The following is a 57,671-nucleotide window of genomic DNA, read 5'->3' as shown; positions in this document are numbered from 1 at the left end:
TAGGTCTTTTCGAACTGGCGGTGCACCCAATCCGGATCGAACCGGTCTTCCTGGCTGCGTTTCAGGGCATTTTCCGCAAGGGCGCGGCGGCGGTCCTCGTCTGACAGGACATCCGCCACGGCTGCGCAGATCGCGTCGATATCGCCGATGGGGACAACCGCACCGACACTGTCGTCGATCAGTTCGACCACGCCCGAGCAGGCGGTGGCCACGGCGGGGGTTCCGGCCTGAAACGCCTCGGCGATGGTAAAGGGCAGCGCCTCCCACCGCGAGGTCAGCAGGAACAGGTCAGCCGCGCGCAGGTGCCGGATCGGTTTGTCCGTGCGGCCAATGAAACGCAGGTGCTTGCCGAGGCCCTTTTCCTGCGCCAGCGCATGCAGCTGCGCCTCGTCCGGCCCGTCGCCTGCGACGATGAAACGGTAACCGGGATGGGTCTCTTTCATCCGCGCGACGCAGTCGATCAGAATGTCGATCCCTTTTTGCGGCAACAGGCGGGCCAGCGTGACGATCACCCTGTCGCCATCTCCAAGCAGGTCGGCGCGCAGCTTTGCGATCTCTTCCGCGCTGTCTTCGGGCGGAGGTGTGACGCCCAGCCCTATGACCTTCAGCTTGTCCTGCGGCACATTGCCGATGGTGGCCAGATCCTCGGCCGAGCGGTGGCTGGGCGTGATCACCAGATCGCATTTTGCGGCAATCCGGCCGAATGCGGCGATCCGCTCGGGCTCGGACCCGTGATAGGTGACAGCCACCGGAATACGCCGCCCGGTGCGGGCCAGATTGGCGACCAGTGCAGGCGCGGATTCATGGCAATGGATCAGGTCGACCGGGTTCTCCGCCAGCCAGCGCCGCAGCCGCCAGGCCGCAACCGCCGTATGGCGCAGCCGGTTGGCGATGCTGCCCCCGTCGCCCGCGACATAGCGGGTCGGCAGGTCCAGAAACCCCGATTGCCGGTCAGGCCCCGCCCAGATATCGGCCGTTCCCGCCAGCGTGACACGATGGTTTCGCGCCTGCAGCCAGTCGCTCAGACCAAGGATATGGCGGGTGATGCCACCCATGCCGAACTGGGTGCCCATTTCGACGACATGAAGGGGTTCTCGGGGGGGATCGGTCTGCATCTGAAGCGGTTTCGGGCCAAATTTCTGAACTATTTCCCGATCATAGCATGTGCGCCGCATTTGCACATGCTGTGGTCACGGCCTGTGCCAGCCCGCATGTATTTGCAGCATGTCCGCAACACCGGGTGCGATCCGGGCAATCGCACGGCTTGTGCCTTTCGATTGTTGCCCGGATCGTGTTTCATACCGGAAAGTCATTGGTAATCTGGTATATTTCGCATGCAGTCGTTGCGCATTTTGATGTTCACCACATTTTACCCGCCCTATTCCTTCGGAGGTGACGCCGTGGGGATTCAGCGCATGGCCCGGGCGCTGGTGGCGCGGGGACACGACGTGACGGTGGTGCATGACGAGGACAGCTATCTGATCCTTGGCGGCAAACCCCAGCCCGAGGGCGACCCCGACGGGGTGCGGCGGATCGGGCTGCGCAGCCGCAATGGCATGATGTCGAACCTGTTGACCCAGCAGCTTGGCCGCCCGGTCGTTCATGCCGGCCGCATCCGCGAGATACTGGCCGAGCGGCAGCCGGATATCATCTGGCACAACAACACATCCCTGATTGGCGGACCGGGCCTGTTGCCGATGGGCGAGGGGCTGAAGGTTTATGAGGCGCATGAGCACTGGCTGGTCTGCCCCACCCATGTTCTGTGGCGACACGGACGCGAGCTGTGCGACGAGCGCCAATGCCTGCGCTGTGTGCTGAACTACAGGCGCCCGCCGCAGCTGTGGCGTTATACCGGCGCGCTGGACCGGGCGCTGGATCATATGGATCTTATTATCGCCAAAAGCGAATTCAGCCGCGCCAAACACCGTGAATTCGGCCTGCGTCAGGACATGCAGGTGCTGCCGTATTTCCTGCCCGATATCGACCAGGACGCATTGCCGGACCCGGCAGCGCATGAGCGCCCCTATTTCCTGTTTGTCGGGCGTTTGGAAAAGATCAAAGGGCTGCAGGACGTGTTCCCGGCCTTTGACCGCTATCCCGATGCCGATCTGCTTATACTTGGTGATGGCGACTATGCGGATGAGCTGAAAAAACAGGCTGCGGGCAATGACCGGATCAAATTTCTGGGTCGCAAGACGCTTGAGGAACTCAACGCCTATTACCGGGGCGCCATCGGGCTGATCGTGCCGTCGGTCTGTTATGAAACCTTCGGCATCATCCTGATCGAAAGCTTCCGTCTGGGAACGCCGGTGATTGCCCGTCGGTTGGGTCCATTCCCCGAGATTGTCGAGCGGGCAGGGGGCGGATCGCTTTTTGAAACCGAAGAGGATCTGATTGCGGCGATGCGCGATCTGCAGCACCAGCCGGATCGCCGCGCAGGGCAGGGAGCTGCCGCGCGCAAGGCATTCATCGATATCTGGCATGAAGCTTCGGTGCTTCAATCTTATGGCGCCGCGCTGGCCCGAGCAGCGCATGCAAAAGGAGACCGGTCACTGGCCCGGTCGCTGGAGGCAGGGGCGTTCGAGTTTGGGTTTAGGTAGAAAATAAGGTATAGTGCCATGGAAACCTGGGGGGGCTTCCTATGGTGTCTCACAGCGCTTCGGGCGGCGAAGCGATCAGGCACTCGTTGTTTTGGCGCATTGCACGTCGGGCGTTGCGGTTGCTCTGGATAGTGTTTCTGGGCCTTTCGATTATCGCAATATTGGTACTTGGCGCGATCGCAACGACGCTGATTGCCAATGCGGCTCTGCGTGATCTCGATGCCGTCATGAGAGCGACCGAAAAGCATGAAACCCTGCCCGAGCCGGATCTTTCACGTATCAAGCGCGTGGCGCTTTTTGTAACGGCTCAGTTTCTGCCCTTGCGCCAGCCCGGTGATGAACTGGTTGTAGCGGGCCGTGTTTTTCAGGATTGCGCAGACTGCCCTGAAATGGTCGAGGTTCCTCATGGCTATTTTCTGCTCGGTACGCCGGTTTTCGAAGAAGGGCGCTATATGCACCTGTTTGAGTTTCCGCCGCTTCGGCAGAACCTCAAATTTGCCAATCAGGAAGGTCCGCGGCGGTTGGTCCGCATACCCCAGGCATTAGCGTTTTCCCGGTACGAGATCACTTATGGGCAATGGCGGCAGGCTCAGGCAGATCCAGAATGGCTGGCGATAACCGGACGGGATCCGTACTTTCCCGATCTGGAGGCGGATTATCGTGATGACCAGCCCATGACGATTGTCGAATGGCGTGATGCAAAGGCCTATGTCGACTATCTCAGCGCGAAGACGGGGCACACCTATCGTTTGCCGGCAGACGCTGAATGGGAATATGCCGCCCGGGCCAGGACGGTAACGCGCTTTCCTTGGGGAAATGACGTGGGAAACAACAATGCCGTTTGCGTCAACTGCTCGTCCATATGGACCGAACGCCGCCCGGCGCCGGTTGGAATGCACCCGCCCAATGGTTTCGGCCTGTATGACATGCACGGAAACGGCTTCGAGTGGGTCGAGGACTGTTACGAGGCGTACCATACTTCCGCAAAGCGCGACGGCTCTCCTAATTCCCGGGAGGTGTGCGAATTCCGAACCCTTCGTGGTGGTGAAGCGGCTTCATCTGCCTGGCAAAGCCGATCAGGATATCGTGTTGATCCGCATTACAACAACCGCGACTACGGACATGCGATCCGGATCGTCCGCGAACTGGACTGACGGCAGGCTTCGGTGTCAGGGGGCCAGCGTTCCGATGCGATGGGCGTTGGCCATGACCGAGAATGTGATGGTCGTTGCCGGAATACTGGGCAGGCTTGAGGCGTCGACAAGATGCACCCGCGACAAACCCTTGGGGCGCCCCAGAATATCGGCCTGTCCCGAACCGGGTTTTCTGGCCATCGGAACCGACCCACCCACGTGAAAGCTGGACCCCGCATCACCCGGACGGCGGGCGAAGCTGAGTGGCGAAAGCCCCGCCAGTTTCAAAACCTGTGAAAGCCGGGATGTGGCCAGTCCGATAACCTTTTCGGTTTCGTCATTGTCTATCACCGTTGGGGCGAGTCGCCCATCAGTGGACAGTGTCAGGTCGATCCGGGCCGAGTGTGCCGAATGCAGAAAGGCCTGCGCCACGATCAGCCGCCGGGCCAGCATCCTCCACAAGGGGGCAGAACCCGGTAATCTGGCACCATAACTGCTGATCAGATCATGGGCGTAGAATTCGTTCCATGTATAGATTTGGGCATGCACGAGGTTTGGTGAAATGTCCGGATCATCCAGTTCGATGAAAATCTGCGGCAAGGTGTGATAGGGCCTCTGGTCGACGTGGCGTGGTGCGCGCCAACGGTGCAGGCTGGGCAGAAAGAAATGCTGACTGTCCTGCAGCCGCAAACTTGCCGTGGGGTCCGGAGATGACGTCAGAAGCAGACGCGCCGTTTCCAGAACACCGGCGGCAATGAAGATACGATCAGCCCGCAAGGTTTCACCGCTGTCCAGCAGCACTGTCACGTGGTCACCGTGTTCCTCGAACCTGCAGGCAAGACCGGCGCGATGGCGGAAGGCAGCGTGATGCCGCAGATCGCCGAGGGTTTGTCTGGCTGAATATATATGGCCCCACGGGCAGCCGTGCAGGCATTGGCCACAATACCGGCAGCCGGGATCGACGGCCAATCGCGCCGCGCCTGCGCGGGTGTGCAGATCTGCAAGCCCGGTTTTATGGCGGCTCAGCAGATCCAGCATTCGCTCGGCCTGTGGCGAGGGGGCCAGTGGCACTCTTTCCTGCATCGAAAAGGCGGGGAACAGGGTCTGTAGTTCGTCCACCTGGCCACTCACGGGCAGAAATTTCGCGACCGCCCGGTAATGTGGTGCCAGATCCTCGATACCAAATGGCCAGTCGGTGATATCGGCGGCACGGTTCGGCAATACGGCCGAGCCCCAGAGGTTGGACAGCCCGCCTTCGGCATGTGAGGCGCGCAAGCCGATCCCTTGGGTCGAAACCAGCGTCTTTTCACCCGGCACCATGGCAAAATCCGAACCGAACCTGCGTACCTGTCCGGGCGGTGTATCGAACTGTGGCGCCTGCCAGCTTTGCTGATCGGCGGCGGACCAGTCGTCCGGGTCCAAGGCTGCCAGATGATCGCGGCGCTTCTGCGCTGCGGTTTCAAGCTTGCGGCCGCCGTCCAGCATCAGAACCTGACGGCCACGGTCCAGAAGGGCAGTGGCCACCGAGACCCCGGACGGGCCGGACCCGATCACCAGATCGGTCACGGCGCGCTACCTGTCTGGATCGGCGTCTGTCCGTTCATGCGGAGACCGGACGTTTCATTTCGACGACAATGTCATCAATGATCTGCTGCAGCGAACGCATCGGGCGGAACCCGGTGACACGCTCCAGTTTCGAGACATCCGGCAGGCGGCGCTGCATATCCTCGAACCCTTCGGGATAAACCGTGTCATAGGGAACGCATTGGATTTCCGAGGCAGAGCCGGTCGTCCGGATGACCTGTTCCGCCAGGGCGCGGATCGTGACCTCCTGATCCGTTCCGACATTGAAGACGTCGCCGCGCGCGTCCGGCAGGATCATCAGCCGGCACATGGCTTCGACCACATCGGCCACATGGCCGAAACAGCGCGACTGTTCTCCGGTGCCATGAACCATCAGTGGGGCGCCCTCCAGCGCGGCCTTCACAAAGTTTGGCAGCACCATGCCATAGCGCCCCGTCTGTCGGGGGCCTGTGGTGTTGAAGAACCGCAGAACCGTGACCGGCAGGCCGGATTCCCGCGCATGCGCCAGCGCCAGAAACTCGTCCAGTGTCTTGGCGCAGGCATAGGACCAGCGCAGGTTGCGCGTGGCGCCAATGGTCAGGTCGCCTTCTTCCTGAAACGGGAAATTCGTGCTCTTGCCATAGACCTCAGAGCTTGAGGCGATGAAGGTGTGCGTGTTGTTCACCAGCGCAGCATCCAGCACGTTCTCGGTTCCTGCCACATTGGTCAGGATTGATCGGCTGGGTTCGTCCATGATCAGCTTGACGCCAACGGCTGCGGCCAGATGAAAGACGACATCGGCGGGGCGCACCAACTCGGCGACCAGTTGCCGGTCAAGAATGCTGCCTTTGACAAAGGTGAACTCCGGATGATCCGCCACAGTGGCAAGATTGGACATGAGCCCGGTCGAAAGATCATCGAGGATCGTGACCCGATGACCTTCGCTGATCAGCCGTTCCGTCAGATGAGAGCCGATGAACCCGGCGCCGCCGGTAACCAGAATATGCATGTGTTTGTACCAGTCACTTTTTGAGAACCAATTTGCCGGATTTTACGCGTCTGCCCATGTGTCCGGCCATAGCTACGGGCAGAAAAGAACTTGCTCACCATGATTTTCCCCGCACCATTGCACGGACGTTCCGCATTATTTTGCGGGCCGTAAGATATGGGCCGCCCCGCCCGGCAAGATGAGCCCGCCAGCGGGCGATGTCGGTGAAATAGAACATCTCAAGCCGGGGCAGATCGTGGATGTCATCCCCCGGTCCGGCCACACCCAGCCTTGTGCCGACTGAGGTGTCGTAATGCTGCGCGATCTGCCTGAGCACGCTGTTGTTCGAGGCACCGTATGGGGGCGCGAAATGTCGGATCGGTTGGCCAAGCCGCGCGGCAATGTCCTGCCCCGATCCGGTCACTTCCTCCTCCAGCGTTTCCGGATCCAGCGTGGAAAGATCGGAATGGCTGATACTGTGCGCGCCAAAACAGACCCCTTCACCGGCCAGTGCTGCGACTTTGTCCCAATCCATCAGGGGGCGGGGCGGGGTGTTGCCCCCGGCCCAGCTGTCCGCACCACCCATCAGGCCCGAGGGCAGATAGACGATCGGGCAGAACCCGTGATCACGCAGGATGGGCCAGGCGGTATCGGCAAAATCAGCAAACCCGTCATCGAAACTGATGATGACCACGCGGCGGTCGGGCGGATTGGCCAGAGCGTCCGGCGTCACCACCGGCAGGCCGGAGGCGGCCAGTGCCTGCATCTGTGCGGCAAAGATGTCGGGCGCGATCGAGGTCGGCCCCGGCGCATCCGAGATCGAGTGATACATCAGGATATCGGCCTGCCAGTCGGGCATGGGTCAGTCTTCCACCACGTGGGTGGCGAAGACCTCGCGATAATTGTTCCATTTTGCGCGGTCGACCCGGCCCTTGCCATCAATGCAATCTGCCGCCCCATAGGCCATGGCAAAGGCGTGATGGGTATTGTCATGGGCGAACAGGCCCTGTCGTCCAAATACGAGCAATCCGTCCAGATCTGAGAGCCACTGATCCACCGTATCGAACCGCGCCTCGTAACCCACATCGTAAACCGGATAGGCGTGGCTCAGCCGCCGGGTTTCGCAGCGGCGCACCGGCACAGTAACCGGCAGACCCAGCTGGCCCAGCCATTTGGTGAACTCCTGCCCCAGTTCCTCGTCGGACATGGACCACCACTTTTCATCCGGATCGCAGGGCAATTCGGCGCACAGCACGGTGACACCCTTTGGCTCGCCACTGGCATTATAGTTCTTGGGTTCCGACATGCGGCTGATCGGGATCGACAGCTCCGGGAAATAATGCGCGTCGAACTCGGTGAACTGGTCGGTCTCAAGAACCAGATACAGCAGGATCATGCCCCGGAAGCGAATGGCGCGGGCGGCCTCGACCACCTCGGGCGGGGGCGCGTCGATCAGGCGTGTCAGCCCGGTCAGTGGAATGGTCGACAGGATCAGGTCGCCGGTCAGTTGCCGTTCGTCTTCGCCTTCGCGGATCGTCAGGCCGGTGATGCGGTCGCCGTCCCGGTCGATCCCGGTGATCTCGGTGTTGAACAGGAATTCAACACCGGATGCGCGTGCACTCTCCTGCATCGCGTCCGAGATTTGCCCGAACCCTTTGCGCGGATAGAAAAACCGCCCGGCGGTTTCACTACGCAACCCCGGCAACAGACGCATCATCTTCATCAGGATCTTGCCGACCGACCCGCTGCCGACCCGGCGTTCTGCCAGCTTGACCGCCAGCTTGTCCGGGTCCAGCCCCCAAAGCTTGCGCACGTAGGGGAAATAGAAATTGTCCGAAATCGTCGGTCCCAGCCCGTCATAAAGCACGGTCGAGAATGTCTCTGCCCCCTGATTTTTCTTGCGGAAAGGTTTCAGCACCATGTCCCCGATCAGCGACGCGGCAAAGGGTTTGGGCAGGCGCATCAGCGCATCGGTCAGTTTCAGCGGGAAGTGAATCCACTTGCCACCCAGCCGGATGCGCCCATGGCGCGGACGCAGCAGCAGATCGTCACCCAGCAGGGCTTTCACATCGGCCAGAACCTCGGGTTCTGCTGCCGGATGAAACCGGTGCGAACCATAGTCGCAGATCACGCCTTCAACCGGGAATGAGGCCGAATTGCCGCCCGCAACGGGGGCGCGTTCGATCACGGTCACCTTGGCCTGACCGGCAAGGGCATGGGCGGCGGCCAGTCCGGCGGGACCGGCGCCCAAAATGATAATGTCAGGCTTGCCGCCGCTGCCATCGGATTGGGAAACGTCCGTCACGTGCGCAGTTCCTTTGCTGGCTCGGAATGTATGTGTCATGTCCGGTCAGGGTCTGAGATGCAGACGCGAGATCATGTCGGCGATCAGTCCCAGCGACCAGATCATGATCGCCGCAAGGAACGAGAACACAGCGGTTTCACTGAGGTTCCACTGAGTCAGGTCATAAACTGTCTTGAAAAAGCCCAGAGCGAAAAACGCCAGCCCCAGCGGGATAAAGACCCGGAGCGGATTGAACAAAGTACTGATGCGCAGGATCAGGATGATAAAGTTCAGAAAGTCGATCGGCCGGATTTTCGATTTTCCCACCCGCTTGCCGTATTCGATCGGCGTATAGATCATCCGCTTGCCGTTCGAGGTCATGCACAGCGTGATCGTGGTGGTGAAGGAAAAGTTCTGCGGCAGCAGCGGCAGGAACGGGATCAGTTCGGATTTGCGAAAGACGCGCAGGCCGGAATTGAGGTCGTTGATCTTGCGCTCGGCCAGGAATGAAGCAAAGGCGAACAGGAATTTCTTGGCCGGCTTCCGCAGCAGCGGCACGTTCTTCATCGCGGCGCCCCGGTCGCCCACCACCATATCCTGATCGCGGCACATGGCCAGCATGCCCGGCAGGTACCGCGCGGGATAGGTGCTGTCGGCATCAAGGATCGCCACATATTCATACTGCGCCATCCGCACGCCGCGCTTGAGGCTGGCACCATATCCGGAATTGACATCGTTGAAGGTGACGGTGGCGCCGCTGGCTTCGGCCTCGGCGCGGGTGTTGTCCTGACTGGCATCGTCCACCACGATGATCTCGTATGGAATACCCAGCGGCTCGAGATGGCTGCGCACATCTTCGACAGTATGGCGGACGGCGTTTTCCTCGTTATAGGCGGGGATGACCACGCTCAGGCTCATGCCTGTTGTATTCGCCATAGTTGGCTCATCGGTCGCGGCACTGCCCGCGTCGATCCGCTCTGCGACTTTGTTCATGAAAATAGAAACCCTTTATTCACTCAATATATCCTGTCCCGTGCCCACCCGCATGACATGTGTGGCATAAGGACCGCTACGGGGGTAATTCCCTGTACTTGTATAGTATTCGAACACGCACAGACTGAACATAGTCAATAAATTTGACCAAATTCGACCGTTTCGACGTCAAGTTTTGTACTTGTTCACACTGCATACAGCAGGTGCGAACGTATTGAGACCGTTATCACCCGGCAAACAGCCGGATGCGGATGGAAAAGGTTATAGGAAGAGGGCCGATGTCAGGGCGGCAGAATTTCACCAGCGGGGTTGCCTGGATGTCTGCCGGGATCTGGGTCGAGCAGGCGTTCAATTTCATCATTTTCGCCATTCTCGCCCGGCTTCTGGGGGTCGAAGCTTTTGGCCTGCTGGCGATGGCGGCCGCCTTTGTTTTGTTTTCCGAATTTCTGGTGCGTGAATCCATCTCCGAGATATTGCTGACTCATGAGGAGTTGTCGTCCGAGCGGCTGAATTCGGTGTTCTGGCTGCTGGCGCTGTTGGGGGCCGTTCTGACCGTACTGCTGTATCTGGGTGCAGGGCCGGTTTCGGTGTTCTACGAAGAAGAACTTGCGGGTCAGCTGCTGATCGGTTTGTCGCCGACAGTGCTGATGATTTCGCTGACGGCCGTGCCGGTGGCGATCCTGCGGCGTGAGATGCGGTTTCGTGTTCTGGCGCTGCGCGCAGCACTGGGGGCGGCCATTGGCGGGGTCGTCGGAATTGGCATGGCGCTGGCGGGTTACGGTGTCTGGAGCCTGGTCGGTCAGCGGCTGGCGATGACTGCCACGAATATCATAATGGCCTGGGGCGCAGTGTCCTGGCGGCCAGCCCTTCGTGTGTCGCGGGAGCATATGCGCGACATTTTGCATTTCAGTCACCGGATCATCGGATTGCGGGCCGCTGAACTGGCTGCGGTACAATCGCCCGCAGTGGTTATCGGCGCGATGCTGGGGCCGGTGCAGGCCGGGTACTATTCGATCGCATGGCGAGTAGTCGAGATTGCTTCGTTCCTCATGATCACACCTTTGCGTACCGTTGCACAGCCCGCCTTTGGGGCAGTGGCACGGGGTGGGGGTCAGGCAGTGGAGCTGCTTTTTGATGTCATGCGCCTGACCGGGTTCGTGGCTTTCCCGGCCTTTGCCGGGCTTGCGGTTCTATCGGAACCGGCGCTGGTGCTGCTTTTCGGTCAGAAATGGGCTCCGGCGGCCCCAGTCCTGAGTCTGATGTCGGTCTTTGGTATGTATCTGTGCGTCGAGAAGGTGCAGCAGACCTTTTGCCTAGCCGCAGGACAGGCCGGGCGGCTGGCATTGCTTTCCTGGATCGAGGTGGCGCTGGCTGCTGCGGCGATCACCCTTGCCGCGCCGTATGGGCTGACGGTTGTGACAGCCGGTTTTGTGGCGGCGTTTCTCATCGTATGGCCGTTCAAATTCGCCAATCTGGCTGCCATCTCGGGACAACCGGTTCTGAGCCTCGTCTCGCTTCACGCCTTACCGCTGGCAACGGCAGGGATCATGGTGGTGGGTGTTCTGGGATGTGTGCGGGTCCTGAACGGTTGGCCGCAAATCACGTTGCTGATTGCCGGGACGTTGGCCGGGGTGGCAATCTACACCGCGCTTGCGTTTTTGCTCATGCGAAGCAGGTTTACCCTGCTCAAAGTGCTGGCCGGGCAGACATGAACGGATCGGATTACCGGGCTGGTGCATCAGATTCCGGTCAGGTGGAAATTGTGCTCTTCGTGTTGCCGGGATTCACTAGGTGGCCTGTATGTCCTGGCTGAAGGCATCAGGCGGCCCGGGTTCCACATTTGCATAAGATGCGGGGCTGAAGCGCATATAGGCAACGATCAGGATGCCCAGCAACAACACCAGATATGCCCATCGAAGCAGCCCCATCCCACGCCAGATGCGCCTGACCGGGCCAAAATTTGTGGCGTTCGGGGTCAGCTTGGCGGCAAATATCAGTGCACCGCTGCAGGCGACGCCAAAGGCCGTGAGACCCAGAAGAAACCAAATCACTTTTGAAAATGTCCCACCCCAGGTGCCGAAATGCAGCACTTCCATCAAGTGCAGCCAGCGCGCCATTCCACCAGAGTCATTCGGCGTGAAGGCCCCAAGAATTTCGAGGGTTGCAGGATCAATGGATACTGTGCTCGCGCCGCTGAATTCCGAAAACCCCGCCTGATGGCCGACAAAATTGAGACTGCCGTATTTATGGCCGGGAATGATCAGGACCGCCGGCTTGAAATCCGGAAGTGCGGCACGGGCCTTTTCTTCGGCGGCATCAATGATCGCTGAATTGAAGTCTCCCGGCAGAGCGGTTTCGCGGTCTGCGGGGGGGAGGGGTTTTGGTGTCGTGCCATCAAACCCCAGGTCAAACAGCAGGAAATAGAAACTGGTTATCGCAGTTATGACCAGCAGTGGTACTGCCCAGACCGCCAAAAGCCGGTGAGTGCCACCGGCCCAGGGCCTGAGACCACCTGAGCGGTTTGGCCAGCGAAAGAGTCCTTTCCAGAAGCGCCGGTAAGTGATGAGGCCGCTTACGGCCTGAAACAGAAGCAGGACGGATGAGGCGCAAATCAGGAGATAGACGGGTCGTTTCGTTGTCAGAAACGTATCGTGGAGATCGCGCAGAATGTTGCGGAAATTTGTATCGGCGGTCTCTTGAACAACATCCCCGGTTTTGGGGTCCGTCCAATAGCTTACATTTTTTCCCCGCTCCGTGCGGCTGTAGGTCCGATCCACGAACCAGGGGGCAGGGCGCTTTTCAATGGCAAGGATTGTGCTGTCGGGATGCGCCTTTTTGATACTGTCATAGATCATGCCAAAGCTGGCGGTACGTTCCTTTTGAGAGATGGTGGTCCAAACCGCCGGTCGGGCAATCGATTCCAGCTCATTGCCAAAAACGAGCAATGTGCCTGTCAGAAACATGAAGGCAAAAAAGATTGACAGGTGCAGGCCAAGCCATGTGTGAAATGTGAATAGCCGGTTGCGGATTTTTCGGTTCATATGAATGACTGGTAGCTAATGAGCTTCCTGAACACTAAATGAGATTGACGCCTGATAGGCAATGCGACTGAAATGCTTTTTTGCACGGTTGAGATTACAATATGCTCTTTTGCACCCCTATCATGATGGCGGATTTATTGATCGCAGGCATTGAGGCGAAAGCCGGATTCGCTGGAGCCACTGAAACAGAAGAGCAGGCATGACCGCCGATACACGTCAAAACGCGCTTTATTGCGGTGATCCGCAGATGCAGTTCTCCAATCTGTTCCGCCGGGATGCTGCCGGTGGGTATACCGCGCTGTTCAGAGGGCGATCCGTCTCCTGGAGCTATAATACCCGTGTGGCGATCCGGGCAGCATGCGATTTGCTGGAACTGCAATCCGGAGACGAGGTCCTTGCTCCGGCCTATAACTGCGGATCGGAGCTTGATCCGTTGATCGATGCGGGTGTTTCGGTCCGGCTTTATCCGGTTGCTGAAGACCTGATTGCCAATCCTGACCGGATCGCGCCGCTAATAACAGAGCGGACACGGGCGATTTATGTGACGCATTATTTTGGTGTGATCCAGCCTTTGCTGGCAGAGTTGCGTACGCTGTGCGACCGGTACGGGTTACGGCTGATCGAGGACTGCGCTCTCAGCCTTCTGAGTGGCGCCACCCCGGCCGAAGGTCATACGGGTGATGTCGCGGTGTTCTGTTTCTACAAATTCGTGCCTGTGTTGGGGGGCGGAGCACTGGTGATCAATGCGCCGGATTTAAACACCACCCATCCGTTTTCGCAGCCCGCCCCGCGCAAGACGGTTGCCAAAGCGCTGGCGCGCGCCGGGTTGGCGAATGTGCTGGGGCCAAAACGTGCAAGGGGGGTACTGCAGGCGCTGCGCGGCAGAGATCAGGTGGCGGTTGAACCGCCTTCCTCAGATGGTCCGCTGGAGGATATCCCGGGGCATTACTATTTTGACCCGGCCCTGCGCGATGCCGGGATGAGCGCGTTCGCGGCCCGTCCGTTGCGGGCATTTTCCGTTTCCAAAACCATTGCATCAAGGCAGGCAAACTGGCGGCGCTATCGGGATATTCTTGATGGTGTGGCCGGTGCGCGCATGCTTGTACCGGAGCTTGCGCCCACGACCTGCCCGTTGAACGTGCCGGTTCTGGTGGCCGGGCGCGACCGGGTTGTGCAAGGGCTGCAAAAGAAGGGGATCGATGCAACACCCTGGTGGGCAGGATTCAATCGCAATCTCGACTGGACAGGTCAGGACGAGGCAATGGCGCTCAAGAACGATGTCCTGTCTCTGCCGCTGCACCAACATCTGTCCGATGCGCATATCGACTATATCGTATCCGAACTGAACCAAGAGCTTTCGGCCTGAGATCAGAGCGCTTTCGCAACTTTGGATCTGATTTTGGATGCAAGCTCCAGTGCCAGGCTCTCAAAGCCTTTCGGCTTCCCGGAAAGGCGCCAGAGCAGAAGGTGCGTTCCGACATAGGCGCAAACGCCGACCAGCACCTTGACCGAGAATCTGATACGCAACAGGGGCAGATCATCCACCGTTTCATAAGCCCAGCCCACGGCGTCGACACTGCCGTAGGCGCTGCTGACAAACAGGACTGCGGCCAGCATGACAAAGGTGGACACAAAGGTGCGCCAGGCCACCAGGATAGGCGTCAGAAATCCTCCGGTTCCAAAATCTCTGGCCATGACAAGCGCCAGCCCAATCCCAAACAGGCTGCCGGCGCCAGAGCCGAGGATCGCGCCCAGGAAGCCATGGTTCGACCCCAGAAGCATGAACAGGATCGTGACAACCAGAAGGATGCTGTTGCGCAGGAACAGGCGTTTTGTATCGCCCTGCACATAGCTTGCGGAACGGACATTGGCCTGCAGCGTTTCCATGGCTTTCAGTGGGGCCAATACCCAGATGACTTGCGATGCTGCCAGCCATTCGAAACCGGCAACGACAACGATCAGGTGGTTTGCAACCAGAGCCATGCCGACACTGGCCGGGACGATGATGCCCAGCAGAATGGCATTGGCCTGTTCAAAAGCCTGCCGGTCGGTGCCCATGGTCCTGGCGGCGCTGGCAAGGCCGGGATAGATCACCCGTTCCAATGGCCCGATGATCTGGCTGGTGAACAGGGTTACGATGCGATAGCCAATTCTGAAAATACCCGCATCCGCAAGACCCAGCGTACCCCCGATGATGATCTGGGGCATGTTGTTGATCAGGAATTGCGTGATCTGAACGCCCAGTGACCATGACGATACATTGATGCAGTCATGCCAGCATTTCAGTGTCAGCCTGGGCCGCATGGGGGCAACGGAAAAGCTCCAGATCACCCGGATCACCTGGGTGATGATGCTGGCCACGACGATGGCCCAGAAATCGCGCCAGAGCCAGGCAAGGCCAACCGCCAGAAGTGTATATGCCATCCTGCTGATCGTTTCTTCGCCCGCCACGAAACCAAAGCGCAGATTCCGTTCCAGCAGGGGGAAACGTGTGCTTTTGACGGAGCTCACAATGGCAATGACGCACAGCGCCGGAATGAGCGAGGTCAGCTCTGCCAGGCCGAAGAACTCCATCAACGGGCCGCTGGCCCAGATCAGAACCGCTGCGGAAACTCCAAGCAGCAGTTGCATGGTGAACACCGTGTTCAGATGGTCGTCGGTTATGTTGGGCTGGCGGATCAGGATCATCGATACAGCCCGCTGGATAATTTCCAGAAACGCGGCAACGATTATGAAATAGGCGATGACGCCAAAATCCGTCGGCGTCAGCAGCCGCGCGGTCACGGCAAGTGTCACAAGACCCAGAATCTGACTGAAGACACCTGAGGCGAACAGGGTCGCGGCCCCCTTGGTGAGGGCGGTGCCGCGGTCGGGTGTGCCGGAATGAGTGTCCGGCCCAGATTCAACAGAGCGTTTCAAATTTTCAAACTTTCCACATTCGCAACAAACTACAAATTAGCGCTCTAGTGTTTCCTGATTACTCCTGAAAAAAAGTTTCCCGCACTTAAAGATTTGCCATTGTGGCAATAAAGGTAAGTCGCTGGTAGTCAGTCCAAAGAGCAACATTCATTTTGTGACAAGATTGCATGTTTTTCACTCAGTGTCAGAAGGCAGCGCGACATTTCAAGAAAGATGTCCAATCCAGGACAGAATTGACCTCTAAACGCGTAAGGATATCAAGTATGTGCTGTCCTGTATTCAATTCGGAAACAATCGGGCTGTGGTAGCCAGTATTTAAGACGGTGTGAGAGTATGAAAATCGCGATTTTCGGATTGGGGTATGTGGGGTTCACGGCGGCTTGTTGTCTGACCCGTGAAGGACATGAGGTAATCGGCATCGATGTGAATGCCGACAAGGTCGCCGAGATCAATTCCGGCCATCCGCCGATCAAGGAACCAAAGGTGGACGAACTGCTGACGGCGGCGCTTGCCAAAGGTCTGATCCGGGCTGTGGTCGAAATCCCTGACCTTTCGGATGTTGACCTGGCCATTGTCTGTGTGGGCACGCCCAGTTCCACTGACGGGTCGCATAACATGAGTTTCGTAGCCGAGGTGACCCGCCAAATTGCCGAAACCGTGTCGCCCGGCCGGGCGCGGCCGCTGACGGTGGCATACCGATCGACCTTCCGGCCCGGCACCGTCCGTCAATTGGTCGAACCGATTTTCAACAGTTATCTGGGGGACAGGGCCACACACGCGGTGGAGATCGTGTATAACCCGGAATTCCTGCGCGAAGTGTCGGCAGTTGATGATTTCTTCAACCCGCCCAAGATCGTGGTGGGGACCAGGGACGGCAACCGGTCCGACGTGATGGATGCCCTGCACGAAGGTCTGGATGCTCCGGTCTTTTATACGGCCTACGAAGAGGCCGAGATTACTAAGTTCGTGGATAATACCTGGCACGCGGTAAAGGTGGCCTTTGCCAATGAGATCGGCCGTATCTGTCACCAGATGGGGGTGTCGGCCAAAACCATGCACGAGATTTTTGTTTCCGATACCAAGCTCAACATCTCGCCCTATTACACGCGCCCCGGGGGGGCTTTTGGGGGATCGTGCCTGCCCAAGGATGTGCGCGCGCTGCAGCATATCGCGGGCGAGGTTGGGGCACATACGCATCTGATCGACAGCCTGTTGCACACCAATCAGGCGCACAAGACCTATCAGGCGCAGGACATCATGGCCCGGCTGCCCGAAGGAGGCAGGGTGCTGATGGCGGGGCTGGCCTTCAAGGCCGGAACCGATGATCTGCGCGAAAGCCCGAATGTTGATATCGCCCGGCGGTTGTTGGAAGGCGGGTATGCGTTGTCGGTCTATGATCCGGCAGTCCGGCCAGCCGACCTGCGGGGGCAGAATCTGGGCTATGCCTTTACCCATTTGCCGACGATGGGCAGCCTGCTGGTGGATCGTGCCACGGCCGAGGCCGGACCCTGGGATTTGGTGATCGGATCAAACCGTATCGTGAACGAGTTGAACCTCGGTAATACAGAGGTGGTGCGAACCTATGAATATGACTAGCCCACCGCCCGCCGTTCAGCCGATCACGTTTGATGAGTTGCGCCAGAGCCAGCCCCTGAAAGGGCTGAAGGTTCTGATCGTGGTCGAAAACCTGCCCGTACCCTTCGACCGCCGTGTCTGGATGGAGGCGCGGACGCTGGCCGCCGCCGGCGCGCTGGTCTCGGTCATCTGCCCAACCGGCAAGGGCCATGAGGAACGCGTGTGGGAGGATGAAGGCATCAAGGTCTATCGCCATCCTCTGCCGCTGGATGCCAGTGGCGCGCTGGGATATCTGTTGGAATATGGCGCGGCGCTGTTCTGGGAAAGCTGGCTGGCGTTGCGGATCAAGATGACGCGCGGTTTTCACGTCATCCATGGCTGCAACCCGCCCGATCTGATCTTTCTGGTGGCGCTGCCCTTCAAGTTGTTCGGCGTGCGCTACCTGTTTGACCACCACGACATCAACCCCGAGCTTTATGAGGCCAAATTCGACAAGCGCGGCTTCTTCTGGAAGCTGATGAAGACGTTCGAGCGGTTGACCTTCGCCTCGGCCCGGGTGTCGATTGCCACCAATGAAAGCTATCGCAAGATCGCCATCGAACGCGGCGGCATGGCGCCCGAGGATGTCTTTGTCGTCCGCTCGGGTCCGGACCTCAGCCGCCTGCAGCATTTGCCCCCGAACCCCGATTGGCGCAACGGTCGCAAGTATATGGTGGGCTATGTCGGCGTGATGGGCGATCAGGAAGGCATCGACCTGCTGCTGGAATCCGTGGCGCATCTGGTGCAGGCCCAGGGACGCGAGGATATCCAGTTCTGCCTTGTGGGCGGCGGCCCCAGTCTGGACAAGCTGCAACAGCAATCCGAAGAAATGGGGCTTTCGGATTTCGTCACCTTCACCGGTCGCGCGCCGGATCATGATCTGTTCGAGATCCTGTCGACCGCAGATGTCTGCGTGAACCCGGACCGGGTGAACGAGATGAACGACAAGTCCACCATGAACAAGATTCTCGAATACATGGCGTTCGAAAAGCCCATCGTGCAGTTCGACGTGACAGAGGGCCGGTTCTCGGCGCAGGAAGCCTCGCTTTATGCAAAGGCCAACGATCCGGTGGATATGGCCGACAAGATCGCCAAACTTTTGGCGGATGAGGGGCAACGTGCCGAAATGGGCCGCTATGGCCGCGCCCGTGTCGAGTCCGAGATGGCCTGGCCCCACCAGGTGCCTGCCCTGATTGCGGCATATAAGCGGATCTGGAAGGGGTAAAACCCTGACCCGCTACTCGGCGGCTTGTTTGGTTTCAATATGCCCCGGTGCTTTCTTCCGGCGCCGGAGCTTCATGGCCGGGGCCTCGATGAAATGCCAGGAAAGCACTGCACAGAGCAGGGTAAAGGGCAGTGAAATCGCCATATTTATGACAGGCGTCGTCACGCCTGATTGTGCCACCAGCTGCTGGATCGGGAAGGCGTAGATATAGACCCCGTAAGAATAGTCGCCCAGCTTGTTGTAATTCAAAAGCAGCGGAACTCTGGCATAGCCGAAAAAGAACACTGCATAAGACAGGCTGACGGCAAAAACCGGCAGGAACAACGGTGTGAACCAAGCCGCGAAAGCCAGTGCGCTCAGCCCGGTCAACAATGCCCAGGACAAGGGAATATGGTGACGCCAGATATAAAGCACCATTCCTGAAAGAAAGGGCAGTCCAAGCCGTGTGAGTACCTCAATCCGTGGGTTCACGTCGATAAAAGCGACGACCAGTGTATAGAAACACAGAAACAGCACTACCAATACGGCAAAGATCTTCTTGTGTCCGAGAAACCCCAGAAGGCCGCATATCAAAACGCCGACATAACAGGTGACTTCGTATGAGAGTGACCAGAGCGAGCCGTTGATCGCGGCCCCGTAGGGGTTGGCTTCGAATACGCCGGGCAAGGTATATTGCAGCTTGAACAACAGCATGTTGCGGATGAAATAGTCGCCCGCCTCGGCCCAGAAAACGGAAGGGGGTGCCTGCGTCAGCAGAAATCCGGCGATCAGAATGGTGATCATGGTCACCATGGCGAGCGCGGGAAATAACCGCAGGGCCCGGGCAGTCAGAAATGCCGTTGCGGACGGTTTCCGATCAAAACTGCGCGTAATGAAAAACCCCGAGATCGCAAAGAAAGCCCACACACAGATTATGCCGAGCGAAAGCCCGTGCAGTACGGATTCAAAAGGCTGCCCGAATTCAGCGCCCCAGCTTAGCGGATAGGCATGCGACACGAGAACGAGAATAGCCGCCCAAATACGGATCAGATTGAAGTTGTTGTCCCGCCCCTCTGACCGATCCGCGATGCGAGGCGCCGTTTTTTCGGGACACACACTCGCAACCTGTTCTTTCATTTCCGTTTTCCCGGGCTGACTGCAGTATTCGTGTAACATGCGCTTATTGGCAGGCAGATTATTGATACAATATCCATGAAATCATTACTCCAAATATCTTGAAACTTTGCCGGAGGTTGCGGAAACAACCTTGTGATTGAATTGGGAAACGTCTCCAAATTTCCCTTCGTTAAATCATTGTCGCCGACATCAGAACGGTACGAAACGCGGCAGGCGGTTGAGGCTTGGTTCCATGAACCGCTGCAGCCGTGCGTCCGCATCCGCCTCGGTCTCACCGGCCAGGATCGGAGTGACAAAACGCACCAGCGCCCCATCGGTACGGCCCATGGTAAAGCCGTCTTGAATAACGCTCATCTTGGCGCGGAAGTCGTTGACCATGCGTTTGCCGCGCTGTTCGAACCAGTAATAGACCAACTGCTTTGACAGTTCTTTCTGGATCACCGCGCGATTGACGGTGAAGCTGCCATAAGGGGTGTTGCCCGGATTGACCTCGTAGGGCTCAAGACTGAAGATTTCCCAGCCACCAACTGGCAGGCAAACCTCGGGCGAATGAATACCCTCCCCATCGGTCTGTTTGTCGTAGAAGGCCACGAACATATTCACGAAATCGCCGGAACCGGTGTCGATATAGCTGGCATTAAGGTAATCGCTGGCACCAAGGGTCTGTGCAACCTCGGGATCCAGGCTGGCGGTCGATCCGGACCAGTCACCAAGCTGGCGTGGGTAAAGAACGAAGGGATCGCGTTCGATGGGCTGCACTTCAGAGGCAGGCCGCAGCATCCAGGTGGCAGAGACAGCGAGGGTCAAAAGCGCCGCAGCCGCCAGAGCCACCGAGGCACGGATTCTCAGGACGCGCAGAGCGATGGCGCCAAGCCCTTCGACATCCAGATCGATCGCTTCAGTAAAGGGCTGCGGATTGGGGGCAAGTCGCTGCAATCCGATCGCCATCAGGAACAGAACGAACACGCAAAGCAGGAAGATGATCCAGCCCTCGAAGAAATGCAGGAATCCTTCGGCCTGCTCTATGCCGTTATAGTTAACCAGAACACCGATAACGCCGATGCGGATGGAGTTCATCAGAATGGTTAGCGGAGCAGCCGAGACCAGAAGAACCACCTTGTGCCAGACAGGGCCGCGGTAAAGCAGAGCAAAAAGATATGAGAAACTCAGGATCGGGAACAGGTAGCGCAACCCGGAGCAGGCCTCGGCCACCTGCAATTTGTAGACCCCCAGATCGATGATGTTGCCTTCGATGAAAACCGAGACGCCAGCCATCTGCACGAACCAGACCCCAAGCTCCGACGAAACCCACTGAAGGAAAATCGTGAGCTTCCAATAGACGAATTGTGGCAGGGGCAGCATGAAGATCAGATGGAGAACCGGCAACTGATGGTATTTGCCGCGTTCCCAGCCGAATACGGTCAGCACCAGGCCACCTGTCCAGATAATCATCGCGTAAGTGACGATATCCGGAATACGCGCCAGATTGCCCAGAACGGCGACGACCAGTGCCAGTGCGATCACCATCACACCTGGCCAGCGATCATCGATAGTGGGGTTGGGTGGGGGGTAATTACGCAGCTCGCGCAGAAAAAGATAAAGCGAGATGACCGGGATCAGCGGTCCGTGGCTGTATTCGGGCGTACTCCAGGCTGCGCCCAGAGAGACAAGCCCGAGCCAGAAAATCGGCATTGACCCGGCCATGAGCAGGACAAACCAAAACAACCCGGCCGCATTTATGGCCGACTGGGTAATCCGGGCAGTATCAAGCGCCTTGCCGCTGGCCTGCATGGTCCGTTCCTTCGAATCGAGGCCAAAATTCGGTGTTCATCATGCACGAAATGATCGGGTTCTTAAGCTTCCGGCCAGTTACCTCGGGATTTTTGACTTCGAACCGGAAAGGTGCTGCAGTACAGATAACTTTGTCTACAAACGGGAAACAATCATTGGGTGCGTCAGGGTTTGAGGAATAGCCGTCGCCCCAGCGTGAAATAGATGGAACTCCCGGTTGCCTGCGCTGACTGACGCTGCTCATCGATCAGGTATTGATACCCGAGGGTCATCGCCCAGTCCTTGGTGATCGCGCGGGTATAAGCGGCGGTGATGTTTGTGCGTGAAAGCGGATCGGTCGGGCCGGGGCCTTCTTCTTCCTGATCCACGTAATCTATGCTCAACGAGAGGGCGGAATCCTGATTGATGAAATAGTCATAAGCGAAATAGGCCAGTGTCTGGCGGGTTTCCCGGCTTTGCGTGCTGGTGTCTACCCGGCGCTGTGCTGTCGCGGTGATCTGTGATCTGTTGACCGTATACACATAGTTGAGATCGCCGATAACGGTCGTTTCCCCGAATGGGCCATGCGTCAGACCGATGTTGAAATCGAACGATCCGTTGGGCCGTTGAAAATCACGGCCAACCGTTGCATTCGTTCTGGCTCCGTTGACGCCAAAAGTATGATCAAGCAGGGCATTCACAGAACCATCCGGAAGCTCTCTGAACCAGGAAAAGCGCGCGACATAGTCTTCGTCCACAGTATTGGTATTGAACGTCCGCAGCGTTTCATCGACCTGGGTTACACCAATATCTGCATTGATCGTGGTAACCGCGGAAACATCATACGAAATGCCCGTAGACAGAGTCGTCGTCTTTCTGTCAGTCCGTTCCTGATCTTCGGCCGTATAGCCGATATAGCCCAGGCTCACATTCCCCTGCAAAACCGGAGAGAAGCGCAGCAGAACAGTTGCAGCAAAATCGTCGTATTCGTTGTCGAACAGGTCCGGATCGGTCGTGTTTGTGTAGGTGCGCTCGTAACGGTTGTATGTAAGCTGAAAGCCGAGCGGATCGTTGAGGCCGGTTTGCCAATCCAAGTTTATCCGGCCATCGGCGCGATCACCGCTGGAAATGACAACATCGCCGGCATCGATAATGCCATCCTGATTGATGTCTGTCAGTGAGCGGTTGAAGTTCAGATCGGTTGAGCGGTATTCAAGCAATCCGCTGAAGCGGCTGTTGGCCCGGTCGCGCAGATAGGTCAACCGTGTGAGCGGGTCGTTGAATTCCGTGTCCGATCCAAGCACCGGTTCGTCATAAATCCGAATGAGCCCCGAGAGGTCAAATGTCAGGGTCGAATCCGGCGTTTGATTCACGACCCCGATACCGAGGAGGTTCTCCCACCGAGATGTTGAACCGAGTGATGGATTGGTCAGTCGGAGATTGTCATCATATCTGAACGTCGACAGGTAATCGAGCGTGACGCTCAGCCCCTCGCCGGTCCCAAGTTGCTGTCCGGCAGGCAGGGCCAGCCTTCGCGCCGGGTTTTGCAATGCCCTTTGCCTGATCAGCTGCTGGCTGGGTGTTTGCTGATTGGATGTCAGTTGGTTGGGCGTTTGTTGACCGGTAGTCTGCTGGCCAGTAGTCTGTTGATTGGACGTTTGCTGTCCGGCTGCCGGCGCAAATGACATGATGCAGGCTGCCCCGCTTGCCAGAGCAAAGGACAGCCTTTTCCCAATTTTCCCCACCTGTTAGCCCCTATTCGAACAAGCGGCGTGCTGGCACTACAATAACGTCTCCGGTCTTGAGTACTGTGCCACCACTAATACTGTTGCCCGTGCCATCATAGTTATAGATAAACTTGGTCATCACGCCTGTTTTTTTGTCTGCCCGCCGCAGTTCGATACGTTTGCGGGCCGCGAATCTTGTTAGTCCCCCGGCCTCGGCCAGAGCCTGAAGAATGGTTGTTCCCTTGCTGGAAAGGAGTTTGCCTGGCAAACCGACTTCGCCGGTCACGAAGATGTCGATCGTTGGGCCCGTTGGAACAGTCCCCTGATTCAGTGGCGGCGGCGCCAGCGATGCAATCGAGACAAATACGGTCGGCGGTGTATTGAAATTGCTCGACAGCGCGGACGTCAGAGAGTTCTTCAGCCCGTTCACCGACTGGCCTGCGGCACGCACCGCGCCGACAAGCGGAAAGCTGATTGATCCGTCCGGCAGAACCAGAACGGTCCGGTTCAGAGTCGGATCTTCAAGGACCTCAATCTGAAGCGCATCACCTGGCTGTATCTGATATGAGGAGCTTTGCGCAGAAACACCCGTTGAAATCATCATAGAGATGATGAGAGCGATAAATGATCCGATAACTGTCCGCATGTTCAAATCTTTCACTTTTTCCCCCTTATGCCTTTTTCAAATTCACGAAACAATCCACAGGAGTCTCGTCGGTTGCAGGCTGCGGCAGAAATGCAGCGGATTCACCGGCACGCTTATTGGCCGGTGTCACTTGTTGTGCGCAGCCGTTCAATTTCATCCTCAAGCGCAGATGTGACATCCGGAGAATGCCCAAGGGCCTGAGCCGCCTGATATGTGCGCAGGGCATCTTCGTTTCGGTCAAGGGCGGCATAGGCCTTGCCCAGATGGTACAGAACCAGCGGCTGATCGGGGAAAGCGCGCGCTGCGGGCTCGAGATAGATGAGCGCCTCGTCGTAGTTGCCGACCCGATAGGCGATCCAGCCATATGTATCCTGAAACGCGGGAATACGTGTACCGCGCAAGCGCCGCGCCAGGATTTGCGCGCGCTGCAGACTTTCATCGTCACTGCGGTGGGTTGTCAGAAGGCTTGCCAGATTGTTGGCCACGACCAACGAGTGGTTGCTGAGCGGGTAGAGCTTCTCATAAACGGCGATTGCCTGATCCAGATCCCCGTCGCGTTCATGAGTTGCCGCAAGAAGCATCAGCACTTCCGGACTCTGAGGTAGTTCATTCAATGCCTCAGACAGCACGGCCCTGGCATCTTCCGGCTTGCCGTGGCGGGTTTCCAGCGTATGAAGCGCAACCCAGACCTGTGCCGTGTCCGGATAATCCGCAAGGATTTTGCGATAAAGCCCCCTAGCTTCATCAAGCTTGTTTTCACTGGTCAGCGCACGCGCTTTCACGAATTGCAGTGGCAGTGAACCGGGGTTTTCCGCAAGCTTCTGGTCGAGACGCCCGAAGGCGCCTTGTGCATCGCCCTGCGCCAGCATCGAACGGATGAGCGCGATATCGGCTGGAAGGCCAAATTCGGGATCGTCCGCCAATTCGTTCAGGAAGTCCGTCAGGTCATCCGACCGGTTCTGAGCTGCCAGCATTTGAGCCCTGAGTTCCTTGGAAACACGCTGCGCCTCCGCTTCGTCCAGATCGCTGAGCGAGTTCAGCACGGCCTCAAGGCGCCCCCAATCCTGCATTCTCAGATAGATTTGCCCCAGCAGCGGCAGAAGTTCCCGGTTGTCCGAGTTTCGACGGAGGGCATTGATCAGAACGCTTTCGGCGATTTTGAGATCGCCCTCCGCAATCAGATATTGGGCATAACTCAGCGACTCTACTGTCGCGCCCTGAGATGTTTCCGCCGCAAGCGCCAGCATTTCACCCATGAGCTCCCGGTCGCCATTGCGCTCGTGCGCGCCGGCCATCAGGGTCATCAGTTGCGGGTCCCGCGGAGCCTCGCCAAGTGCTTCACGTAACAGGGCGATGGCGTCACCGGTATTATCTTCTTCGATCAGCCAGGCAGCCTTGAACTTGAGTGCATCCACCTGCGTGGCGTCCTCCGAAAGGATCTTTTCGATCAGGGCGCGGCCCTCTTCGGACTTGCCGGCCTGGAACAGCATCCGGGCGAACTCCACCTCGTTTTCACGGGTCTGAGTGGTGCGTTCGGAATTTTCCACCAACTCTTTCATCTCGGCAAGCGCGGTTTGCTCATCGCCCGAATGGAATTTCAGTGTCGCCCTTATGGTCTTGAGTTTTGGGGTGTTCGGTCCGCCCTGCGCGATAATCGCGTCCATTTCGGAAATCGCTGCCTGCGGGCTGCGATATTCATTCAAGAACGCAACCAGTCGCTGCGCCGGGTGATAGTCTTCGGCCTGAGGAGCCACTTCCTCCCGCAGCACCGCCTCGGCGGCATCCAGATTGTCCCGATCGATATAGTGCTGAACCAGCATCTGCTCTACGCCCCGGTCGTCGGGGTAGATCAGCATCATACTTCTGAGTTGTTTTTCGATTTCTGCAGGCTTGTTCAGTTCCTGCAGCGCCCGAATCCGGATCGCATAAAGATTGTCCTGTTTCGGGGCAACGACCAAAGCTGCATCGACCTCGTCCAGCACATCGTACCAATCCTGTTTGCGAACCAGAGAGTCGATCACGATATTGCGCGCGGTCATCAGATCCGGGCGTTCCTTGATCAGTTCGCGCGCGGTATGCACGGCAAAGTCCGTACCCGCAGCGCTGCCATCCCGAACCGCATCGGTGTAAGCCAAAGTGTTGTTGATGGCCTGGACTTCGATATTTTCGGGCTCCAGCTCGGCAGCGGCGGTACCATGGCGCCTCACGTCCTCCCAATTGCCCACTTCCAGCGCCATTTCGGCCAGGGCGAACTGACTTTCGAAATTATCCGGGAATTGTTCGACCAGCCGCAGGTACTGACCATAGGCAATCGGGATATTGCCGCGCTCACGCTCCAGCCGGGCAAAGGTCAGGCGGGCCTCTTTGTGCCGACCATTCAGCTTGAAGACATTCCTGAACTCGACCAGCGCGCGCTCGACATCCCCCTGCTCCAGATGGGCCATCCCCGCCTGGAAATGCGCCTCTGCCCGTTCCTCGGCCGAGTCGCAGGCGCTCAGAAACAGGGTCGCAGCGAAAAGGGCAGCTGTCAGACGCTTACCGATGGAAATCCCGGTTCTGCTCATTGCTGCACTCCCGCAAAAATCAGTCACGAAAGGTTCGCGGCTGGCCGGATACGCCCGGAGCGAACCTCGGCCTCAACAGCCGGTGCCGCGCAAAACGACAAAGATGGTCCGGGTCAGAATGGAAAGATCGGTGCCAAACGACATGTTCTTCCAATACTCGATATCGTGGTGCGCACGTTCGGCAAATGAAGAGTTGTTGCGTCTGGAAACCTGCCACAACCCCGAGATGCCCGGGCGCATGGCATAGTAAAGCTTGCTGGGATACAGCTTCTGCTGGTTCACCATCATCGGGCGGGGACCAATCATGGACATCTCACCGACAAGAACGTTCCAGAATTGCGGCAGTTCATCCATCGAAGACTTGCGCAGAAACGAACCCAGTTTGATGACGCGCGGATCATTGCGAAGCTTCTGGTTGCGGTTCCACTCTTCTCGGGCCTCGGGATTGTCCGCCAGATGCTTTTCAAGAACCGCCTCGGCGTCATTCACCATGGTGCGCAGTTTGAGCAGGTTGAAAATCTTGCCGTTCTTACCGACCCGTTGCTGCCGGTAGAACGGGGTCGCACCCTGACAGGCAAGCAGCGTGGCAAAGATCAGCACCAGCGGCACGGCGATCGGCGCCGAAACAAGGACGAACACAATATCAAGGATGCGTTTTCCCATGCTTTTGTAAAACCCCGGATAGTGCGCCGAGGTCGGCATCGCAGGAATTTTAGAGTAGCCAACGCCAGCGTTGGCAACCTCTTTTGAATGACTTGTCACTATACAAACCCCCAACACACACAAATACTCACGAACCACCTACACACCCAGAGACCACTTACACTCAGCACTAAGCCTCAAAATTTTATACAAAATCTATTATATTTTTATGTCTATTTCAGACTCTGCCCGTATTCCATGCTCGGCAAGCCTCCTTTTGTTAATTGTTAACAAATTCCCACTGGCTTGCAAAACATTAATCACCCCTCAGCGCGTCTTAAGCCCATGAAATGATGGTTGCACAAAGCACTTTCAGTACAAGGCGACTGTGTCGGAAACAGGATGAAATCAGCGTGATTGTGCAACATTTCGGCGCAATAAGGCGGCTTTCTTGGTTTTGATGCTGTGAGAGGGGCAAATCGGGAGTGGCAGGACATTGAGAATCGTCGACCACCTCCAATCATAGTATCCCGGCTTTTTGGGGCGATTCAGGGAAACAATTGTGGAAAACTGTTTCAATTGGGGCACCAGCGAGGCCAATGTATCGCCTGAGGAAATTAGTGATGCCTGCCGCCTTGATGTTGTGGCAGAATAAGAGCCAAGTATTTGTTGGTTCGTGTGATATCTCTGCATTGTGTAAGGATTTGCTGGTGGTTCAGGGTGCAAGTTTGGGTAATCTCCGGGAAACCAGGATTAATTTTGACAAAGCGGAAGGCGACCGTGGCGCCATGGCTTCCAGCGATGGATTCTATTTAGATTTCTTCGGGCTCGACCGGCGGCCGTTCACGCTGCTGCCGGATCCGGGGTTCATGTATTGGTCGCCCCTTCACAAGCGCGGCTACTCGATCCTGCAGTTCGGCATCATGAGCTGCGCGCCGATCACGGTCCTGACCGGAGAGATCGGCGCCGGGAAAACAACCCTGATCCAGCACCTCCTCAGTGATATGGAAAACTCGATCACGGTCGGACTGATCTCGAATGCTCAGGGCGGACGCGGAGAGCTGCTGCAATGGGTGCTGCATGCCCTGGGCCTGCCGATCGAAAAAGACGCAACCTATGTGCAGATGTTTCAGGCGCTGCAGGATTTTCTTATTTCGGAATATGCCGAAGGGCGGAGGGTGGTCCTGATCTTTGATGAGGCGCAGAACCTGACCGTCGAAGGTCTGGAAGAAGTCCGCATGCTGACCAACATCAACTCCAACACGGATGAGTTGATCCAGCTTGTTCTGGTGGGTCAGCCCGAGTTGCGGGATCTGGTTCTGGACCCCAAGATGCGTCAGCTGACACAAAGGGTAGCCGCAAGTTTTCATCTGGAGCGGATGGATGAGGTTTCGGTCGAGCACTATATTAGTCACAGGATGAAGATTGCCGGTGGTTCAGGCGAGGAGTTCACCGAGGAAGCCTGCAAGCTGATTTTTCACCGGACTCATGGTGTGCCGCGCCTCGTGAATCAGTTCTGCGATTTTGCCCTGCTCTATGCCTGGACAAATGAGGCGGAAAAAGTGGACGAAGAAGTCGTCAATCAAGTGATCAACGACGGTGTATTCTTTGGTGGGAATTCCCTTGAGAAGGAGCTGACAGTCTGAGATGGGCCCGGTTCGCTATTACATTTCCATTTTTCTGAGACGCTTTCCGTATTTCCTCATCGTGGCCATGATCGTGTCGGCGGTTTCGATCATCGTCGCAATGACCTTGCCGCCCACCTATGTTTCGCAAATGCGGCTGATCGTTGAATCCCCTCAGATTCCGGGCAATCTGGCCGCCAGTACCGTGACGACACCCGCAGCGGAACAGCTTCAGATCGTCGAGCAGCGCCTACTGACCCGACCGGTTCTTCTGGACATTTCCCGCAAGTTCGACGTGCTGCAGGATCAGTCCGAGGCAAGCCCGGATCAGATCGTGGATGCATTGCGTGCCAAAACATCCATCTGGATCAGCACTGGCCTCAACCAGGCCAATTTGATGACGATCAGCTATGAAGCCAGGACCGGTCAGATTGCGGCCGGTGTATTGAACGAATATCTGACCGAAATCCAGAAACTTGACGTGTCTTATCGCAAGGAGCGGGCCTCGGATACGCTGGAATTCTTCGAGCAGGAAGTGGATCGCCTGAACGACGAACTCGACAAGCGCAGCGCCCGGATTCTCGAGTTCAAGAACAAGAACTCGGGCGCATTGCCTGACAGTCTTCAGTTCCGGCTGGCGCAGCAGGGGGCAATGCAGACCAATCTCGAACAAACGGACCAGCAGATATTTGCGCTCCAGGGGCAACGGGAAAAGCTTGTAAAGATCTATAGTTCGACCGGGCAGGTTGTCGGTGTCACCCAGCAAAACCTGACCCCGGCGCAGCAACAGCTGAGTCAGTTGCAGACGCAGCTCGACAATCAACGTGTCATCTATTCTGAGAACAATCCGCAAATCAGATTGCTGCGCGCCCGGATCGCAAAACTGGAAGAGATTGTTGCTGCTGAGCAGGCGGCCAATCCCACGCAACCGGATGCGCAGACGGGTAACTCGGCTCTCGACATTCAACTGGCCCAAATCGATTCACAGATTGCATCGCTTCAGGATCAAAGGGTCGTGATTGAAGAGCGTCTTGGAGAACTGACGCTGACAATCGACCAGACACCGGCCAATGCGATCACGCTTGCAGAGCTGCAGCGCGACCATGATAACATCCAGTCCCAGTATAATGCCGCCATCGCCCGCCTAGCGGAAGCCTCGACCGGAGAACGGATCGAAGTGACGTCCCAGGGACAGCGCATCTCCGTGATCGAACATCCGTCCGCGCCAACCGAGCCCTCCAAACCCAATCGCCTGATGATTGCTGGCGGAGGAACAGCTTTTGGCATCATGCTGGGGCTGGGGCTTGTCGTTTTGCTGGAACTCCTGAACCGGTCCGCGCGCCGGCCGGAAGACCTGATCAACAAGCTCGAGGTCTGGCCAATCGCAACCATCCCTTATGTGCGCTCCCGAGGTGAGAAAATACGGTACCGACTTATCTGGGTTCTGGTTATTTTGGCAATTCTGATTGGTGTTCCCGCAGGGGTCTGGGCCGTACACACGTATTATCTGCCCCTGGATCTGATCGCCGAGAGAGTGATCGACAAGTTGGAGGTTTATTGGTGATTTTTGCTCCTACAAGTTCGGAGAGGGTGTAATGGACCGTCTTCAGGTGGCAATTCGAAAGGCCCGCGAAGAACGCGCAAGCCGCCAGAGCGAACCGCTCGCGCTAACCGAGGAGCAGCACTATGTTCCATCGGGAGACGAAGATGATGCCTGGCAATCCCTGCCCGAGCTGAAAATCGACCAGTCTCTTGTGTCACGCAAGCGTCTGATTGCCTATCGCGGCGGGCCCGATGCCGGGCCTTATGACATGCTGCGGACAAAGATGTTGCAGCAGATCCTGTCCAACGGCTGGCGCCGTGTGGCGCTGACGTCCCCCTACAGTGGATGCGGGAAAAGTACGGCCGCGGCAAATCTTGCTTTCAGTCTTGGGCGGCAGGAGGACCTGCGCACGGTCGTGATCGACTTTGACATGCGGCGCAGGGGGCTGGCCGAGATACTGAAGCAGACCGGCGGTCACAGCATGGCCGACGTCATTCACGGAAAAGTACCGTTTCGGGAGCATGCCCTGCGCCACGGCAAGAATGTGATCTTCGGATTGAACTACACCCCGACACGCAACCCGGCGGAAATCCTGCAAAGCCGGTGGGCGATCGAGGCGCTGGAACGGATCGAAGCCGAATACAAACCTGATATCATGCTGTTCGATACACCGCCGCTGATGGCGAGCGACGACAGCCATGGGTTTCTGAAAAACGTTGACTGTGCCCTGCTGTTGGCCGCGGCCGAGGAAACCAGCATTGACCATATAGATGTGGCAGAACGGCAGCTGGCCGAGCTGACGCAGGTCATGGGGATCGTGTTAACCAAATGTCGCTATATCAGCGGAGCCTTTGGAAATGAGTACGGCTCGTACTGATCCGGCTCCGGCGGACGCGGTCATCATTCCCCACTACAACGACGTCCCCAGGCTGGAACGATGCCTGCGGGCGTTGATGGAGAATGAAATTGCCGACACCGAAATCGTGGTGGTGGACAACGCCTCTCCAGTTTCGCTGGACGGGCTGCATCATACCTTTCCCGAGGTGCGGTTTATTATTGAGGCCCAAAAAGGCGCTGCACATGCCCGAAACAGAGGGGTTGCCGAGACAAAGGCGCAACGGCTGTTTTTCATTGATGCCGATTGCGTGCCCGCGCCTGACTGGCTGACGGTCGGACGCGAGATTGCCAACCGGGCCGATCTGATCGGTGGCCGGGTCGATGTCTTTGACGAAACCCCGCCACCGCGCAGTGGAGCGGAAGCATTCGAGGCGGTTTTTGCCTTCAACTTCCGCAGATATATCGAAGTTCAGGGATTTTCCGGAGCTGGCAATCTGTTGACCCGCCGCGACGTGTTTGACGCGATCGGCGGATTCATCAACGGCGTATCGGAAGACCGGGAATGGACCATGCGCGCAGTGTCCCGGGGTTATGACCTGATTTACGAAGACCGGTTTCGGGTCAGCCATCCGTCCCGGCAGGACTGGCCGGCGCTCAAAGCAAAGTGGCGGCGGACGACTCAGGAGGCGTATCAGTTGAACGGAACCGGACCCGCCGCACGCCTGCGATGGGCAATCCGCGGGTTGGCCATGCCTGCAAGTGCCATGGTGCATACACCCAAAGTTCTGACCAGTGACAAGCTGGATTCAACGGGCGAAACCCTGCGGGCCATTGCAACGCTGATCCGGCTTAGATGCGCGCGTATGATCTGGATGTTACGCCAGGCGGCAGGGCGCTCAATCTGAGCGCCTGACGTAACTGAAAAGGGGCCGCGAAACGGCCCCTTCCACAACAATCAGAAATGTAATCTCAGGCCGCAGTCTTGCGGCGACGCGTCAAAGCAAGACCACCAAGTGCAGTCAGCAGCAACAGGCCGCCCGCAGGCAGCGGAACCGCAGCCACGTCAAAGTCAAAGGTGATCGGCCCACCGGTCGCAGATGCGGAATCGGACCAGCTGAACACCAGATTCTGGCCTTGCGTGTTGGCGCTGGTGAAAATCGTATCCAGCGTTGCAACACCAGCCACAAGCATGACCGACTTCAGAGCTGTATTGGTTGCAGCATCAACCCAGGTCATCGTCAGGTTGGAGAAAGAGCTCAGCACGCGCATCGTGACAGACGCATTCGCGTTACCGACAGTATCGTATGGCGATGTGAAATTTACCGAATAGGCACCTCCGCCGCCATTCGTTGACACTGTACCGGTAAAGAAGTTGTCGGACGTAATATCATAGCTGCCGCCACTCGTTACCGACGTAATCGCACTGGCTGATCCGGTCATCCACACGGCCGCAACAAGTGCAACAGCCATCGTTTTTAAAGCTCTAAGCATCTAATCCTCACCCTTATCCCTAGTTACACACACCCCTTCGGGGGTGGCACTTATCTCTTAGGAATTAGTACTTTATTTACAGTGTGGTGCGAAGCCTTTTTTGGAGAATTGGGGCATTTTTAGGGCAACATAGGGCGCTGAGTGACGCAATTATGCCTCAAATCCGACTTTGTTTCGGTTTTGTAAACAGGCTCTGCCGCACTTGATGATGTATCCGAATCTCTGAAGCCCGGTCGGCAATCGGGCAGGCTTGGCGAACCGCAGAACCGGATTCTGGCGTGGATCAGAATAGCACTATTACGTTCGCGATCCCCGTGAAGACCCAACTGCGGCGGGCTCGCCATGGTAGCCGATGTTTTCACACCAGCGATGACTCCGGTAAACAATTCAGGACCATTCCGGATGATTGTGGAGCTTTGCACAACATCCGAGACCACTGGTTTTTCCAAAGGAAATGAAACAGCACGAAATCCGGACATCCCAGACATTTATTCTTCGTTGCTCCGAAAACTTCGTGTAATTTCGATCAAGCTGTACATACTGAGTACAGGCGCTCAGTTTGCAGACGGAATATGCATTTTGTCCGTTTGGAGTGCCTGATCTTTTTTGAAAGCCGATACGGATGCCTGCCGGTCGGCATATAACTGCAAGAGAACGCTAATGAACGCGTCTGATTTCGATCCCAACGACATAGACCTTAACGCCAAGCGAATCCTGGTGACAGGAGGGGCCGGGTTTCTGGGCTCGCATCTGTGTGCAACCCTGCTTGAGCGGGGGCACGAGGTTCTGTGTGTCGACAATTTCTTTACCGGGCGACGCGGGAATCTGCGCCACTTGCTGAGCAATCCCCGCTTTGAGGTCATGCGGCACGATGTGACCTTCCCACTTTATGTCGAGGTGGACGAAATTTACAATCTGGCCTGCCCCGCGTCACCTTTCCATTATCAGCACGATCCGGTGCAGACGACCAAGACGGCCGTGCACGGTGCGATCAACATGCTGGGGCTGGCCAAGCGGGTTGGCGCCCGGATTCTGCAGGCCTCGACCTCCGAGGTTTATGGCGATCCGCAAATCCATCCGCAGACCGAGGATTATGTCGGCCACGTCAACCCGATCGGGCCGCGTTCGTGCTATGACGAAGGCAAGCGCTGTGCCGAGACGCTGTTTTTCGACTATTACCGGCAACATAATTTGCCCATCAAGGTGGCGCGTATCTTCAATACCTATGGCCCCAACATGCATCCCGACGATGGGCGCGTGGTGTCCAACTTCATCATGCAGGCCCTGGCCGGAGAGCCGATCACGATCTACGGTGATGGCAGCCAGACCCGATCCTTCTGTTTTGTGTCCGACCTGATTGGCGGGCTGATCCGGCTGATGGAATCCCCTGAAGACGTGACCGGACCGATCAATCTGGGCAATCCGGTGGAGCTGAGCATCCGCGAACTGGCCGAAGCCGTGATCCGCATGACCGGTTCGAAATCGGAACTGGTGTTTCACCCATTGCCGCAGGATGATCCGATCCAGCGCCAACCCGACATCACCCGCGCCCGCGACCAGCTGGGCTGGGCGCCTCAGGTGCCGCTGGAAGAGGGGTTGGAAGCGACTATCAGTTATTTCCAGCGCATAGCCATGGCGGCGGGGAACGCTGCAGAACGGGCGTGAGCATGGCGGTTTTCTCTGATAAACCGTCCATGAGGATCGGAGTGTTCCTGCTGTTGATCGCAGTCATACTCGCCGGCCTGTCAGTACTGCTGATTAATGGTGGCCCTCTCTACTACTATGATACCGGCAGCTATATCCGTCAGGGGAACGTAGCGCTGAACACCATCTTCCCCGATATTCAGGAAGCCGGCGGCGCAGTCGCGAGTTACAATACCGACGATGACGGCACGGCAAGCGGCTCCCGCTCGGTGATCTATGGGCTGATCATGGCCGCGTTTTTTCGGGTCAACGCTCTTTATGCCATTCCATCAGTGCATTTGGCGGCAACGGTTCTGGCCGCCTGGCTGCTGGCCAGAACCGCTGGCCGATACCTGGAAAACAACCGGCACACGGCTGTGTTGACAACGGTTCCTCTGCTCGTGGCCGCTGGTGCCTCGCTGCCGTTTTATATCGCATACATGATGCCCGACATATTTGCGCCCATTCTGCTGATTGCCATAGCCGCGCTTACGGCATTCGGCCAGAAGATGGCATTATGGGAGCTTCTGCTGATATCCTGCATAGCGTTGTTCGCCACGGTTTTGCACCCTTCCCATATGGCGGTCCAAGGGTTGATGATCCCCCTTGTCTTCCTGGCTGCATTGACACAGAAGGCACCGGGCCGCTGGCGTGCACTGGCTTTTCTTGTGGCGGTCTGCGCGCTGTCAGTCGCCGAACGTAAGGCATTTCAGATTGCCGTGGAAACCACGACCCAAAAAGAAGTCGTCTATGCCCCCCATATCACCGCCCGGCTGATTGTTGACGGGCCGGGGATGGATTATCTGAACGAGGTTTGCCCGGACGAAAGCGTGCCCACATGTGCGCTGCATGAAGCACTTTCATGGTCAGATGACCCGTATCGGCTGACGGCATCACATATTATTTTCGAGTTGTCTCCAAACCTCGGGTCTTTCCGGCTCATGTCACTTGACGACCAGAAACATGTCGCGCTTTCTCAACGGGATTTCGCCATGGCCGTCTTTCTGTCGCGGCCTGTCACGACCTCCTTCGCCCTCGCGGAAAATGCGTTCCAACAGCTTTTGAACTATAGTATCGGGATGACCATTCCGACAGAGGACATGTTGGAAAATGCGCGTCGGCTAGCCAGATTGGACGAATCTCGATTTGATCTGATCCAGGGTGGGCCACTTGCACAGGATCATGGCTGGATCACATACGTCGATACCTTCCACGAAGTCATTTATGCACTCTCGTTCGCATTCATTCTGATCATATTGCTCTGGCCCGGCAGCGTCGCACGAGAGGTAAAGCTGTTCGCACTGTTTGTCTTGCTTGGAATCGCGGTCAACGCTTTGGTTTGCGGAGGCTTGGCGCAACCCGCAGACCGATATGGGGCACGGGTGATGTGGCTGTTGCCGTTCACGGCCACCTTTCTTGTCCTTGCCAGGTGGCCATTGGCACCTCAATCCAGAAGCAGAGAGATCTCATGATGCCGGACCCTTCCCTTTCGATCAGCGTGGTGATGCCCGCCTACAAGGCCGAGCACCTGCTGCCGCGCGTCCTGCCGCCCCTGATTGAAATGCTGAGCGCAGGTCAGGTGCAGGAAGTTCTGGTGGTGGACGACCAGTCCCCCGACGGCACTGCGGCATTGGCCCGAGAGATGGGGGCGACGGTTCTGACCACACCGGTGAATGGCGGCCCCGGAGCGGCCCGCAATCTGGCCGCCGAGCACGCCACGGGGGATATTCTGTGGTTCGTCGATTCCGACGTCATTGCCTGGCCGGATGGGCCGGAACACATTCGCCGCGCGATGTCCGAGGACAATGTCGGGGCGGTGTTCGGCTCGTATGATGATGCGCCGGACGGGCAGGCCTGGTTTTCGCGCTACAAGAACCTTCTGCACCGCTATCACCATCAGCGCGCCCATCGCGAGGCGCGTACCTTCTGGGCCGGTTGCGGCGCAATTCGCCGGGATGTCTTTCGCGAAGTGGATGGGTTTGACGTGAAGACCTATGAAATCCCGTCGATCGAGGACATCGAACTGGGATATCGCATCGCCGAAACCGGGCGCCGCATCCTTGTCGAGCCGCGCCTGCAGGGCAAGCACCTGAAGGTGTGGACCATGCGCAACAGCCTGAGTACGGATATCTTCTGCCGCGCGCTGCCCTGGGCCCGGCTAATGATCTCGCGCGAGGGGCTGACAGACGACCTCAACACGTCAATGGCCGAACGGTTGCGGGCCGCAATAGCGGGGCTTTTACTGCTGTCAGTTCTGGTATTGCCGGTCTGGCCCGGACTGTGGCCCCTGCCGTTTGTGTTGCTGGCTATGGCCTTTGTCGCCAATCTCGATCTGGTCCGCACAATGGCGGGGCATGGCGGGCCGTGGTTTGCGTTCAAGTGCCTGCTATACCACCAGTTCTATTACGTCTACTCGGCCAGCATCTATGTCTGGTGCCTGTTCGAATATCATGTTCTGGGGCAGAAGCAGAAGCTGCAGGTTACACGGAATTGACGTTTTGGACCCGGATATGTTCAGGGCAGGAAGACACCTTCCGATCTTCAATGTTGTATGGCCCTGGCTGACTACGCTTTGCGGATATCGATAACTACACCGAACGCCGCCGATTGATGGAAAGGTTTATCAAACTAACGGCAACAATCTTACCGGAAGTCTCGCAACGTATATGAAATCCTTGAGGTACTCTCATTTCTTGCAACACAGGGCTGACAATTTTTTGATTTTTGCGGTTATGCTTTAGGATAGGGCTCTAATTTTTGGGTTTCATTGTGCGATGAGTACACCATTTTTATCCGTTGTCGTTCCCTGTTTCGACGAAGAGGAGTCGCTGCCCGAGTTGGTGCGCCGCGTTATCGCCGTGAGCACCGAAGCCGCTGGGGAAAACTTCGAAATCATTCTTGTTGATGACGGATCACGCGACAGGACGCGCTCTCTGATCCGCAAATTCAGTGATGAAAACCCCGCTATTGTAGGAGTTTTCCTATCCCGGAACTTTGGACATCAACTGGCTTTGACCGCGGGTTTGCAGATATGCCGGGGCCAGCGCATTCTGATCCTGGACGCAGATCTTCAGGATCCGCCCGAACTGCTTCCCGATATGATGCAATTGATGGATGATGGGGCCGATGTCGTTTATGGCAAGCGGACAGAGCGGCAGGGCGAAACCCAGGTGAAACGCTTTACTGCCCATCTTTTTTATCGTTTTCTCAACTTGTTGATAGACATTGATATCCCCCCCGACACCGGGGATTTCCGTCTTCTCAGCCGCCGGGCGCTGACTGCGCTGAACGAAATGCCCGAACAGCACAGATTCATTCGGGGGATGGTAAGCTGGGTCGGTTTCAGACAAGTGCCGCTGGAATATGCCCGCGCCGCCCGCTTTGCGGGTGACACGAAATACCCGGTCCGAAAGATGTTTAGCTTTGCCATGGACGCGATTGCCGGGTTTTCCATCCTGCCATTGCGCCTTTCGATCTATCTTGGGTTCGTCTGTGCGCTGCTGGGGATCGTGTTCCTCGCTTATACTGCGTACAGCTATCTGACAGGTATCGCCATTCAGGGTTGGACAACGCTGATGTCTGTCGTCCTGATCCTCGGCAGCGGGCAACTTCTGGTTCTGGGCGTAATCGGCGAATATCTTGGCCGACTGTATATTCAATCAAAAAAGCGCCCTCTGTTCATCGTGGAAGAGATCGTCAGACGAGGAGATCACTCGGAAACCGCCCAGGATACCAGCCCCAAAGACCTGAACCCGCCAGAGGGGATTGGATCCCCCAGGCACGCAGCACAATAAGTCAGGCAGATCGGTATGTCAGTCAGAAGCGTTGTTACATTTGTTGTGACAGGCGGGGTCGTCACAGGCGTTCATATTGCAGTCGGCCTGCTTGCACATCACCTCGGCGGCCTTGAGCCTTTTACCGCCAACCTCGTGGCCTATTCGGTCGCATTCTTCGTTTCCTACTTTGGTCACCGAAATTACTCTTTCCGATCGCCCGGGCGCATTCAGCGTTCCATGCCGAAATTCTTTGTCATTTCAGCCATTAATCTGGTCCTGAACCAGGTTATCGTTTTCACCGTTTCGGATGTTCTGGGTCAGCCATACTGGGCTTCTCTGGCTGTGATGGTCGCGATCGTACCGACTTTTACATATGTCATGAGCAAGGCCTGGGCGTTTAGTGATGGTGATTTCTGATGGATGAATTTGAGGGCATGACCGAACCGATGGAAATTACGCCCGCCACAAAATCATCCAGGCCACCTGCGCGCGGTCTTTTTCCGCGGTCCGTCATCCTGTGCCTTTCATTTCTCCTTTGCGGTCTGGCGACTGCGTATCTGCTGTTCAAGATCGTGCAGATTGCGGATACGCCCGGATTCGATTTCCGGTACATCTGGCTGGCAGGCGATATGTGGCTCGATGGCATAAACCCGTATGACCCCGCTTACGAAGCGACCGGTGCTGCCAAGATCAATACAGGGCATATACCGATCATGTGGGTCTACCCGCCGACATGGTGGGCTTTTGCCACGCCTTTTGGAGCGCTTGGCCTGCATGCAGCAAATGTCGCCTGGAATATCTGCGGAATTGTCCTTGTCATCGCCATCTGCGGCCTGGCGGTCCGCTCCTTTTCGGCCGCATTTCCTGCACGCAGCCAAGCCATGGAAGAGCGCCTGGGAGGGTTGTTTTTCCTTCCTGTCTTCAGCGTACTGTTCTTTCTCATGGCAATTCTGGAAGCGACCGCAATCCTGTTTTCCGTGGGCCAGACGACCCTGATCATCGGGTTTGGGATTGCCCTCATGCTCTGGGGCCGGGTCAACAAAAGCCTCTTTCCGGAAGCTGTGGGGTTGATGCTGGTTATGCTCAAGCCTCAGATCGGGGCGCCGTTTGCAATACTGCTTCTGCTGCTCGACCCGCGTTCGCGCAAGGTGGTTGCGATCGCTTTCGTGCTCTCGGTTCTTCTCATGGTTCCATCACTGGTTGTGGCACCCGGTTCTATCTTTGGTTTCCTCAGCAACCTTGGGGCTTATGACGGGTTTACGGCCGCCAACCTGCCGCAATCGATGACGGGTATCCGGCTGGTTGTGTGGGAGCTTGCGGGTATCGATGTCGGAAATCCCATGGCAAGCGTGATCACTCTTGCCATTGTGCTGCTGCTTTGTATCGGGCCTGCCCGCATCGTACGGGCAACGAACGATGATGTCCGAGCCTGGCAGATTTTCGGACTGACAAGCGCGGTCATTGTCGCAGTGGCACCGCTGCATATTTATGACTTCGTACTGATCGCCGTTCCGCTTGCTCTGCTCTTTCGCGGAGGGTGGGCAAGTTCGGTACTGGCGGTATGCGGATCGCTGCTGATCTGGCGTTCGGAAAATCTGGCCGGGATCTGGGCTTTCCACGCACCGGAGGTTGAAATCTTTCCAGGCTCGCGCCTGGCGACAATCGGCGCTTTGTTGTTCCTGTTGGCGGTGGTCAACGTTGTCCTGCGGCTGAACCGGCAAGACACTGGCCGGATGGCTTCACCATGACACGCACGATCTTTTTCACCGGAGCAACAGGTTTTCTGGGTCAGCGCGTCCTGCCTGCGCTGATCGCGCAAGGATGGCATTTACGCGTCCTTGTACGCGATGCCGACCGGGCAAAAGATTTGCCGGACGAAGTGGAAATATGCGTTGGGGATCTGACGGACCCATCCAGCTATCATGGGGCGCTCGACGGGGTTGAAACAGTTCTGCATCTTGGGGCGCTGACCGGTAAGGCGTCAAAACAGGAACATGAGCGGATAAACCGGCAAGCGACGAAACAGCTGATCACCTCTTGCGTGGAACAGGGCGTCAGGCAATTCCTGTTTGTCAGCTCTATCGCGGCGGGATACGCCGACAAGTCCTTTTACCCCTATGCCGAAGCCAAGGCGCGGGCCGAGCAGGATCTTGTTGCCTCGGGCCTGCACTATACGATCCTGCGGCCTACGCTGATCCTGGGGCGGGGATCACCCATCTCGGATGCATTGGATACGCTGGCCGGATTGCCTGTTGTCCCTCTGCCGCAAAAAGGCGGTCCCGTCAGTGTTCAGCCGGTTGCCGTTGAAGACGTGACGCGCGGGATCGTCGAGGTTCTGAAACGCAACGCCTTCGACAGGGAAATTCTGGATTTCGGTGGCCCTGACGTGGTGTCGATGAAGGAACTTCTGCGCACAATTGCCCAGCTGCATTTTGGTCGCGAACCGCGCGTGATGAAGTTGCCGCTTCGGCTGGTGCAATGGCCACTGGCAATGCTGGAGCCACTTGCGCGCGCAGTCATGCCCGCCACTGCGGGGCAATTTGCGGTTTTCGGCAACGACTCCACAATAGCGGAAAACTGGCTGGTGACGGCGTTGCAGCCGCAGATGACAAGGCTGCGTGACCAGATCGGTTCGGCTTCTCAGAACGATGACATGGGGGACGACGGAAATGCTGTCCCTCATGGGCCTGAGACATCGCCGGCCGACGCCCGAACCGAGGCCAAGACGCTGTGCAGGCATATGACGGGAAAAGAGCCGGGCGATGCCGCGGTCAGGCATTATGCAAACGCCCTGAATGAGCTCGGCATGGGGTGCGAAGGCGGCCGGTTTGACCAGCTGACATTGTCGCTTGCACGGCGGGGCGGGATTGGCCTTTGGCTTGCGGACGGGTTTTGCGGTCTGCTTCATCGGCACGGCACATTGCGGCGGCGGCAGGTTCTCTGCGCCGCAATTCTCGAAAATGAACCCGGTACGTACCAGTCGTTTGACGGATCGCCTGATATCGGGGCCGTTCGGGCGTTTCTGCGCCTTGCATGGGTCGGAACCGTATCCGTGACGGCGTTATTGGCCGGAACGGTCGTTCTTCTTCCATTGCGCTTTTGGCTGGGCCGGACGCGCCCGACTTCATCAGGCAGTTCACAATAAGATGCACGTCGTCGTTGTCGGATCAGGCCCCAGCGGAGTGCATTTCGCCCTGACCGCGATTGAGCGCGGGCATCGCGTAACGCTTGTTGATGTCGGAAAAACCGGGAGGGAAATTCCACTTCCACAGGCCGGGTTTTCAGATCTCAAAACCACGCATCCCGATCCGGTACGCTATTTCCTGGGTGAACATTACAGAGCTGTCAGCCTGCCCGCGCATACCGCCGATGAGGACGACGAATATTACGGTCTGCCCGCCTCCAAGGACTACGTCTTTGAGCACCCGGATCTTTTCAGGATGCGAACGCATGGCATTTCGTCACTTGTTTCTTTCGCGGCCGGAGGGTTGGCCGAATGCTGGACCGGTGGCGCATACGCTTTCAACGATGACGATCTGAACCGTTTCGGCTTTGGCTATGATCATATGGCGCCGTACTATGCGAAGGTTGCAGAACGGGTCGGCATTGGTGGAGCTGCCGATGATCTGGCGCAATGGTATCCCGTTCACGACGGGCTACTTGAACCTGTCTCGCTGGATCGAAGCAGCGCTGCCCTGATCCGGAAATACCGGGACCGGCGCACCAGACTTGCAGGCAAGCATCCGGGCATTCGTCTGGGCCGGTCGCGCCAGGCCGCCCTGTCAGGCCGCCTTGAGGATCGCGGCGGATGTACCGAATGCGGCCGATGCCTGTGGGGCTGTCCCAATGGCGCCTTCTATACGCCTTCTCTGACACTGACCGCCCTGAAGACACATCCCCGTTTCACCTATGCTCCGGGACGGTTCGCCAGCCATTTCGTAACAGCGGGTTCGAAGAACCTGGAAAGTCTGGTTACCTATACCGCCGAAGGCGCCACTGAAGAGATCAGAGGAGAGTCTTTCGTGCTTGCGGCAGGCACGATCAACAGTTCCAACCTGTTCCTCAGGACGATCTTCAAGGCCAGTGGTGAAATCGTGAAACTGCCCGGCCTGATGGACAATCAGCAGGTACTGGCCCCGTTCCTGAACCTGTCCATGTTCGGTCGCCCCTATGATCCGTCATCATATCAGTATCATCAGCTGGCAATCGGCATGGAAACCGATAGTGCGGCAAAATTCGTGCACGGGCAGGTGACGACAATGACAACCGGCAGCGCCCACCCTGTGATTGCGCAGATCCCCTTGGGAATGAGCGCCGGGCGCAAGATTTTCACGACGCTCAGATCGGCTCTGGGGGTCGTGAACCTCAACTTCGATGACACACGCCGGGATGGAAACCATGTGACCCTGGACCCGGGACAAGATGCCGGTGGATGGCCTGCGTTGTCACTGAAATATACATCCCCGGATGGTCAGGATCGGGAAATCAACGACGCCCTGTCGCGGTTGAAGCGGTTCATGCGTGATCTCGGAGCGCCCCTGGTTCCCGGAATGACCCAGATCCGCCGCCCCGGAGCCAGCGTGCATTATTCGGGAACACTGCCAATTTCCCCCGCAGGCGGTGAATTTACCGTTACGCAAAATTGCCGGTCAAATGACTTCGAAAACCTGTTTGTTGTTGACGGTTCGGTCTTTCCGGCGCTTCCGTCCAAGAACCTAACGTTCACGCTGATGGCAAATGCGACAAGGGTCGCGACAGAGGCTTTCTAGCGCTGCCACTTACTCTTCCTGTTGGCAGGTTACCCTTCCAGTCGGCGGATCGAGGGCGGTGTCTCCTGACGCCAGCGGGTCGTACCATTCCGTCGATGCAGCCCTTTTCCGATTGGCAAGAAACCCGTTGAAAGGATGCCACGTTCGGACGACAGGTTGCTGTCGCTGCAATCGATATAGATCCGCGTAAAACCCTCATCTGCAAGCGCCCGGCATACATGTTTGAGGATCGCCACATAATACCCCCGGCCCCGCGCGTCGGGCGTGGTAAAGCAATGCGAGACCAAAGCGCAACGCTCTGTCATCGGAAAGAAGTAGACATTTACATTCTGCCCGGGCCTTGTCTGGGCAATGGTGACAGGTTTTTCGTTGGCAAATCCGATCCAGACCGCCATGCCCTCATCCATGTGTTTTCGAACGTCCCAGTGAATCTTGTCCTGATTGGCCGCCAGAAACGCTTTGCTGTCCTCATCCAGTTCCGGCCAGCTTTCAAAGCACCGGATCGCCAGCGGCGGCGCCGACGAGATGTCGATTCCCCGCGCCTTGTCATCGCTCATCGCAAAAAGCAGCCGATACTGACCCACAAGACGATCCCTGAGAAGGGACCATATTGTTCTGAACCCGCCAACAATGCCGTCGCGGCGAAAAGATCGTAAAATGAGATTGAGGCGGTGATAGGATGCCATCAGCCGCGACCGCCCTGTCTTCCTTTGCTTTTCAGCCGACCGTCAGAGTTTCGCCGGTTTCTCAAATTTGTTCTCCTCAACAACTTCAATCGCCCGAACAACCGGGCAACCCCCTCACTACTAAAGACAGCAATCGATTTTCATACCTGGATCAAGGTTATATTCACGGACGGCCAGACTATCCCTGCGATTGAACACCACAAACTGACCACCTGAGGTGTTTTATCAATCCCACCCCACTAAGTGGCAAAATGCAATTCATACTATACCCCAGCCAACCCCGGACAGAGGTTCCCTGCTGCGATATCAATCCGCTTCAGGCCTGAAACCAATTGTGAATCCTTTTGTAGGCAGGGCCCAGTATCATGTATAATCAGAAAGCAGGGCCTTCCCGTAATTTCATTCGGTCATTCAAAGGAGTTAAGCCGTAAAGACAGCTAATACATAGAAGCCGAACAAGTAGCCATTGAACATAGCCAGAGTCCGGAAAACGTTTTGCGACGGTCCGCTTTTTCATTCAAGTGCGCTCCAACGATAGTTTTTGAGATGGGCGATGCACAGGTGTCCGCCACTCAATCGTCACGACACGCGCTGTCAGGAAAATAGCCGAAGCCGAACGCAGGCCCAATACCCCGCGGGAGCGGCGAGCCACATGCGCCAGTTCGCCTAAAGCCCGGTCCGATCTCTGCCCTACAAGTTGTGAAGGGTAATAATTAATGAGTTCGATTGTACAAAAAGGGACATTGCGGGATTATATTTCAATCGCCCGCCCAGACCACTGGGGCAAGAATGTATTCATGCTGCCAGGCGCGGCGCTGGCCTTTGCCATCGACAAGCAGGCCAGTCTTGCCGATTTGATAAATCTCCTGATCGGGTTGATCGCAACCTGCCTCATCGCATCGGCCAACTACACGATCAACGAATATCTCGACGGGCGCTTCGACCGGTTTCATCCGACCAAATCCGCCCGGCCATCGGCTCAGGGGCGGCTGCGACCTCAACTCGTGGCAGTGCAGTATGTATTGCTGACGGCAGCCGGGCTGGGATTGGCAAGCCTGCTCAACCCGGTCTTCTTCTACGCCGCGCTGCTCCTGCTGGTGATGGGGCTGATCTATAATGTCGAACCGGTGCGATCGAAGGACAAGGCCTATGTGGATGTCCTAACTGAGTCCTTCAACAACCCGATCCGGCTGGTTCTTGGCTGGTCGGCAATCACCACGATCGTTCTGCCGCCATCCAGTATGCTCATCGCCTACTGGATGGGCGGTGCCTATCTGATGGCGATTAAACGCTATGCGGAATATCGGATGATCGGCGATCCCGAACGCGCGGGGCGCTATCGCCGGTCATTTGCCCACTACACCGAAGAAAGCCTGTTCCTGTCGGCCTTCTTCTATGCACTGACCTCCAGCTTTTTCCTTGGCATTTTCCTGATCAAATACAAGATCGAGTTCCTGATTACCTTCCCGTTCTTCGCGCTTCTCTTCGTGTGGTATCAGCGCATCGCCAACGCCATGGACAGCCCCACGATGAGTCCGGAAAAGCTGTATCAGCAACCCCGGTTCATGGCCTACGTGATCTTTCTCTGCCTGCTGGTGGGTGTACTCTTTTTCGTCGAAGTGCCACCTATCCAGTATTTGATGGATCACAGTGTCATTCGGGATGTACGCATCCAGTAGCGATTATCAGAGGCCGGAGTTTACAATATGTCCAAGTTTTTTATCTTCATCATTGTTACGGTGTGTTTGAATGCCACCTCGCAGCTTTTGATGAAGGCGGGTATGAACAAGGTCGGTCAGGCCGAATTCTCGACTTCAAGGATCAGCGCGATGGCGCTGGACGCGATCACCAATCCACTGATCATCTTCGGCCTTGTCACCATGACCATCTCGATGGGGACCCATCTGCTGGCATTGTCGCGCTTCGATGTCAGCTTTGCCTTTCCCTTCATCAGCCTCGCCTACGTGATTGTCGCAGTCTGGGGTTATTTCTTTTTGGGCGAGGATGTGAACGCAACCCGGCTGGTGGGAATTGCGACGATCATCCTCGGCACAATCATAGTCGCACGCAGCTAATTTCGCAGGACCCGGATTTTCAGACATGAGGCATATTATCATCGGCGGAAACGGATTTGTCGGGCGTGAAACCGTCACCCAAATCATTGAAGGCGGACGAGATGAGGCGGTCGTCGTCGATCTGCCCGCTTCCTTTGCCGCTACTCCCCCGGTCAACCATCCGCGCATCAGCGTGCATTCCGCAGATGTTTCGGAACCGGGGGCACTCGATCCGATCACGCTCAGGCCCGATGATGTGGTTCATCATATGGCCACGCAGCTGATCACGCCCAACAAGCCGCGCTTTGGGCGTGACGCATTCTTTCGCAAATGTGCGGTGGACGGCACCGCCGAAATTCTCGCCTGGATGAAACGCAATGCCAACCGCAATCTGGTCTTCTGGAGTACCGATATGGTTTACGGCCCGGTGCTGGAGCAACCCAGGACCGAGGCCCATCCGAAACTTCCCTTCGGACCTTATGGGCGCTCAAAAGTAGCCGCCGAAGAGATCATCGCGACTGCGGTGGCCGCCGGCGATGTCACGGCCACGATCTTTCGTCCCCGACTGATCCTGGGCTCTGGCCGGTTGGGCATCTTCGAGCTTCTCTTCAAGGCCGTGGATGCGGGCCGACCGATCCCGCTCATTGGATCGGGACACAATCGCTTTCAGTTTGTCGCCGTACACGACAGCGCCACAGCCACGCTGTTGGCCGCCGAGCAAAACTGTCCAAACGGGGTCTATAACCTGGGCACCGACAATTCACCCAGTTCCTATGACCTGCTGGACCGCTTCCTCAAGGAAACCGGATCCTCCTCTCGGCTAATCCGCACGCCGGGCTGGCTTGTCAAAGGCGTCCTGCGGACACTCAATCTGTTCAAGATCGCGCCGATGGATCCCGAACAGTACGAGATTGCCGATCTGGAAGTCGCGCTTGATACCACGGCGGTTAAACGCGACCTGGGCTGGCGCCCCACCAGTACCGACAATGAACTACTGCTGGCCGCCTATCAGGCCTACTCCAAACACGACAGAGCGAGTTGAGCCTTGGATACGCTGTCAAAACGGACAATACGCATAGCTGGCTGGGCAGCGATCCTGGCAATCCTTGCCGCGACCATTCACGGTATTCTCGTGCATCGCGGGCTGGGACTAGATTTTGCCAATTTCTACGACGCCGGCCGCAAGGCGCGAGCCGGAGAGTTCGGCGGTCTTTATGATCCGTTCGCAACTATCGCGGGTGAGCCACCCTTCGGCAACATGACGTTTTTCAGCCTGCCGCTCACCAGCTATTTCTACTGGCCTCTGGCGCTGATGGGGCCCGTCAATGCCGTGATCGTCTTTAAGATATTTTCGGCGGGATCGATTTTTGCCGGGTTAGGAATTCTTTACCGGCACTACCTGAACTGCGTCGGGCAGAATGACCGGGACCGCGCACTGTATTTTGCGCTTTTCTGGATTGCTGCAATGTTCTTTCAGCCATTCTGGACCGTCTTCCAGATCGGAGGCCAGACAACCCCGTTCCTGTTCCTGCTCTTTATTTTGGGCCTCATCGTCTATGAGCGCGAACACTACGTCACGGCCGCAGCGCTGATGGCGCTGATCGTCTGCATCAAACCCGCCTTTGGCCCTGGCGCAGCATTGTTGTTTCTGTTCGCTCCGGCCCGGTTCCGGATTACCGCGCTGGTTTTGGCCGCCGCCACCTTTACAGCCTCTATGCTTATCCTCGGCTGGTCGCCGCATCAGGCGTTTCTGGAGCTGATGCGGGCGGAAAGCGCCCAGGTGCCGCATCCATCCTACAACAGCAACATGTTCGCCTGGCTGGAACCCCTCCTGCTTCCAGCACACCACTACACCTCTGGCGAACCCTTGCCACCTTTCCTCCGTCTTTTAGGCATCATCCTGCGATTGGCAGTGATCGCAATTCTGGCATGGGGTGCAATCCGGCTGCGGCGCACCGAGGGCAACACCAGAGCGACACGAAATCATGTCTTCATAATCTGCATGCTGGCTTCGCTCGTCTATTCACCGGTTGTCTGGGGGCATTACCTGATGATGTTCTTCATTCCTCTGGCGCACCTCATTGCGTTTCGGCGGGAATTCCCTCTGATTGCGTGGCTTTTGGTCGTCGCGGCAGTTCTTGTTGCGCCAATCCAAAATCTTTTGATCCTCAACCAGGTTCTGAAACTGCCTTTTGCCAACGCCGACTGGTTTCCGTTGTACATTGCGGGCGCACGCAGCCTGTCGATGCTGCTTTTGATGATAGTGATGATCCTGTTCGCTCGCGCTTGGACGGCCACCTATCGCGACCACTCCTGGCGACTCTAGGCGTTCAGTCCCGGCATCAATGAGCTCTGGCACGAAGGAAAAAGCGCTTCATCACAAGTGTCATCGGCTTTTCGACAAAAGAGAACATCAGGCATCCCGCTAAAACGCTGCAAACCAGACACATCAATGAGAGGATATCGGAATTGATGGGCAGCAAGACAACAGAAGATACTTTGTAGAATGCGGGAATGGTCAGTATCTGGACAAGATACACACTGTAAGACGCATCCCCCAGATAAGTCAGAAACCTGTTTTTGATTTGCTTTGTGAACAGCAATCCGAAAACAATAAGAAAAGACGGGATACCCCAAATAATCACGCGATTAGATTGATTGAAATCTGTATCACCCAACAAAGAAAGAGACAAAAGCGCAAATCCGATCAGGAATATTGCAAACCCTGATTTTTCCCCCACCTTAAATCCATTGTTATAAATATACGCAATCGCCATGCCAAAAATAAATTCCATGGAAATAAAGTCACCGGAAATAGTGGAAACGGCCATCAAAACGCAGGTTACCAGCAAGAAAATATGGCCCCATGACTTAATCAGCAATGACAAGCCAAAAATCAGATAAAACAGCATCTCCCATTCCAGCGTCCATCCCACATACACAATCGGAGGGCCGCCGGTCAAAAGCAGTGAGGTAAATGTGAATGATGACAGGATCGTCAATGGGGACATTTCCATCGACCTGAAAACCCCCGGAGCAGAAAAATATATTGTAATAACAAATAGTGTAATCAGCCAGTATATCGGGACAATACGCAAGACACGAGATTCAAGAAACTCACCTACACTTCGCCGCCTTTGCATTTGCGTGTGCAGCATGACGAAACCCGATATCACAAAAAATATATCGACACCATTTGCACCCCACCCGGACAGAAAATGCAGAAGATCAGTCCCCTGCCCGTATGCCGAAGAGGTTTTTATGACATGGAGAAAAACCACGTTAATAGCAGCAAAGGCCCGTAATACTTGAATATTGTTGATCATTTAACTTTCAAGAAACCCTGCCAATTACTACCCCGCAAACACTACCATCCGATCAGATTTTCGCCTACCCAAAAACCCAGTCAGTGTTTGCATCATGGAACATCCGCGAGACATTCGGCAGTGCTGCAAACAAGTCATATATATTGTCTATCTTGCCCCCAAGCACTGAATATAATCCCGGCACTGAGTGGTGCGCGTGCAAAAAAATCGGCCGGCCATCATCAAACTCATTCATTTCCAGCACGGATTTGGTGGTGAACAAAGATTTTTTCAGTTGGACATCCTTCATCAAAGGAAGGTATCGCTCGGAATCCTTGACCATGTGGCGCCACCTGGAGCGCGGCTGAATCTTCTCTGGCGTGCTGGAAATCACCCCATCATCGTACCGCCATGAAAAATGAGGCGTGTATCGAACGTGGGTAAGGGAATAGCAGCCCTCGGCAGGAAACGGCATGACTGAAAAGAACGGGCCATCCATTACAGTTACACCGAGTTGAGACAGTTCTTCGGGTGTTTCAATCAAGACCACCTCGGTCAGCTCATTTTTGGCCTTCATCGCGTCATGCGGGGCGGGGCGCCCCAGATGATTGAGGCGTGCATAAGTGGCATTGAAAGCGGCATCTGCGAAATGAGTCTGGCCATCTGCCAATGTGATCTGCAGTCCGCCACCTTCTGCTGGCTGGGCAGAAACAACTTCTGCTCCTCTGCGAATGTCGATTTGCGCTTTAAGCATGCGCTCCTCAACGATGTCCCTTAACTTGAAAGCGTCGAATGCAAATTCATCACACTGGAACACATCCTCGATCATGTCGTTTGCAAAAAGCGCCTTTTGTGCCGGAGAGGCCGGGCGGATTGGTGTGCCCATATGACTGAACATCTGAAAGAATCTTGCGGCGCTGGTATTGGAGTTTCGCCGGGAAATTGCATATAGCATCTGAAAATCTTCGACGATCGCATCACTGAAATCGTTCATGAAGCGGCGATAAAGTATGGTAGATCGCTTGGCGGTGGCAAAGCTTCTTGGATAGTGGAACCCGACGTGGACACGAGCCTGATTCACAAATGAAGCCTGCGTGAAAAGCTCCGTTTCACGTTCAAACAGCGTTACATTCTTCGACAGACTTCGAAGATAAAGCGCAATGCAAGCGCCATAAAACCCTCCACCTATTACTATGAAACGCGGGCTCATGCGCACCTCAATTCCTAGGGTGGTACTGGCGCGTCAAAGTGCGCCAAAGAACAACCAACAGATCCCGGTACCCTTTGACGCTTGAGATCTTCGTGGGAACTTTCTGACCTTTTGGATAGCTTCGGGTGGTCGGAATCTCTTTGACATTCATATCAAGCTGAGAGGCGCGCACAGAAAGATATGCCAACAGCTCATAGTCTTGAAACACATCGCGAAACGGGGCTACGCGCGGGTCCGTCAAGTATCTCCGGCTGTAGGCGCGGAACCCCTGAGTTGTGTCGGTCAGCCAGTGACGGGCCGCCAAAGACAAAACCGGCGCATGAATTAGCCTGATTGCCATCAACCGCAATATGGGGGTGTTTATTCCCTTGCCCTGCCTGAGAAACCTGGACGCCTGCGCATAATCAACCCCGCCATCGAGGGCCGCAGAAAATTCCGGAATACTCTCGACCGAGTCTTTGTCGTTTCCGTCAATGGTAATGATGCCCTCATACCCTTCCAGCAAGGCCCATGCGTATGCCATGCGTAGCTGTGCCGACAGTTTCCCCGCTGCAGTCTTGGTCAGCAGCGCACGCATCCCCAATTCGGCCAGCATCTTTTCGTCGGTTGAGCCATCCGTCGAGCCGCCATCGGCCAACACGGTGTCGTATTCAGCCAGCAGGCCCGATGCCTGCATCTTTCCCAGCTGCGCATGGATGCGCTCTCCTTCGTTTATGACCGGGATAATCACGACGTACCGGCTTTTTCTGGGACCAAACAGCACTGTCTGGTGTTCAGGTATCTCCCAGTCTGAATGCAGCTTGGTCATGATTGAGCCAACCAATATTGCGCAAGTTCAGCACAGCGCGAAATGACAGCGCCAGTGTCTTTTTCAGGTCGGCGCATTTCAACGGTCGCTATCCCGGAATACCCTGCGCTCTGAACAGCAGCCAGCACACGGCCCGGAAACGGATCCTTCTCGTCGAGAGGGGCAAGATGAGGTCGGCTAAGATGCAAATGCCGGATCAGGTGCGCGTGTTTGGCGATCTCGCTCTCGGTGTCTCCCGCCATTGCCATGTTACCCGTGTCTACAACGAGGCCCACAGCGGGGTGATCGACCTGCCTCACGACCTCGGCAGCCTCCTCAAGATTGACCATGAAATCGCAACCATAGTCCAACGCATTGGCTTCAATGCAGAATACTGTGCCGGCATGCGCAGCAATTTCACCTACTTCGCGAAAAACAGGGACTGCCAAAGCGCATGCTTCGGAGAAGCTGAATTGCCCTTTAAGCCTGTTCTTCGGAGATCCGAAAACCAGCGGACCGGCTCCCAATCCGCTGGCAAAACCAATAATTTGCCTAAGATAGTCCGTCAGTTCCCGCCTTTGATCATCGGTGCCGAACAAATGCAGATCATGGCGACCGTAAAGCAAGGCCTGCATACTGCGTATCGGCAATCCGGCGGCAGCCCAATGTTCCCGTAAACTCTGAATTTCCCGGGGAGTTGCAGCCAAAGGTGCGTGGTGCAAGCGAGCCGGGGCGACCTCGATGGCTGCGATCCCCGTTTTCGTAAGAACATCCGAAACTAATGCATCTTCATCCACATTCCAGGCAATATTTGAGAACGCAAGCTGCATTAAGTTTTCCAATCCCGGGAAAAATCCCGAATCCGGCCGAGTGTTTCCATTGAATTTTCCAGATACACCCCGGACCGGCCCCACAGCGCCGCATATGCAGTCTGCATGTCGTACCGGACCGGCTCACCAGACGTCATTTCCCGGACTTTTTCACCAGTGATGCATTCAAAAACTTCCGCCACCGAAACCGGCTCTGTCGCGATGTTTATCAAGGGGTGCCCGGACGACAAAATAGTCGCCATGTCACTACGGAGACGCCTCAGATCGTAAAACTGAAATGTGGACTTCGCATGCAATCCGGAAACATCCCGGTTTTCCAGCAAATCAAATATCAGGTTCTTTTTAAGACCTCTCCCAAACAGCCCCGGCAAGCGTATGATAACCGCCTTTTCCCCAAATCTGTCTTTGACAAACTCTTCAACCCGGTACCTGTGAAGCCCGTAAGGATGTAACCCATCCGTCGATATCGCGCTGTTTTCATTCACGTTTTCCGCATTCTTGTATACGTCCACCGTAGAAATCAAAACGAAACGCTCTGCCTCGACATCCGCCAGAACATTCAGAAGATTTTCAATCCCCTCCCAATCTTCCTTCGGATTCTTATTTGACCACCATTTAACGGCCTGAACTCCGGCGCAAAAAACCTCGGAAAAATGCTTTCCTCGTGCCTCATGAATATTTTTTGAGTTGTACCGGGCATCAATTTCATTCCCGTCAATATTTGAACCCACAAATCCGGAGTAACCAATGAGTGCCCGCATCTTTATTTTCCGTTATCCACGATTTCGATATTGAGGTTGGATGCCTGCGCAAATAAATCCGAATTGTTTATTTCCAGTGCAGGCGTCTCCCCCACCCGGGACTGGGAGGATCGAAGCAATCGCAGCATGCCAATCGACATCGCCGCCAGAACGCCAAAATTGGCTGCAAACAATACGGACAGGACCAATGACAAAGAGGTCCACCCGGCGGAAACGTCATCCAGCAACACCCAGACGAACAATGCATAGATCGTGTAGGACAGGCTGAACAGGCAGAGAACCATGGTGAACAGCGCAACGCCGACCAGCAATCTGGGTGCTGCTGTTGAAACAAGATAGGCAACTATTTGTGTCTTTCGCCTTAGCGCATCAAGACGCCGGAGATCATGATCCTCCGAGGTTGAAATGCGCGCCTCACGGAATTGGTCACTGAGCGTCACCAGGCGGAAATATCGAAAGAGTCCGCCCCCCTCAGTGATACGGGCGGCGGCCGACCGGCTAAGGCAGAGTGCCCGCAACACATCGGTTTCTATCTGCCTGCCCAGAAACGCAAACAGAGAGAGTTGAATGCATTTCAGTATCATACGGCTTGGGAAATAGCCTTTGGTTACCGGCGAAACCGATTTCACGATCTCAAAATTTCCGTTTAGGCATTCGTCAAGAAGCGTTTCTATGGACTGGATGGAGACCGACTGCGTTGCGTCGCAATAGATAATATCTCCTATAGACAGAGAGAGACCCTGGTAAATCAATTCATCATACTGGTGCCTGTTCTGAAAAACTATGCAGCGCAAGTTCTCCACACCGCTCACATTCTCTTTGATTTTTCTCAACCAGGCGGCACCCGGCGCGGCGGCCAAAAGCAGGATTTCTGCGAATTCAAATTTTCGCACGATATAATCGGACACCATTTTGAGAGCTGAAATATCCTCAGTGGCATTTCCTTCGGAAATCAATATGAACGAGACCAGATTCTCTTTTTGCGCAATAAAAATATCGGAAGCTTTGGCTGTCGATCGGGGGTGGAACTCAGGAGTCATTTTCGTTCTCCACAGGTTCTGTCAGCAGGGCGGGAAACACTCTTTTTCCTGGCGTCCCCTCCAGTTGAACAGAAATTCTCTCTGTCTGACTACCGTGCATGTTAAGCCTCCTAATAGGGACTTGGAAATCCGAGATCTTCATGAGTTACATGCAAGACCGGTCGGTCGGGAAATGCGGACATGACTGCCTGGTTGCTGTCCTCTCCCAGATCTTTGGCAAACACTGGCCGGTCGGGAGAAAGAAACGGGTCGTTCAAAAATATTGCCGAACCGTGATTACCTACACCTTCGGAATAAAATACAAGCGGAGCCGGTTCGTTGTTTGCCGAGGTCAACTGCAGATTTCGAAAGTGCCCATGGTACCCGCGATGGTGATGGTACCGCGTTGCCCCGCGATAGCTCAGGAAGACGGTCGCGCTAACAAGAGACAATATGACCACGCACCAAAGCAGCCCCGTTCCGCCATTGTCGATTTCAAATTGCTTCAACCGTTCTGAAATCTCCTGCAGCCCACGAACTGTGAAATACACAAGAGGCAAGAGCCCGACATACCAGTATCTGGGGCCAATAAAGTAACTACCAGAAAACCAATAGAAAAAGTAGGCCGTGAAAACTGCTGTCAAAAGTACGGCCATCGCATAATCCGCGCGGGCCGGCCGACTCCATATCCAAAAAAACCAAAAGAAGGCTAATGATCCAATACCCCAGCCGAACAAATCGGTATGCAAAGAGTTGAAGTTGTTCAGCGTGTTGATTGATGCCTCGTAAACTGAATGACCTGGCGTAATCAGTTCCATTTCCCCAAAACCAGAGGGCGGTCCGATCTCTGGCCCAAACCCAAGCCGGTTCGCAAACCCTTCCCTGACCCAGGTTTGTTCAAAATACTCTGCCATTGGCGCCGCCAGCGGATCACCTGTCATCAAGTAATTGTATGGAAACACTAACCCCCCGATGAGTGCGCACCCCGCACAATAGGGTAAAAGCACGGTCAGGTAGCGCGCGCGTCCGAGCCCGGCAATCAGAACAATCCCCGTGGAAATCCCCACAGCCAGCCCATCAAGAGGCCGGGTCAGAAAGACCCACCCCATGGAAGCACCCGCGCAAAGCGCAAGAAGCCAGGACATTCCAGCGGCACGCCGATACGCACTTAACAGCAAGCGCCATGCAAGTAACACCAGAACACAGACAATCGGATGTGTCATCAGGCTTGCCGACATGGCGATAACCCACGGCGAAGTTGCAACCAGAAAACTACTCAACCGGGCGTAGCGGTCTTCGAACAGCTCACTGGCTATCGCATACGTCAACATAACTAGGACTGCGCCCATCAACGGATTTATCAGCCACGGAATCCCAGCCAACACACCAACCGAGAGCACCGCTGGCCAACCCGGAGCCAACACGGAAAACCATCGGCCGTCATGTGATGAAATCTGGAAATGATCGAAGGCTGGCCTGACTTCCGGTGGCAGCGCCTCGACCCAAAGAGCGCCGCCGGCATAGGTCTGCGCCTGAAACATATACGATACTTCGTCGGAAACATGCGCGATCCTCTCAAACGAAAACCAACACAAAACAGCGCTTGCAAAAAATGTGAACAGCGCTTGCAAACGGACATCCAGCAAATAGTCCAGAAGGCGCAGGTTGCGATTGCCGGGCAGGCAAACGGCGATTGCGCATATCGTCGTGAAATTCGCCACCAATACCAATGAGTACAGTCCGATCTGCACAAAATATTCCTGTAACTCCCCCAGCCTCAGAAAGTTCAGAATCGAGACAGAGAATCCGGCGCTCAACAAGACAAAGACCGTTAGCCGAATTATCCCCAGGCTTGACAGAATCCTGCCGATTTTCGCCTCACCATAATGGCGCGAAACAATCACCCAGGAACCAAGCAGTTGCATCGCGATCAGAATATACATCGCGAGTTGAACCGGGGACTGAGGGGGGAAAATCAGCTCGTTGTACCAAAGTGGAACAGAAACATAGAGTTGGGCAGAGTTCCCCAACAACAGCAGGAAAACCGAAAGCGCGAATGCCATTGTGGTCTGAATCAGCAAGACACCAAAAACTAATAAAGACACTCCGACACTTGCCAGAAACCACTCTCTGAGGTTCCCGCCGAACAATTCAGTAATGAATACAATGCCTAAAAATGCCACGCCAATCGCCATCAGCGCGGCACCCATATTTTTCCGAGCCCGCCCTGGCGGATTGTTTGAAACACAGGAAGTTGAAAAAAATCTAAACAACCGACGTATCACTTTTACACACACTCAAAACCTTAGCACTAATTCTCCGATATCCTAAGTTCAGTTTCTAAAAGCCCTTTGAGACTGGCTGCGCGATTTTCTTTTCCGCCTCCAACTCGACCACCGGCCTCTTGCCGTGCACAACGGGAACGACCGAAGAATCGGCCAGCCCGGGACTCGGTCCACAAACGTGTCATGAGCTGACCAGACGACACACTTGGCCTCCGGTCAAAAATATCCCTTCAGCTTGCGGGCGCGCTTCATGTTGGAAGGGAGCGATATGACAGCCCTCGCCAGTCTGGCCAGTGACCGCATTCCCGGAATCACCTTGAGCGCGGCCATGCCCTTTGATGCTTTCAACAAGTTTTCGTAGGCTTGATTATCCGCATGTCTGTAATCTTTTGCCTGTAGATCCTTCCCGCCGTTACCCGTCGGAACGGATACAACGGCGGTTGCTTTCCTGTTCACTTCGAACACAACAAAGGATTCGAAAAACCGAATTCCCCAAACCCTCTTTTCAGAGGAATCTGATATTATCTGGGAAAACCGATGGTTGATGCGATCAACCATATTCATGGCATATTTGATGAATGACCGGTGCTTGAGCCCGAAACCTTCCATATACGATGTGTGGGTATCTTCGACCACAAGCAGCCCACCGTCCTTGATATGCGGCAACAGACATTCGGTGGTGACGATTTGCTGTTCGTAGGTATGTCCCCCATCATCCAGAACGATATCGATGTCACCGACTTCCTTTGCGATCTTTTCCAGAAAGGCGGGATCACTTTGGCTGCCTATGTAAATTTCAAAGCCTTCTTCCTCCCAACGCTTCGCGTCAGGGTTCAGTTCAACACCAATTATTCGCGCCTCAGGCCCGAAGAACTCACGCCACATGAACAAAGAGCCGCCACTCAGCACCCCGATTTCAATGAATGTGATATTCTTCCCTGCGTAAGGAGCAAAAAGCGTATCGTAAACGTCAAAGTAAGTTGAATGTTTGCTGCTGCTATACGGGCTGTTCATATACGCTTGATAGCTTTTTGAGTGCATTGGCATTCCCTCAGAATTCATTTCAGACATCCCGTAATTGAAATCGAAAAGCGAGGCTGTTTCCCATACCTCAGTTCGTGTGAGTGTTGGTGCGCGATCATGTTACGATACAAACTATCTTTCTCAATCTATCATCAGGCCACGACACGTTAGTGGCGCGCCGCTGTTGCACGGACCTGAAATTGGTCGCCCGTACACCGGAGAGATTGCCTCAATATGTCAGGTTTGAAAAGTTTCCGGTCGCCATCAAGTTTCAGTTTGAACCCTGTTATTAAGAGTGGGCGCGCCTGTTTGATCGGCTTTTCAGGTAAATGAGAACAGCACATTAAGAACGCTTGCACCAAGGTTTGCAGCTGACAACGCGCTTGGCCAGAAAAAGCATGGGCGGGTTCCGAAGCCCGGAACCCGCCCATGTCGCGGTGATCAATCACCTGTTTTTTTGACTATTTTCGCCGTTATGCGAACAAATCGTAGTACTGATCCAGCGACCCATCAACGAACTGCACTGCATCTTCGATTGCAAAAGCGTCGACGCTGTCACCAAGGAACCAACCCTTTTCCCGACCACCAACGAAGTCGAAATCCGTTTCGGTTTCATCAAGCACCAGAACGCCGTCGACCGATACCTGAAGGCGATCAGATTCCTGATCAACCATCAGGGTCACCTGATGAGTTTCGCCGTCGTTCAGGCCAATATCCTTGATCTTGAACCCATCGCGGAACCCGCCATCGTTGTTGTCGACCTTAGCGACCAGATCGCCTTTTCTGTTCACCTTGAGACCGAAGTTCGAGGGATTCCAGGCAAGCCGTTCAGCACCGGTATCACCTTCGTCCCGAGCAACCGCGACCGAGAAGCAAATCTGCCCGGAATTCTGATATTCCTCGAGCAAGCCAATGCGTCCGCGACCATCCTGTTCGCTTATGTCGATCAGATTACCGGGAAGGGCCGCAACTGGCTCCTGTTCTTCTTCACCGGTATCGGGCCGCTGCTCTTCACCGGTATCGGGCTGCTGCTCTTCACCGGTATCGGGCCGCTGCTCTTCACCGGTATCGGGCTGCTGCTCTTCACCGGTATCGGGCTGCTGCTCTTCACCGGTATCGGGCTGCTGCTCTTCACCGGTATCGGGCTGCTGCTCTTCACCGG

At 56.1% G+C, this 57,671-nt stretch carries 46 protein-coding genes and 1 pseudogene (1 of these 47 running past the window's edge); 22 read left to right on the top strand and 25 right to left on the bottom strand.

What is annotated here, in order from left to right; all coding sequences use genetic code 11:
* Positions 1–1,115, bottom strand: partial view of a glycosyltransferase family 4 protein gene (locus tag ACR0NW_RS21715; RefSeq protein ID WP_480791932.1) — the 5' portion only. The gene continues 28 nt to the left of window position 1, outside the view; the window shows 1,115 of its 1,143 coding nt (coding positions 1–1,115); the start codon lies at positions 1,113–1,115; the stop codon falls past the left edge of the window.
* 219 nt (positions 1,116–1,334) lie between these two features.
* Between ACR0NW_RS21715 and ACR0NW_RS21710 the strand changes: the two genes are divergently transcribed.
* Both ACR0NW_RS21710 and ACR0NW_RS21705 read left to right on the top strand, forming a co-directional pair.
* Positions 1,335–2,600, top strand: coding sequence for a glycosyltransferase family 4 protein (locus tag ACR0NW_RS21710; RefSeq protein WP_480791931.1), 1,266 nt, complete (start codon positions 1,335–1,337; stop codon positions 2,598–2,600).
* Between the two features lie 41 nt (positions 2,601–2,641).
* The gene (locus tag ACR0NW_RS21705; RefSeq protein WP_480791930.1) at positions 2,642–3,754 is read left to right on the top strand and encodes a formylglycine-generating enzyme family protein; all 1,113 of its coding nucleotides are present in this window, start codon (positions 2,642–2,644) and stop codon (positions 3,752–3,754) included.
* A gap of 15 nt (positions 3,755–3,769) precedes the next feature.
* On the opposite strand, the gene ACR0NW_RS21700 is transcribed toward ACR0NW_RS21705, so the two are convergent.
* From ACR0NW_RS21700 to ACR0NW_RS21680, 5 genes are all read right to left on the bottom strand, one after another.
* Positions 3,770–5,299, bottom strand: coding sequence for a GMC oxidoreductase (locus ACR0NW_RS21700; RefSeq protein WP_480791929.1), 1,530 nt, complete (start codon positions 5,297–5,299; stop codon positions 3,770–3,772).
* A 34-nt stretch (positions 5,300–5,333) separates the two neighbouring features.
* Positions 5,334–6,305 (bottom strand): NAD-dependent epimerase/dehydratase family protein, encoded by a 972-nt coding sequence (locus tag ACR0NW_RS21695; protein ID WP_170656598.1) that lies wholly within the window; start codon positions 6,303–6,305, stop codon positions 5,334–5,336.
* Positions 6,306–6,399: 94 nt separating this feature from the next.
* Complete coding sequence (locus ACR0NW_RS21690) at positions 6,400–7,143, bottom strand: polysaccharide deacetylase family protein (protein ID WP_480791928.1); 744 nt, start codon at positions 7,141–7,143, stop codon at positions 6,400–6,402.
* Positions 7,144–7,146: 3 nt separating this feature from the next.
* Positions 7,147–8,589 carry a protoporphyrinogen/coproporphyrinogen oxidase gene (locus ACR0NW_RS21685; protein WP_480791927.1) on the bottom strand — a complete coding sequence of 481 codons (1,443 nt, stop codon included), beginning with the start codon at positions 8,587–8,589 and terminating at the stop codon, positions 7,147–7,149.
* Between the two features lie 45 nt (positions 8,590–8,634).
* A complete protein-coding gene (locus ACR0NW_RS21680; RefSeq protein ID WP_170656592.1) occupies positions 8,635–9,561 on the bottom strand; it encodes a glycosyltransferase family 2 protein in 927 nt (308 codons plus the stop codon).
* Between the two features lie 278 nt (positions 9,562–9,839).
* Here ACR0NW_RS21680 and ACR0NW_RS21675 point away from each other — a divergent pair, with 278 nt between their 5' ends.
* Positions 9,840–11,273: a lipopolysaccharide biosynthesis protein gene (locus ACR0NW_RS21675; RefSeq protein WP_480732039.1), complete on the top strand. Its 1,434-nt coding sequence runs from the start codon at positions 9,840–9,842 to the stop codon at positions 11,271–11,273.
* Between the two features lie 75 nt (positions 11,274–11,348).
* Here ACR0NW_RS21675 and ACR0NW_RS21670 read toward each other — a convergent pair whose 3' ends face one another.
* Positions 11,349–12,602, bottom strand: a complete 1,254-nt coding sequence (locus ACR0NW_RS21670; RefSeq protein ID WP_480791926.1) for a PepSY-associated TM helix domain-containing protein — start codon at positions 12,600–12,602, stop codon at positions 11,349–11,351.
* A 199-nt stretch (positions 12,603–12,801) separates the two neighbouring features.
* On the opposite strand from ACR0NW_RS21670, the gene ACR0NW_RS21665 reads away from it, so the two are divergent.
* Positions 12,802–13,968: a DegT/DnrJ/EryC1/StrS family aminotransferase gene (locus ACR0NW_RS21665; RefSeq protein ID WP_480791925.1), complete on the top strand. Its 1,167-nt coding sequence runs from the start codon at positions 12,802–12,804 to the stop codon at positions 13,966–13,968.
* Between the two features lie 2 nt (positions 13,969–13,970).
* On the opposite strand, the gene ACR0NW_RS21660 is transcribed toward ACR0NW_RS21665, so the two are convergent.
* Positions 13,971–15,521 carry an oligosaccharide flippase family protein gene (locus ACR0NW_RS21660; protein ID WP_480791924.1) on the bottom strand — a complete coding sequence of 517 codons (1,551 nt, stop codon included), beginning with the start codon at positions 15,519–15,521 and terminating at the stop codon, positions 13,971–13,973.
* Positions 15,522–15,854: 333 nt separating this feature from the next.
* On the opposite strand from ACR0NW_RS21660, the gene ACR0NW_RS21655 reads away from it, so the two are divergent.
* The gene (locus tag ACR0NW_RS21655) at positions 15,855–17,117 is read left to right on the top strand and encodes a nucleotide sugar dehydrogenase (protein ID WP_170656583.1); all 1,263 of its coding nucleotides are present in this window, start codon (positions 15,855–15,857) and stop codon (positions 17,115–17,117) included.
* On the top strand, positions 17,104–18,360 hold the full coding sequence (locus ACR0NW_RS21650) for a glycosyltransferase family 4 protein (protein WP_480766920.1): 1,257 nt from the start codon (positions 17,104–17,106) through the stop codon (positions 18,358–18,360). The genes ACR0NW_RS21655 and ACR0NW_RS21650 overlap by 14 nt, the downstream gene beginning before the upstream one ends.
* 12 nt (positions 18,361–18,372) lie before the next feature.
* Here ACR0NW_RS21650 and ACR0NW_RS21645 read toward each other — a convergent pair whose 3' ends face one another.
* The 6 genes from ACR0NW_RS21645 to ACR0NW_RS21620 all read right to left on the bottom strand — a co-directional run bounded on the left by ACR0NW_RS21645 (position 18,373) and on the right by ACR0NW_RS21620 (position 26,945).
* Entirely contained in the window at positions 18,373–19,476 is a 1,104-nt protein-coding gene (locus ACR0NW_RS21645) for an acyltransferase family protein (RefSeq protein ID WP_480791923.1), read from the bottom strand.
* A gap of 189 nt (positions 19,477–19,665) precedes the next feature.
* Positions 19,666–21,267 carry a VPLPA-CTERM-specific exosortase XrtD gene (gene xrtD, locus ACR0NW_RS21640; RefSeq protein WP_480791922.1) on the bottom strand — a complete coding sequence of 534 codons (1,602 nt, stop codon included), beginning with the start codon at positions 21,265–21,267 and terminating at the stop codon, positions 19,666–19,668.
* Positions 21,268–21,431: 164 nt separating this feature from the next.
* Positions 21,432–22,934 carry a hypothetical protein gene (locus tag ACR0NW_RS21635; RefSeq protein ID WP_480766922.1) on the bottom strand — a complete coding sequence of 501 codons (1,503 nt, stop codon included), beginning with the start codon at positions 22,932–22,934 and terminating at the stop codon, positions 21,432–21,434.
* Between the two features lie 67 nt (positions 22,935–23,001).
* Complete coding sequence (locus ACR0NW_RS21630; protein ID WP_480732056.1) at positions 23,002–23,634, bottom strand: polysaccharide biosynthesis/export family protein; 633 nt, start codon at positions 23,632–23,634, stop codon at positions 23,002–23,004.
* 98 nt (positions 23,635–23,732) lie between these two features.
* Entirely contained in the window at positions 23,733–26,183 is a 2,451-nt protein-coding gene (locus ACR0NW_RS21625) for a tetratricopeptide repeat protein (protein WP_480791921.1), read from the bottom strand.
* Between the two features lie 72 nt (positions 26,184–26,255).
* Positions 26,256–26,945, bottom strand: coding sequence for a sugar transferase (locus ACR0NW_RS21620; protein WP_480732061.1), 690 nt, complete (start codon positions 26,943–26,945; stop codon positions 26,256–26,258).
* 668 nt (positions 26,946–27,613) lie between these two features.
* Between ACR0NW_RS21620 and ACR0NW_RS21615 the strand changes: the two genes are divergently transcribed.
* The 4 genes from ACR0NW_RS21615 to ACR0NW_RS21600 are packed head-to-tail and all read left to right on the top strand — an operon-like array spanning position 27,614 to position 31,735.
* Positions 27,614–28,471: an AAA family ATPase gene (locus tag ACR0NW_RS21615; protein ID WP_170656572.1), complete on the top strand. Its 858-nt coding sequence runs from the start codon at positions 27,614–27,616 to the stop codon at positions 28,469–28,471.
* 1 nt (position 28,472) lies between these two features.
* Positions 28,473–30,014 carry a GumC family protein gene (locus tag ACR0NW_RS21610; protein ID WP_480791920.1) on the top strand — a complete coding sequence of 514 codons (1,542 nt, stop codon included), beginning with the start codon at positions 28,473–28,475 and terminating at the stop codon, positions 30,012–30,014.
* Between the two features lie 31 nt (positions 30,015–30,045).
* On the top strand, positions 30,046–30,870 hold the full coding sequence (locus ACR0NW_RS21605; RefSeq protein ID WP_170656568.1) for a CpsD/CapB family tyrosine-protein kinase: 825 nt from the start codon (positions 30,046–30,048) through the stop codon (positions 30,868–30,870).
* On the top strand, positions 30,851–31,735 hold the full coding sequence (locus ACR0NW_RS21600; RefSeq protein WP_480791919.1) for a glycosyltransferase family 2 protein: 885 nt from the start codon (positions 30,851–30,853) through the stop codon (positions 31,733–31,735). Before ACR0NW_RS21605 ends, ACR0NW_RS21600 begins: the two co-directional genes overlap by 20 nt.
* A 64-nt stretch (positions 31,736–31,799) precedes the next feature.
* Here ACR0NW_RS21600 and ACR0NW_RS21595 read toward each other — a convergent pair whose 3' ends face one another.
* A complete protein-coding gene (locus ACR0NW_RS21595) occupies positions 31,800–32,321 on the bottom strand; it encodes a VPLPA-CTERM sorting domain-containing protein (protein WP_480791918.1) in 522 nt (173 codons plus the stop codon).
* A gap of 660 nt (positions 32,322–32,981) precedes the next feature.
* On the opposite strand from ACR0NW_RS21595, the gene ACR0NW_RS21590 reads away from it, so the two are divergent.
* From ACR0NW_RS21590 to ACR0NW_RS21555, 8 genes are all read left to right on the top strand, one after another.
* Positions 32,982–33,986 carry a UDP-glucuronic acid decarboxylase family protein gene (locus ACR0NW_RS21590; RefSeq protein WP_170656562.1) on the top strand — a complete coding sequence of 335 codons (1,005 nt, stop codon included), beginning with the start codon at positions 32,982–32,984 and terminating at the stop codon, positions 33,984–33,986.
* A 2-nt stretch (positions 33,987–33,988) separates the two neighbouring features.
* A complete protein-coding gene (locus ACR0NW_RS21585) occupies positions 33,989–35,476 on the top strand; it encodes a hypothetical protein (protein WP_480791917.1) in 1,488 nt (495 codons plus the stop codon).
* On the top strand, positions 35,473–36,498 hold the full coding sequence (locus ACR0NW_RS21580; protein ID WP_480791916.1) for a glycosyltransferase family 2 protein: 1,026 nt from the start codon (positions 35,473–35,475) through the stop codon (positions 36,496–36,498). The genes ACR0NW_RS21585 and ACR0NW_RS21580 overlap by 4 nt, the downstream gene beginning before the upstream one ends.
* 280 nt (positions 36,499–36,778) lie before the next feature.
* A complete protein-coding gene (locus ACR0NW_RS21575; protein WP_480766931.1) occupies positions 36,779–37,798 on the top strand; it encodes a glycosyltransferase family 2 protein in 1,020 nt (339 codons plus the stop codon).
* 15 nt (positions 37,799–37,813) lie between these two features.
* On the top strand, positions 37,814–38,197 hold the full coding sequence (locus ACR0NW_RS21570) for a GtrA family protein (protein WP_480732079.1): 384 nt from the start codon (positions 37,814–37,816) through the stop codon (positions 38,195–38,197).
* The gene (locus ACR0NW_RS21565; protein ID WP_480791915.1) at positions 38,197–39,528 is read left to right on the top strand and encodes a glycosyltransferase family 87 protein; all 1,332 of its coding nucleotides are present in this window, start codon (positions 38,197–38,199) and stop codon (positions 39,526–39,528) included. The genes ACR0NW_RS21570 and ACR0NW_RS21565 overlap by 1 nt, the downstream gene beginning before the upstream one ends.
* Positions 39,525–40,925 carry an SDR family oxidoreductase gene (locus ACR0NW_RS21560; protein WP_480791914.1) on the top strand — a complete coding sequence of 467 codons (1,401 nt, stop codon included), beginning with the start codon at positions 39,525–39,527 and terminating at the stop codon, positions 40,923–40,925. Before ACR0NW_RS21565 ends, ACR0NW_RS21560 begins: the two co-directional genes overlap by 4 nt.
* A gap of 1 nt (position 40,926) precedes the next feature.
* Positions 40,927–42,549 (top strand): GMC oxidoreductase, encoded by a 1,623-nt coding sequence (locus ACR0NW_RS21555; protein WP_480791913.1) that lies wholly within the window; start codon positions 40,927–40,929, stop codon positions 42,547–42,549.
* A 29-nt stretch (positions 42,550–42,578) separates the two neighbouring features.
* On the opposite strand, the gene ACR0NW_RS21550 is transcribed toward ACR0NW_RS21555, so the two are convergent.
* A complete protein-coding gene (locus tag ACR0NW_RS21550) occupies positions 42,579–43,133 on the bottom strand; it encodes a GNAT family N-acetyltransferase (RefSeq protein ID WP_480791912.1) in 555 nt (184 codons plus the stop codon).
* Positions 43,134–43,951: 818 nt separating this feature from the next.
* Here ACR0NW_RS21550 and ACR0NW_RS21545 point away from each other — a divergent pair.
* The 4 genes from ACR0NW_RS21545 to ACR0NW_RS21530 are packed head-to-tail and all read left to right on the top strand — an operon-like array spanning position 43,952 to position 47,615.
* Complete coding sequence (locus tag ACR0NW_RS21545) at positions 43,952–44,914, top strand: UbiA prenyltransferase family protein (RefSeq protein WP_170656544.1); 963 nt, start codon at positions 43,952–43,954, stop codon at positions 44,912–44,914.
* A 27-nt stretch (positions 44,915–44,941) separates the two neighbouring features.
* On the top strand, positions 44,942–45,310 hold the full coding sequence (locus ACR0NW_RS21540) for an EamA family transporter (protein ID WP_170656542.1): 369 nt from the start codon (positions 44,942–44,944) through the stop codon (positions 45,308–45,310).
* Positions 45,311–45,335: 25 nt separating this feature from the next.
* Positions 45,336–46,331: an NAD-dependent epimerase/dehydratase family protein gene (locus ACR0NW_RS21535; protein WP_480791911.1), complete on the top strand. Its 996-nt coding sequence runs from the start codon at positions 45,336–45,338 to the stop codon at positions 46,329–46,331.
* Positions 46,332–46,334: 3 nt separating this feature from the next.
* Positions 46,335–47,615 (top strand): glycosyltransferase family 87 protein, encoded by a 1,281-nt coding sequence (locus ACR0NW_RS21530; RefSeq protein ID WP_480791910.1) that lies wholly within the window; start codon positions 46,335–46,337, stop codon positions 47,613–47,615.
* Between the two features lie 16 nt (positions 47,616–47,631).
* Here ACR0NW_RS21530 and ACR0NW_RS21525 read toward each other — a convergent pair whose 3' ends face one another.
* The 9 genes and pseudogenes from ACR0NW_RS21525 to ACR0NW_RS21485 all read right to left on the bottom strand — a co-directional run.
* A complete protein-coding gene (locus ACR0NW_RS21525; protein ID WP_480791909.1) occupies positions 47,632–48,615 on the bottom strand; it encodes an acyltransferase family protein in 984 nt (327 codons plus the stop codon).
* A 64-nt stretch (positions 48,616–48,679) separates the two neighbouring features.
* Positions 48,680–49,804 (bottom strand): NAD(P)/FAD-dependent oxidoreductase, encoded by a 1,125-nt coding sequence (locus ACR0NW_RS21520; protein ID WP_480791908.1) that lies wholly within the window; start codon positions 49,802–49,804, stop codon positions 48,680–48,682.
* A gap of 7 nt (positions 49,805–49,811) precedes the next feature.
* Positions 49,812–50,612, bottom strand: coding sequence for a glycosyltransferase family 2 protein (locus ACR0NW_RS21515; RefSeq protein ID WP_480791907.1), 801 nt, complete (start codon positions 50,610–50,612; stop codon positions 49,812–49,814).
* The gene (locus ACR0NW_RS21510) at positions 50,609–51,505 is read right to left on the bottom strand and encodes a sugar phosphate isomerase/epimerase family protein (protein ID WP_480791906.1); all 897 of its coding nucleotides are present in this window, start codon (positions 51,503–51,505) and stop codon (positions 50,609–50,611) included. The genes ACR0NW_RS21515 and ACR0NW_RS21510 overlap by 4 nt, the downstream gene beginning before the upstream one ends.
* Positions 51,421–52,182, bottom strand: coding sequence for an NAD-dependent epimerase/dehydratase family protein (locus ACR0NW_RS21505; protein ID WP_480791905.1), 762 nt, complete (start codon positions 52,180–52,182; stop codon positions 51,421–51,423). Before ACR0NW_RS21505 ends, ACR0NW_RS21510 begins: the two co-directional genes overlap by 85 nt.
* Positions 52,183–52,184: 2 nt before the next feature.
* Positions 52,185–53,222: a hypothetical protein gene (locus tag ACR0NW_RS21500; protein WP_480766940.1), complete on the bottom strand. Its 1,038-nt coding sequence runs from the start codon at positions 53,220–53,222 to the stop codon at positions 52,185–52,187.
* Positions 53,223–53,332: 110 nt separating this feature from the next.
* Positions 53,333–55,411 carry a glycosyltransferase family 39 protein gene (locus ACR0NW_RS21495; protein ID WP_480791904.1) on the bottom strand — a complete coding sequence of 693 codons (2,079 nt, stop codon included), beginning with the start codon at positions 55,409–55,411 and terminating at the stop codon, positions 53,333–53,335.
* A 291-nt stretch (positions 55,412–55,702) separates the two neighbouring features.
* Positions 55,703–56,548: a class I SAM-dependent methyltransferase gene (locus ACR0NW_RS21490; RefSeq protein WP_480791903.1), complete on the bottom strand. Its 846-nt coding sequence runs from the start codon at positions 56,546–56,548 to the stop codon at positions 55,703–55,705.
* A gap of 434 nt (positions 56,549–56,982) precedes the next feature.
* Positions 56,983–57,671: pseudogene (locus ACR0NW_RS21485) on the bottom strand (hypothetical protein); the annotation flags it as partial.

It is taken from the genome of Ruegeria sp. CF5 (genome assembly GCF_056537325.1).
The sequence above is the reverse complement of the archived record's forward strand: the minus strand, read 5'-3'. Positions and strand labels throughout refer to the sequence as shown.

Excerpts from the sequence above, each read along its gene's own strand:
- ACR0NW_RS21710 (WP_480791931.1), top strand. The coding sequence starts at position 1,335 with ATGCAGTCGTTGCGCATTTTGATGTTCACCACATTTTACCCGCCCTAT.
- ACR0NW_RS21705 (WP_480791930.1), top strand. The coding sequence starts at position 2,642 with ATGGTGTCTCACAGCGCTTCGGGCGGCGAAGCGATCAGGCACTCGTTG.
- ACR0NW_RS21695 (WP_170656598.1), bottom strand. The coding sequence starts at position 6,305 with ATGCATATTCTGGTTACCGGCGGCGCCGGGTTCATCGGCTCTCATCTG.
- ACR0NW_RS21690 (WP_480791928.1), bottom strand. The coding sequence starts at position 7,143 with ATGCCCGACTGGCAGGCCGATATCCTGATGTATCACTCGATCTCGGAT.
- ACR0NW_RS21680 (WP_170656592.1), bottom strand. The coding sequence starts at position 9,561 with ATGAACAAAGTCGCAGAGCGGATCGACGCGGGCAGTGCCGCGACCGAT.
- ACR0NW_RS21675 (WP_480732039.1), top strand. The coding sequence starts at position 9,840 with ATGTCAGGGCGGCAGAATTTCACCAGCGGGGTTGCCTGGATGTCTGCC.
- ACR0NW_RS21670 (WP_480791926.1), bottom strand. The coding sequence starts at position 12,602 with ATGAACCGAAAAATCCGCAACCGGCTATTCACATTTCACACATGGCTT.
- ACR0NW_RS21665 (WP_480791925.1), top strand. The coding sequence starts at position 12,802 with ATGACCGCCGATACACGTCAAAACGCGCTTTATTGCGGTGATCCGCAG.
- ACR0NW_RS21655 (WP_170656583.1), top strand. The coding sequence starts at position 15,855 with ATGAAAATCGCGATTTTCGGATTGGGGTATGTGGGGTTCACGGCGGCT.
- ACR0NW_RS21650 (WP_480766920.1), top strand. The coding sequence starts at position 17,104 with ATGAATATGACTAGCCCACCGCCCGCCGTTCAGCCGATCACGTTTGAT.
- ACR0NW_RS21645 (WP_480791923.1), bottom strand. The coding sequence starts at position 19,476 with ATGAAAGAACAGGTTGCGAGTGTGTGTCCCGAAAAAACGGCGCCTCGC.
- xrtD (WP_480791922.1), bottom strand. The coding sequence starts at position 21,267 with ATGCAGGCCAGCGGCAAGGCGCTTGATACTGCCCGGATTACCCAGTCG.
- ACR0NW_RS21635 (WP_480766922.1), bottom strand. The coding sequence starts at position 22,934 with ATGTCATTTGCGCCGGCAGCCGGACAGCAAACGTCCAATCAACAGACT.
- ACR0NW_RS21625 (WP_480791921.1), bottom strand. The coding sequence starts at position 26,183 with ATGAGCAGAACCGGGATTTCCATCGGTAAGCGTCTGACAGCTGCCCTT.
- ACR0NW_RS21615 (WP_170656572.1), top strand. The coding sequence starts at position 27,614 with ATGGCTTCCAGCGATGGATTCTATTTAGATTTCTTCGGGCTCGACCGG.
- ACR0NW_RS21610 (WP_480791920.1), top strand. The coding sequence starts at position 28,473 with ATGGGCCCGGTTCGCTATTACATTTCCATTTTTCTGAGACGCTTTCCG.
- ACR0NW_RS21605 (WP_170656568.1), top strand. The coding sequence starts at position 30,046 with ATGGACCGTCTTCAGGTGGCAATTCGAAAGGCCCGCGAAGAACGCGCA.
- ACR0NW_RS21600 (WP_480791919.1), top strand. The coding sequence starts at position 30,851 with ATGAGTACGGCTCGTACTGATCCGGCTCCGGCGGACGCGGTCATCATT.
- ACR0NW_RS21595 (WP_480791918.1), bottom strand. The coding sequence starts at position 32,321 with ATGCTTAGAGCTTTAAAAACGATGGCTGTTGCACTTGTTGCGGCCGTG.
- ACR0NW_RS21590 (WP_170656562.1), top strand. The coding sequence starts at position 32,982 with ATGAACGCGTCTGATTTCGATCCCAACGACATAGACCTTAACGCCAAG.
- ACR0NW_RS21585 (WP_480791917.1), top strand. The coding sequence starts at position 33,989 with ATGGCGGTTTTCTCTGATAAACCGTCCATGAGGATCGGAGTGTTCCTG.
- ACR0NW_RS21580 (WP_480791916.1), top strand. The coding sequence starts at position 35,473 with ATGATGCCGGACCCTTCCCTTTCGATCAGCGTGGTGATGCCCGCCTAC.
- ACR0NW_RS21575 (WP_480766931.1), top strand. The coding sequence starts at position 36,779 with ATGAGTACACCATTTTTATCCGTTGTCGTTCCCTGTTTCGACGAAGAG.
- ACR0NW_RS21570 (WP_480732079.1), top strand. The coding sequence starts at position 37,814 with ATGTCAGTCAGAAGCGTTGTTACATTTGTTGTGACAGGCGGGGTCGTC.
- ACR0NW_RS21565 (WP_480791915.1), top strand. The coding sequence starts at position 38,197 with ATGGATGAATTTGAGGGCATGACCGAACCGATGGAAATTACGCCCGCC.
- ACR0NW_RS21560 (WP_480791914.1), top strand. The coding sequence starts at position 39,525 with ATGACACGCACGATCTTTTTCACCGGAGCAACAGGTTTTCTGGGTCAG.
- ACR0NW_RS21555 (WP_480791913.1), top strand. The coding sequence starts at position 40,927 with ATGCACGTCGTCGTTGTCGGATCAGGCCCCAGCGGAGTGCATTTCGCC.
- ACR0NW_RS21545 (WP_170656544.1), top strand. The coding sequence starts at position 43,952 with ATGAGTTCGATTGTACAAAAAGGGACATTGCGGGATTATATTTCAATC.
- ACR0NW_RS21540 (WP_170656542.1), top strand. The coding sequence starts at position 44,942 with ATGTCCAAGTTTTTTATCTTCATCATTGTTACGGTGTGTTTGAATGCC.
- ACR0NW_RS21535 (WP_480791911.1), top strand. The coding sequence starts at position 45,336 with ATGAGGCATATTATCATCGGCGGAAACGGATTTGTCGGGCGTGAAACC.
- ACR0NW_RS21525 (WP_480791909.1), bottom strand. The coding sequence starts at position 48,615 with ATGATCAACAATATTCAAGTATTACGGGCCTTTGCTGCTATTAACGTG.
- ACR0NW_RS21520 (WP_480791908.1), bottom strand. The coding sequence starts at position 49,804 with ATGAGCCCGCGTTTCATAGTAATAGGTGGAGGGTTTTATGGCGCTTGC.
- ACR0NW_RS21515 (WP_480791907.1), bottom strand. The coding sequence starts at position 50,612 with ATGACCAAGCTGCATTCAGACTGGGAGATACCTGAACACCAGACAGTG.
- ACR0NW_RS21505 (WP_480791905.1), bottom strand. The coding sequence starts at position 52,182 with ATGCGGGCACTCATTGGTTACTCCGGATTTGTGGGTTCAAATATTGAC.
- ACR0NW_RS21500 (WP_480766940.1), bottom strand. The coding sequence starts at position 53,222 with ATGACTCCTGAGTTCCACCCCCGATCGACAGCCAAAGCTTCCGATATT.
- ACR0NW_RS21495 (WP_480791904.1), bottom strand. The coding sequence starts at position 55,411 with ATGGGTGCCGCGCTGATGGCGATTGGCGTGGCATTTTTAGGCATTGTA.
- ACR0NW_RS21490 (WP_480791903.1), bottom strand. The coding sequence starts at position 56,548 with ATGAATTCTGAGGGAATGCCAATGCACTCAAAAAGCTATCAAGCGTAT.